This window comes from Streptomyces sp. WMMC500 (assembly GCF_027497195.1).
GTDB lineage: Bacteria > Actinomycetota > Actinomycetes > Streptomycetales > Streptomycetaceae > Streptomyces.
Genome location: NZ_CP114905.1, coordinates 5871871 through 5928239 on the forward strand (window position 1 = coordinate 5871871; position 56369 = coordinate 5928239).

49 protein-coding genes, 1 tRNA gene, 1 pseudogene and 1 riboswitch (2 of these 52 only partly in view) are annotated in these 56369 nt (G+C 73.4%); of the genes and pseudogenes, 30 read left to right on the forward strand and 21 right to left on the reverse strand.

Annotated elements, in window-relative coordinates:
• Both O7599_RS25365 and O7599_RS25370 read left to right on the forward strand, forming a co-directional pair.
• Positions 1 to 390, forward strand: partial view of a DUF501 domain-containing protein gene (locus O7599_RS25365; RefSeq protein WP_281617923.1) — the 3' portion only. The gene continues 147 nt to the left of window position 1, outside the view; the window shows 390 of its 537 coding nt (coding positions 148–537); its start codon lies off the left edge, out of view; its stop codon occupies positions 388 to 390.
• Positions 387 to 1346, forward strand: a complete 960-nt coding sequence (locus tag O7599_RS25370) for a Ppx/GppA phosphatase family protein (protein WP_281617924.1) — start codon at positions 387 to 389, stop codon at positions 1344 to 1346. The genes O7599_RS25365 and O7599_RS25370 overlap by 4 nt, the downstream gene beginning before the upstream one ends.
• A 90-nt stretch (positions 1347 to 1436) precedes the next feature.
• Here the strand turns inward: O7599_RS25370 and O7599_RS25375 are convergent, their stop codons facing one another.
• Positions 1437 to 1841: a tautomerase family protein gene (locus O7599_RS25375; RefSeq protein WP_281617925.1), complete on the reverse strand. Its 405-nt coding sequence runs from the start codon at positions 1839 to 1841 to the stop codon at positions 1437 to 1439.
• 112 nt (positions 1842 to 1953) lie between these two features.
• On the opposite strand from O7599_RS25375, the gene O7599_RS25380 reads away from it, so the two are divergent.
• The 3 genes from O7599_RS25380 (at position 1954) to O7599_RS25390 (ending at position 5874) form a co-directional block, all read left to right on the forward strand.
• Entirely contained in the window at positions 1954 to 2607 is a 654-nt protein-coding gene (locus O7599_RS25380; RefSeq protein ID WP_281617926.1) for a helix-turn-helix domain-containing protein, read from the forward strand.
• A gap of 270 nt (positions 2608 to 2877) precedes the next feature.
• Positions 2878 to 4386: an NAD(P)/FAD-dependent oxidoreductase gene (locus O7599_RS25385; RefSeq protein WP_281617927.1), complete on the forward strand. Its 1509-nt coding sequence runs from the start codon at positions 2878 to 2880 to the stop codon at positions 4384 to 4386.
• A gap of 198 nt (positions 4387 to 4584) precedes the next feature.
• Positions 4585 to 5874: a cyclopropane-fatty-acyl-phospholipid synthase family protein gene (locus tag O7599_RS25390; RefSeq protein WP_281617928.1), complete on the forward strand. Its 1290-nt coding sequence runs from the start codon at positions 4585 to 4587 to the stop codon at positions 5872 to 5874.
• Between the two features lie 242 nt (positions 5875 to 6116).
• Here O7599_RS25390 and O7599_RS25395 read toward each other — a convergent pair whose 3' ends face one another.
• The 5 genes from O7599_RS25395 to O7599_RS25415 all read right to left on the reverse strand — a co-directional run bounded on the left by O7599_RS25395 (position 6117) and on the right by O7599_RS25415 (position 10687).
• Positions 6117 to 6785 (reverse strand): hypothetical protein, encoded by a 669-nt coding sequence (locus tag O7599_RS25395; RefSeq protein ID WP_281617929.1) that lies wholly within the window; start codon positions 6783 to 6785, stop codon positions 6117 to 6119.
• A complete protein-coding gene (locus O7599_RS25400) occupies positions 6782 to 7123 on the reverse strand; it encodes a hypothetical protein (protein ID WP_281617930.1) in 342 nt (113 codons plus the stop codon). The genes O7599_RS25395 and O7599_RS25400 overlap by 4 nt, the downstream gene beginning before the upstream one ends.
• A 367-nt stretch (positions 7124 to 7490) precedes the next feature.
• Positions 7491 to 8903: a putative T7SS-secreted protein gene (locus tag O7599_RS25405; RefSeq protein WP_281617931.1), complete on the reverse strand. Its 1413-nt coding sequence runs from the start codon at positions 8901 to 8903 to the stop codon at positions 7491 to 7493.
• Positions 8900 to 9208 carry a hypothetical protein gene (locus O7599_RS25410; RefSeq protein WP_281617932.1) on the reverse strand — a complete coding sequence of 103 codons (309 nt, stop codon included), beginning with the start codon at positions 9206 to 9208 and terminating at the stop codon, positions 8900 to 8902. The genes O7599_RS25405 and O7599_RS25410 overlap by 4 nt, the downstream gene beginning before the upstream one ends.
• A 93-nt stretch (positions 9209 to 9301) precedes the next feature.
• Positions 9302 to 10687, reverse strand: a complete 1386-nt coding sequence (locus O7599_RS25415) for a cystathionine beta-synthase (protein WP_281617933.1) — start codon at positions 10685 to 10687, stop codon at positions 9302 to 9304.
• A 405-nt stretch (positions 10688 to 11092) separates the two neighbouring features.
• On the opposite strand from O7599_RS25415, the gene O7599_RS25420 reads away from it, so the two are divergent.
• Entirely contained in the window at positions 11093 to 12121 is a 1029-nt protein-coding gene (locus O7599_RS25420; protein ID WP_281617934.1) for an SGNH/GDSL hydrolase family protein, read from the forward strand.
• 324 nt (positions 12122 to 12445) lie between these two features.
• Here O7599_RS25420 and O7599_RS25425 read toward each other — a convergent pair whose 3' ends face one another.
• Entirely contained in the window at positions 12446 to 13282 is an 837-nt protein-coding gene (locus tag O7599_RS25425; protein WP_281617935.1) for a MurR/RpiR family transcriptional regulator, read from the reverse strand.
• A 138-nt stretch (positions 13283 to 13420) separates the two neighbouring features.
• Here O7599_RS25425 and O7599_RS25430 point away from each other — a divergent pair, with 138 nt between their 5' ends.
• Together O7599_RS25430 and O7599_RS25435 are read left to right on the forward strand one after the other, a co-directional pair.
• Complete coding sequence (locus tag O7599_RS25430; RefSeq protein ID WP_281617936.1) at positions 13421 to 13837, forward strand: hypothetical protein; 417 nt, start codon at positions 13421 to 13423, stop codon at positions 13835 to 13837.
• A 161-nt stretch (positions 13838 to 13998) separates the two neighbouring features.
• A complete protein-coding gene (locus tag O7599_RS25435) occupies positions 13999 to 15354 on the forward strand; it encodes an SGNH/GDSL hydrolase family protein (RefSeq protein ID WP_281617937.1) in 1356 nt (451 codons plus the stop codon).
• 207 nt (positions 15355 to 15561) lie between these two features.
• Here O7599_RS25435 and O7599_RS25440 read toward each other — a convergent pair whose 3' ends face one another.
• Together O7599_RS25440 and O7599_RS25445 are read right to left on the reverse strand one after the other, a co-directional pair.
• Entirely contained in the window at positions 15562 to 16146 is a 585-nt protein-coding gene (locus tag O7599_RS25440) for a hypothetical protein (protein ID WP_281617938.1), read from the reverse strand.
• A 279-nt stretch (positions 16147 to 16425) separates the two neighbouring features.
• Positions 16426 to 16507 (reverse strand) — tRNA-Leu (locus O7599_RS25445).
• A 351-nt stretch (positions 16508 to 16858) separates the two neighbouring features.
• On the opposite strand from O7599_RS25445, the gene O7599_RS25450 reads away from it, so the two are divergent.
• Complete coding sequence (locus O7599_RS25450; protein WP_281617939.1) at positions 16859 to 17647, forward strand: ABC transporter ATP-binding protein; 789 nt, start codon at positions 16859 to 16861, stop codon at positions 17645 to 17647.
• Positions 17648 to 17712: 65 nt separating this feature from the next.
• A complete protein-coding gene (locus O7599_RS25455) occupies positions 17713 to 20277 on the forward strand; it encodes an ABC transporter permease (RefSeq protein ID WP_281617940.1) in 2565 nt (854 codons plus the stop codon).
• A gap of 169 nt (positions 20278 to 20446) precedes the next feature.
• On the opposite strand, the gene O7599_RS25460 is transcribed toward O7599_RS25455, so the two are convergent.
• Positions 20447 to 20677 (reverse strand): DUF4287 domain-containing protein, encoded by a 231-nt coding sequence (locus tag O7599_RS25460; RefSeq protein ID WP_047016108.1) that lies wholly within the window; start codon positions 20675 to 20677, stop codon positions 20447 to 20449.
• A 117-nt stretch (positions 20678 to 20794) separates the two neighbouring features.
• On the opposite strand from O7599_RS25460, the gene O7599_RS25465 reads away from it, so the two are divergent.
• Positions 20795 to 21103 (forward strand): hypothetical protein, encoded by a 309-nt coding sequence (locus O7599_RS25465; RefSeq protein ID WP_281617941.1) that lies wholly within the window; start codon positions 20795 to 20797, stop codon positions 21101 to 21103.
• A gap of 62 nt (positions 21104 to 21165) precedes the next feature.
• Here the strand turns inward: O7599_RS25465 and O7599_RS25470 are convergent, their stop codons facing one another.
• On the reverse strand, positions 21166 to 22134 hold the full coding sequence (locus tag O7599_RS25470) for a hypothetical protein (protein WP_281617942.1): 969 nt from the start codon (positions 22132 to 22134) through the stop codon (positions 21166 to 21168).
• 327 nt (positions 22135 to 22461) lie between these two features.
• Positions 22462 to 23694: an acetyl-CoA C-acetyltransferase gene (locus tag O7599_RS25475; protein WP_281617943.1), complete on the reverse strand. Its 1233-nt coding sequence runs from the start codon at positions 23692 to 23694 to the stop codon at positions 22462 to 22464.
• Between the two features lie 235 nt (positions 23695 to 23929).
• On the opposite strand from O7599_RS25475, the gene O7599_RS25480 reads away from it, so the two are divergent.
• Complete coding sequence (locus O7599_RS25480; RefSeq protein WP_281617944.1) at positions 23930 to 24829, forward strand: Bax inhibitor-1/YccA family protein; 900 nt, start codon at positions 23930 to 23932, stop codon at positions 24827 to 24829.
• A gap of 82 nt (positions 24830 to 24911) precedes the next feature.
• Positions 24912 to 25568 (forward strand): pyridoxal 5'-phosphate synthase, encoded by a 657-nt coding sequence (locus O7599_RS25485; protein WP_281617945.1) that lies wholly within the window; start codon positions 24912 to 24914, stop codon positions 25566 to 25568.
• Positions 25569 to 25571: 3 nt separating this feature from the next.
• Here O7599_RS25485 and O7599_RS25490 read toward each other — a convergent pair.
• Positions 25572 to 26936, reverse strand: a pseudogene (locus O7599_RS25490) (APC family permease).
• Between the two features lie 179 nt (positions 26937 to 27115).
• Here O7599_RS25490 and O7599_RS25495 point away from each other — a divergent pair.
• From O7599_RS25495 to O7599_RS25505, 3 genes are read left to right on the forward strand one after another with little or no spacing between them, the layout of a single operon-like run.
• Positions 27116 to 27658, forward strand: a complete 543-nt coding sequence (locus tag O7599_RS25495; protein ID WP_281617946.1) for a PadR family transcriptional regulator — start codon at positions 27116 to 27118, stop codon at positions 27656 to 27658.
• On the forward strand, positions 27655 to 28500 hold the full coding sequence (locus tag O7599_RS25500; protein WP_281617947.1) for an ABC transporter ATP-binding protein: 846 nt from the start codon (positions 27655 to 27657) through the stop codon (positions 28498 to 28500). Before O7599_RS25495 ends, O7599_RS25500 begins: the two co-directional genes overlap by 4 nt.
• A 2-nt stretch (positions 28501 to 28502) precedes the next feature.
• Positions 28503 to 30281, forward strand: coding sequence for an ABC transporter permease (locus O7599_RS25505; protein WP_281617948.1), 1779 nt, complete (start codon positions 28503 to 28505; stop codon positions 30279 to 30281).
• Between the two features lie 121 nt (positions 30282 to 30402).
• Here O7599_RS25505 and O7599_RS25510 read toward each other — a convergent pair whose 3' ends face one another.
• Positions 30403 to 31767 (reverse strand): diaminopimelate decarboxylase, encoded by a 1365-nt coding sequence (locus tag O7599_RS25510; protein ID WP_281617949.1) that lies wholly within the window; start codon positions 31765 to 31767, stop codon positions 30403 to 30405.
• Between the two features lie 145 nt (positions 31768 to 31912).
• Between O7599_RS25510 and hutU the strand changes: the two genes are divergently transcribed.
• The 4 genes from hutU to hutI are packed head-to-tail and all read left to right on the forward strand — an operon-like array spanning position 31913 to position 37505.
• Positions 31913 to 33595, forward strand: a complete 1683-nt coding sequence (hutU, locus tag O7599_RS25515) for a urocanate hydratase (protein ID WP_281617950.1) — start codon at positions 31913 to 31915, stop codon at positions 33593 to 33595.
• 20 nt (positions 33596 to 33615) lie between these two features.
• Positions 33616 to 34872, forward strand: a complete 1257-nt coding sequence (locus tag O7599_RS25520; protein ID WP_281623506.1) for an allantoate amidohydrolase — start codon at positions 33616 to 33618, stop codon at positions 34870 to 34872.
• Entirely contained in the window at positions 34869 to 36227 is a 1359-nt protein-coding gene (locus tag O7599_RS25525) for a formimidoylglutamate deiminase (protein WP_281617951.1), read from the forward strand. Before O7599_RS25520 ends, O7599_RS25525 begins: the two co-directional genes overlap by 4 nt.
• Positions 36228 to 36272: 45 nt before the next feature.
• A complete protein-coding gene (hutI, locus tag O7599_RS25530) occupies positions 36273 to 37505 on the forward strand; it encodes an imidazolonepropionase (RefSeq protein ID WP_281617952.1) in 1233 nt (410 codons plus the stop codon).
• A gap of 145 nt (positions 37506 to 37650) precedes the next feature.
• On the opposite strand, the gene O7599_RS25535 is transcribed toward hutI, so the two are convergent.
• Together O7599_RS25535 and O7599_RS25540 are read right to left on the reverse strand one after the other, a co-directional pair.
• Positions 37651 to 38991, reverse strand: coding sequence for an alpha/beta fold hydrolase (locus O7599_RS25535; protein ID WP_281617953.1), 1341 nt, complete (start codon positions 38989 to 38991; stop codon positions 37651 to 37653).
• 51 nt (positions 38992 to 39042) lie between these two features.
• On the reverse strand, positions 39043 to 39843 hold the full coding sequence (locus O7599_RS25540) for an RNA polymerase sigma factor SigF (RefSeq protein ID WP_281623507.1): 801 nt from the start codon (positions 39841 to 39843) through the stop codon (positions 39043 to 39045).
• A gap of 397 nt (positions 39844 to 40240) precedes the next feature.
• Between O7599_RS25540 and O7599_RS25545 the strand changes: the two genes are divergently transcribed.
• Together O7599_RS25545 and O7599_RS25550 are read left to right on the forward strand one after the other, a co-directional pair.
• Entirely contained in the window at positions 40241 to 40609 is a 369-nt protein-coding gene (locus tag O7599_RS25545) for an STAS domain-containing protein (RefSeq protein WP_281617954.1), read from the forward strand.
• 200 nt (positions 40610 to 40809) lie between these two features.
• Complete coding sequence (locus O7599_RS25550) at positions 40810 to 41340, forward strand: ATP-binding protein (protein ID WP_281617955.1); 531 nt, start codon at positions 40810 to 40812, stop codon at positions 41338 to 41340.
• Positions 41341 to 41362: 22 nt separating this feature from the next.
• Here O7599_RS25550 and O7599_RS25555 read toward each other — a convergent pair whose 3' ends face one another.
• Positions 41363 to 42304: an alpha/beta hydrolase gene (locus tag O7599_RS25555; protein ID WP_281617956.1), complete on the reverse strand. Its 942-nt coding sequence runs from the start codon at positions 42302 to 42304 to the stop codon at positions 41363 to 41365.
• Positions 42305 to 42539: 235 nt separating this feature from the next.
• Between O7599_RS25555 and O7599_RS25560 the strand changes: the two genes are divergently transcribed.
• Complete coding sequence (locus O7599_RS25560) at positions 42540 to 43214, forward strand: response regulator transcription factor (protein ID WP_281617957.1); 675 nt, start codon at positions 42540 to 42542, stop codon at positions 43212 to 43214.
• Between the two features lie 27 nt (positions 43215 to 43241).
• Positions 43242 to 44486: an ATP-binding protein gene (locus O7599_RS25565; RefSeq protein WP_281617958.1), complete on the forward strand. Its 1245-nt coding sequence runs from the start codon at positions 43242 to 43244 to the stop codon at positions 44484 to 44486.
• An 80-nt stretch (positions 44487 to 44566) separates the two neighbouring features.
• On the opposite strand, the gene O7599_RS25570 is transcribed toward O7599_RS25565, so the two are convergent.
• Complete coding sequence (locus tag O7599_RS25570) at positions 44567 to 45145, reverse strand: GtrA family protein (protein ID WP_281617959.1); 579 nt, start codon at positions 45143 to 45145, stop codon at positions 44567 to 44569.
• A gap of 159 nt (positions 45146 to 45304) precedes the next feature.
• Between O7599_RS25570 and O7599_RS25575 the strand changes: the two genes are divergently transcribed.
• The 4 genes from O7599_RS25575 (at position 45305) to O7599_RS25590 (ending at position 50052) form a co-directional block, all read left to right on the forward strand.
• Positions 45305 to 46456 (forward strand): 5-(carboxyamino)imidazole ribonucleotide synthase, encoded by a 1152-nt coding sequence (locus tag O7599_RS25575; protein ID WP_281617960.1) that lies wholly within the window; start codon positions 45305 to 45307, stop codon positions 46454 to 46456.
• A 7-nt stretch (positions 46457 to 46463) separates the two neighbouring features.
• Positions 46464 to 46979, forward strand: a complete 516-nt coding sequence (purE, locus tag O7599_RS25580) for a 5-(carboxyamino)imidazole ribonucleotide mutase (RefSeq protein WP_281617961.1) — start codon at positions 46464 to 46466, stop codon at positions 46977 to 46979.
• A gap of 217 nt (positions 46980 to 47196) precedes the next feature.
• Positions 47197 to 48408 (forward strand): dipeptidase, encoded by a 1212-nt coding sequence (locus tag O7599_RS25585; protein WP_281617962.1) that lies wholly within the window; start codon positions 47197 to 47199, stop codon positions 48406 to 48408.
• Positions 48409 to 48644: 236 nt separating this feature from the next.
• A riboswitch (cyclic di-AMP (ydaO/yuaA leader) is annotated at positions 48645 to 48837 on the forward strand.
• A 3-nt stretch (positions 48838 to 48840) separates the two neighbouring features.
• A complete protein-coding gene (locus O7599_RS25590) occupies positions 48841 to 50052 on the forward strand; it encodes a transglycosylase family protein (RefSeq protein ID WP_281617963.1) in 1212 nt (403 codons plus the stop codon).
• Between the two features lie 98 nt (positions 50053 to 50150).
• Here O7599_RS25590 and O7599_RS25595 read toward each other — a convergent pair whose 3' ends face one another.
• Positions 50151 to 51491, reverse strand: coding sequence for a UDP-glucose/GDP-mannose dehydrogenase family protein (locus O7599_RS25595; RefSeq protein ID WP_281617964.1), 1341 nt, complete (start codon positions 51489 to 51491; stop codon positions 50151 to 50153).
• 101 nt (positions 51492 to 51592) lie between these two features.
• Here O7599_RS25595 and O7599_RS25600 point away from each other — a divergent pair, with 101 nt between their 5' ends.
• Positions 51593 to 52939: an LCP family protein gene (locus O7599_RS25600; RefSeq protein ID WP_281617965.1), complete on the forward strand. Its 1347-nt coding sequence runs from the start codon at positions 51593 to 51595 to the stop codon at positions 52937 to 52939.
• A gap of 107 nt (positions 52940 to 53046) precedes the next feature.
• Positions 53047 to 54219: an acyl-CoA dehydrogenase family protein gene (locus O7599_RS25605; RefSeq protein WP_281617966.1), complete on the forward strand. Its 1173-nt coding sequence runs from the start codon at positions 53047 to 53049 to the stop codon at positions 54217 to 54219.
• 82 nt (positions 54220 to 54301) lie between these two features.
• Here O7599_RS25605 and O7599_RS25610 read toward each other — a convergent pair whose 3' ends face one another.
• Positions 54302 to 55240, reverse strand: a complete 939-nt coding sequence (locus O7599_RS25610; RefSeq protein WP_281617967.1) for a DNA-3-methyladenine glycosylase 2 family protein — start codon at positions 55238 to 55240, stop codon at positions 54302 to 54304.
• A gap of 179 nt (positions 55241 to 55419) precedes the next feature.
• A protein-coding gene (locus O7599_RS25615) for a peptidoglycan recognition protein (protein ID WP_281617968.1) crosses the window boundary here: on the reverse strand, positions 55420 to 56369 show its 3' portion. 340 nt of this gene lie beyond the right edge of the window; 950 of the gene's 1290 nt are visible here — the last part of the coding sequence; the start codon falls outside the window, past its right edge — the gene reads right to left on this strand; its stop codon occupies positions 55420 to 55422.

Sequence of the window (56369 nt, forward strand, 5' to 3'; positions counted from 1 at the left end):
TCCCCGCGACTGGCGGACGGCACGCCGTTCCCGACGCTGTACTACCTGACGTGCCCGCGCGCGAACTCCGCGATCGGCACGCTGGAGGCGAACGGCGTGATGAAGGAGATGACCGCCCGGCTGGCGGCGGACCCGGAGCTGGCGGCGGCGTACCGCGCGGCTCACGAGGACTACGTCGCCCGCCGCGACGCCATCGCCGAGCTGCCCGGGTTTCCGAGCGCGGGCGGGATGCCGGACCGGGTCAAGTGCCTGCACGTGCTCGTCGCGCACGCGCTGGCGGCGGGGCCGGGGGTGAACCCGCTGGGGGACGAGGCGCTGGCGATGCTGCCGGAGTGGTGGGCCAAGGGCCCGTGTGTGACACCGGAGACGACCGGGGAGGACGAGGCATGACGCGCGTGGCAGCCGTGGACTGCGGCACGAATTCGATCCGCCTGCTGGTGGCGGACGTCACCGTGCCCGAGAGCGCCTCCGGCGCCGGGGCTCCCGGTGAACTGAAGGACCTGGACCGCCGGATGGAGATCGTCCGGCTGGGCCAGGACGTGGACCGTACGGGCCGGCTGGCGCCCGAGGCGCTGGAGCGCACGTTCGCCGCCTGCCGCCGGTACGCGGAGATCATCGAGCGGCTGGGCGCGGTGCGTACCCGGTTCGTCGCCACGTCCGCCACGCGCGACGCCGAGAACCGCGCGGACTTCGTCCGCGGCGTGGAGGAGATCCTCGGCGTCCGCCCGGAGGTCGTCACCGGCGACGAGGAGGCCGCGCTGGCCTTCACGGGCGCGACGAAGGAGCTCTCCGGCCGGCTGCCGGGCCCGTACCTGGTGGTCGACATCGGCGGCGGCTCGACGGAGTTCGTCTCCGGCACGGACCGCGTCGAGGCGGCCCGCTCGGTGGACGTCGGCTGCGTCCGCCTCACCGAACGCCACCACTTCGCCGACCCTCCGACGCCGCGGCAGATCGAGGCGGCGAAGGCCGACGTCGCCGCGGCCCTGGACGCGGCGGAGGCAACGGTCCCCCTCCGCGACACCACCACCCTGGTGGGCCTCGCCGGCTCGGTCACCACCGTCGCGGGCATCGCCATGGACCTCCCCGCCTACGACTCGACGGCCCTGCACCACGCCCGCATCCCGGTGGCGCGGATCCGCGAGATCACGGACTCCCTCCTCACGGCGACCCACGCGGAACGGGCCGCCATCCCGGTCATGCACCCGGGCCGCGTCGACGTGATCGCCGCGGGGGCGCTGGTGCTGCTGGCGGTGATGGAGCGCACGGGGGCCCCCGACGTGGTGGTCAGCGAGCACGACATCCTCGACGGCCTCGCGTTCACGTGCGCTGCCGAGCCGGGTCGGTGAGCGTTCCCGGGCGAGCCTGAACCGTGCGCGAGCAGCCTTCCGCACCAGGTCGTGGCGCGGAAGGCTGCCGGGCCCGCGTGGGGCGAGGGCTCAGCCGGCGAGCCGCTCGGCGAGCGTGACCATCTCGGGTACGTCCGACTGCAGCCGGCCCGCCCAGCCGACCCGCTCCAGCGGGTAGTCGTCGAGGAACACGATGACGTTCTCGGTGTCGGCGAGGCCGGCGTAGGCATCGGCCAGGGCCGCGTTGACGCGCCCGACCAGGGTGCGCCTGGCGTCGATGCTGGACAGCTCGGGGACCTGGAGGGTGGCGACGGGGCGGATCCTGGCGCCGAGTTCGCCGTCCTGGGCGTAGCCGTCGGCCGGGGTCTCGCGCAGCCAGATCCGGACGTCCGGGACGTGGTACGCCTCGTCGGCCGCCCGGGTCACCTCCCGGACCAGCTTCTGCCTTGCGCTCTGCGGCAGTCCTGCCGGGCCGTCGATGTGGATGACAGGCATGGGGTGCCTCCTGTTGTCGAGGGGATCGGACTTCGTGCTGCCAGCCTACCTCCGGTCGGTTGAAAAAATAAACTTCTTTGAGATGTGTTTAACAACTGACTATGCTTGAGCCATGAAGTCCTACGGTCAGTACTGCGCGCTGGCGCGGGGGCTCGACGTCATCGGCGACCGCTGGCTGCTTCTGATCGTCCGCGAGCTCCTCGTCGGCCCGCGCCGCTTCGGCGAGCTGCGCCACGGACTCCCGGGCATCGCCAGCAATCTGCTCTCCGAACGGCTGCGCGCCATGCAGGACAACGGGCTGGTGGTCAAGGCCGACGACCGCTACCGGCTCACCGGGCGGGGCGAGGACCTGCGGGAGGTGGTGTCCGCCGTCGGCGGGTGGGCCGCCCCCCTGATGGACCGCATGGCGGAGGGCGACGCGTTCCGCGGCCACTGGCTGGCCCTTCCCGTCGCCGACCTCTTCCCGGGCGTCGACCCGGGCCGCCCGGAGCTGACCGTCGAGGTGCGGTGCGACGACGAACCCGTGACACTCCGCTCGGCCGCGGGCCGGGTCACCATGCGCCCGGGCCGGGCCGCCGCCCCCGACCTCGTCCTCACCGGTCCGCCCGACGCGGCGTTCGGGCTGCTCGCCCACCGCATCGACCCGGCCGAGGCACGTGCCCGCGGGCTGGCCGTCACCGGCGACGCCGGTCTCCTGGACGGGCTCCGGCCGGATCCGCGGGGCGCCCGGTCCACCCACGGCGAGCTGGGCGAACGAACTTCGTGAAGTTATTCACATGCTTCGGGCGCGGATTTGCCCGCCGAGCTCGAATCCTGGACTCCCGGGCGTCGTGCGGGGTGTGACGGCCGCTTTGCGTCAGAGTGACATCTGTGGGTCCTGGCGCGGAAACCGCAGCTCAGCGAGGTGTGGTCGATTTCCGGCCGTGAGCGCGTCACGAGCGCGCAAGGTGTGGCGGGGCAGTGTAGCACCAGGGGGGTCGGAGCTTGTGAACCCCCTCACGAGCATGCCTCCCCTCCCGGGGGGATACTCGGAAACATGAGCACTACGGAGCGTCCCAGGATCCTCGTAGTAGGCGGCGGTTACGTCGGCCTTTACGCGGCGCGCCGCATCCTGAAGAAGATGCGGTACGGGGAGGCGTCGGTCACCGTCGTCGACCCGCGCTCGTACATGACGTACCAGCCCTTCCTCCCCGAGGCGGCCGCCGGCAGCATCTCTCCCCGGCACGTCGTGGTGCCGCTGCGCCAGGTTCTCCCCGGCGCCGAGGTGCTCACCGGCCGGGTCACCTCCATCGACCAGGACCGCAAGGTCGCGGTCGTCGCACCCATCGTCGGCGGCCCGTACGAGGTGCCGTTCGACTACCTGATCGTCGCGCTCGGCGCGGTCTCGCGCACCTTCCCGATACCCGGCCTCGCCGAGAACGGCATCGGCATGAAGGGCGTCGAGGAGGCCATCGGGCTGCGCAACCACGTGCTGGAGCAGCTCGACAAGGCCGAGTCCACCAACGACGCCGACACCCGGCGCAAGGCCCTCACCTTCGTCTTCGTCGGCGGCGGGTTCGCCGGCGCCGAGACCATCGGCGAGATCGAGGACCTGGCGCGCGACGCGGCGAAGTACTACCCCTCGATCAAGCGCGAGGACATGCGCTTCGTCCTCGTCGACGCCGCCGACAAGATCCTCCCCGAGGTCGGTCCCGCGCTCGGCAAGTGGGGCCTGAAGCACCTCCAGCAGCGCGGCATCGAGGTCTACCTCGACACCTCCCTGGAGTCGTGCGTCGACGGCCACGTCGTGCTCAAGAACGGCCTGGAGGTCGACTCCAACACGGTCGTGTGGACCGCCGGCGTCAAGCCGCACCCGGTCCTGAAGGAGTACGGCCTGCCGCTCGGCCCCAAGGGGCACGTCGACACCGCCGCCACCCTCCAGGTGCAGGGCACGGACTACATCTGGGCCGCCGGGGACAACGCCCAGATCCCCGACCTCGCCGCCCGCGCCGCCGGCGTCGAGAACGCCTGGTGCCCGCCGAACGCCCAGCACGCCCTGCGGCAGGCCAAGCTCCTCGGCGACAACGTCGTGGCGGAGCTGCGCGGCTTCCCCCAGCGCGCGTACCGGCACAAGAACAAGGGCGCCGTCGCCGGCCTCGGCCTGCACAAGGGCGTCGCGATGGTCAACGTGTTCGGCCGGTCCCTGAAGTTCAAGGGCCGCCTCGCCTGGTACATGCACCGCGGCTACCACGGCCTCGCCGTGCCGACCTGGAACCGCAAGATCCGGGTCTTCATGGACTGGACGCTCGGCGTCTTCCTCAAGCGCGAGGTGGTTTCGCTGGGGGCCATGGAGTCGCCGCGGGACGAGTTCTACGAGGCCGCAGCGCCGGTCACCGCCGCCGCCCGGGCCCAGCACGACCAGTCCGTACGCGACGGGGAGGCGACGCGCGAGCAGGAGCGGGCGCGCGGCGCCGCCGGCCTGCCGCCCGTCGGCGACACCGGCGCGGCCGCCGGCGAGGAGCGGAGCCGCGAGGAGCGGAGCCGCGAGGCCGCCCGCGCCTCCTGACCCGCCGCGCACGCCCGCCGCGCACCCGGCCCATCGCCGGTCAGGCGCCCTCCCGGTCCGCCGGGCAGGGCGCCTGACTGCTCTTTTCGGCTGGTACCGGCGCGCAACGGGACTTCTCGGGGTGGGCTTTGGTGTTTACGTGTAGTCCAGTAGCCGCTGACACACGTCGACCACCCGCCCGTCTCACGGAGGTGCGCCATGCCCCACGAAGCCGCCGCGCCCCGGCTCGCCGCCCTCGCGGAGGAGCTGCTCGGAGGCCCGCTGCCGATCCGTATCCGCGCCTGGGACCACTCGGAAGCCGGCCCCGAGAGCTCCCCCGTCCTCGTCGTACGCCACCGCCGAGCGCTGCGCCGCATCCTCTGGCGGCCCGGCGAACTCGGCCTCGCCCGCGCCTGGGTCGCCGGGGAACTCGACGTCGAGGGCGACCTGTACACCGCCCTCGAACGCCTCGCCGGCCTGCTCTGGGAGCGCGGCCCCGACGCCCCCCGGCCGGGCCCGGCCCGCCTCGCCGCCGCCGCCCGCGGCGCCCTCGCCCTCGCCCGCCCGCTGCCCCCGCCCCCGCCGCCGCCCGAGGAGGTGCGCCGGCACAGGGCCCGCGGCGCCCTGCACACCCTGCGCCGCGACCGGGCCGCCGTCAGCCACCACTACGACGTCGGCAACGACTTCTACTCCCTCGTCCTCGGCCCGTCCATGGTCTACTCGTGCGCCTACTGGCACGACGGCGGCACCCTGGAAGACGCCCAGGCCGCCAAGCTCGACCTCGTCTGCCGCAAGCTCGGCCTCAAGGAAGGCGACCGGCTCCTCGACGTCGGCTGCGGCTGGGGCTCGATGGTGCTGCACGCGGCGCGCGAGTACGGCGTACGCGCCGTCGGCATCACGCTCTCCGCCGAGCAGGCCGCGTACGCCCGCAAGCGGGTGGCCGAGGCGGGGCTCGGCGACCGCATCGAGATCCGGGTGCAGGACTACCGCGAGACCGCCGACGGCCCGTACGACGCGATCTCCTCCATCGGCATGGCCGAGCACGTCGGCTCCCAGCGCTACGGCGAGTACGCCCGCGTCCTCCACGGGCTGCTCCGCCCCGGCGGCCGGCTGCTCAACCACCAGATCGCCCGCCGCCCGCTGGCGGACGAAGAGGACTACGCGATCGACGAGTTCATCGACGCCTACGTCTTCCCCGACGGGGAGCTGTCGCCCATCGGCACGACCGTGGACCAGTTGGAGCGGGCGGGCTTCGAGGTGCGCGACACCCAGGCGCTGCGCGAGCACTACGCGCTGACGCTGCGCCGCTGGGTGGCGAACCTGGAGGCCCGCTGGGCGAACGCGGTGGCGCTGACGTCGCCGGGGCGGGCGCGGGTGTGGCGGCTGTACATGGCGGCGTCGGCGCTGTCCTTCGAGCGCAACCGGATCGGCGTGAACCAGGTGCTGGCGGTACGGACCCCGGGGTCGGGGGACTCCGGGGTGCCGCTGCGGCAGCCGCGGTGGCGGTGACGCGGCGCTTGCGGTGACCCGAGGCGGGAATCCGGAAACGGTACGAGGGCGTCACGCCGGCGCAGCACGGGGTTAACACGGGTCGGGCAGATTAGAGGACGTCGGCAAGGAACCTCCGGAGCGGCTCCCGGACCTCCTGGTCGCCCGGACGCAGGGCACATCCTGAACCGGCCCGCGTCCTACGCGGGGACCGCCGTCGTCCCGCCCCTTGGTGCGTGCACCGGGGTGCGGCGGTCCCCGCGTCACACCTGTGTGGGCAGGCCCGCGAGCGGGTTGTCGAAGCTGACGTGCTCGGCGACGTCCCGCAGCATCGCGCGGTAGTGCGTACGGCGATCCACCGCGGCCGTGGTCAGGGTGAGCACGACGAGCCGGCAGCCGTCGGGGTGGGGCAGATAGGCGTGAACCTGCAGCAGCCGATCGACGGCCACCCCGAGATCCGGCGCGACAGCCATGGCCGCCTCCCCGAGCGCGGCCGGGCCGCAGGGCAGGTCGAGCACCTCGATACGGTCGTGACCTGCGGCGACGGCGCGGGCGGCGGTGAGGTGCCGGGGGGCGCGACTGATTTCCTGCCACCGGAAGGTGAAGAACGAGGTGAGCAGGCGGCCGTCGCCGTCGTCGTCGCGATGCAGCCCGAGCGAACAGTGCACGACGCCTTCCTCCCGAAGGGCGAACATCATCCGCTGAGCGCCGGCTAACTGCCCGATGACCTGCTGCCGGACAACCCCGTCGGGGACCGCACCGAGAATCTCGCCGAGGGCGTCACGCAGGGGCGAGGCGTCGGGACTGTCGGGCGGGGCGGTGAGAGCGCCGAGGGGAAGGGTGGTGAATCCGGCGGGCAGCGCGAACCAGGCTTCGCGGTCGGGGGCGGTGGCGGAGTCGCTGAGGATGTAGGTGGGGTGTTCTTCAGTCACGCCGTCCCCTTACCCACGGCGTGCCGCGCGCGGGCAAGATCCTCAGGCGATGCCTGCCACGGATTGTCGTCGATGGCTGTCCCTTTCTTCTCGGGGCTGATCTGGGCGAGATAGTGCAGGCGCTTTGGTGTGGGGCTGGCGGGATCGCTTCCGGATCTGGTCACGGCTACGACGCCGAAGAAACGCGGATCACCGGCGAACCAAATCGGCGCCAACTGGGCCTTTCGCTCGGGCTTGGCGCGCGACGACATCCGTCTTTCCCACCACACGGTGCGGTAGTGCAGGTGAAAGTGCAGCGGTATGGACTCTCCCGGCCGGGCGGGGTTCGGGAACTCCACCCAAGGCTTCGTGTGAGAGGACTCGGGATGAGGCGACCGGCTGAATGGGCTGTCGCCGAGCTGCCATGGGTACGCCCGAAGGATGCGTCGAGTACGGAAGTCCAGAAAGATGAGGAGAGGCTGAACGCAAGTACGATACGCGCCGTAAATGGCGGCAACTGCAAAGACGGGGATGAGCGCAGACGGAAGGGAATCGATCAGCGCAAAGAGTAGCCCCCCGGGAACAAGGAACCATCCCGGGAAGGCGAGAATGCTGATCGTCGCCTGTCTGGCCCACGCACGTCGCGTCGGAGGGTGGTCCCAGGCGGTGGGGTAGGCGGATGGATGCACGCGAGACCTCGTTCCCTCAGCAGACGACGACGTTGCCTTACCTGATGAGGACACGGCGGCCGAGAGCGATCAACTCCCCGCTGCCGAGTCCTGCGATTTCGAGACCGCCGAGAGCGGTGCCCGCCCCTTCGAGGACCTCGTTGTCGAAGGCTTCCACGCCGGTCCCGAGCAGACCTGTTCCCCCTGACAGCACTCCCAGAGACGTTGCCGTGACCTCAACACCCTGAGCCACCCGTTCAGAACCGCCGACAGCGTGCACCGCGCGTGTCAGCAGGGTGTTGTCCAGCGCGGCGACGGCTTGAGCCTCTGCCATGACGCGGCCGCCCACTGCGCTGATCTTCTGGCCCAGCGCCAAAGTCTCGGTGCCTGTGCGAACAACCTCCACTCCTTGCACAAGGCCCTTTCCGACGGCACTCACGCCGGGCAGCACCGCCAGGCCGTCGGCGACCACGCTCACCGTGTTGGTAAAGAAGTCCGCGTCGAACTCGCCCTTCGTGAAGCCGTCCGCCAGTGACGCCCGCACCGCCGGGTCCGCCAGCCGAGAAACCAGCGCGCCCGCGCTGAGGGCCGCCGCTGCCAACAGCAGGATCGCCGTTGCCGTGCCGCCCGTGACGATCGTCAGGGCCGCCAGCGCCACCACCCCCGCCGCTATGCTCAGGATGTCCGGGAGGTTCTCCGTGATCCAGGCTGCTGCCTTGGCGAAGAAGCCCGGTTCCTGCGGGGCCAGTTTGTCCGTGGCGTCGCGGATCGCGTCCGCCCGGGCCCCCGCCTCCGTTTCGTGCTCCCACGCAAGGGTGTACGCGCTGGAGAGGATCCGGTTGAGTTCCGCCTGCGCCTCGTCCACCGCCGCGTTGAGGCGCCGCAGCATCGCCTCCGAGCCCGGGTCGTCGCCCGGCTTTCTCGCGCTCAGATCCGGGCGGTCCCCCGTGCGGGAGGTGCGCGCGCCGGCTTCCTGCTTTGCCGCCCCCGCTCGGGACTCCGCCTCCTCCAGAGCCCGGTGCGCCTCGCGGGCCCGGTCGTTGAGTTTCCGCGCCCGGCGCTGGAACTCGTCGAGCTCCGCCTCCCAGCGGGAGAGCTGCTTGGCGGCCTTCCTGATCGAGCGCGCGGCGTTGCGGAGGTTCAGGGGGAGCGGGCCGTCCTCCAACTGCTCCCGGAAGGCGACGGCCGCGTCGCCCTTCCAGTAGCTGCCGTCCATCAGCTTGGTGATCATGTCGCGGGTCTCGTCGAGGACCTTCGCGCACGTGGTCAGCTTGGTGCCCAGCGCGTGGACGGTGTCCGTGCTGCCCGGGGCGGGGTTGAAGCCGAGGTACGGATACGCGTCGGGGACGGTGCCCCGCTGGAGGCCCTGGGGCTGGATGACGGACCAGTCGTCCGTGGGCGTGGGTAAGTCGAAGGGCTTCCTGTCAGGCTGCGGGGTGCCGGCTAAGCCGGGGGTTCCGTCGTTCGTCACTTACCGCCTCCCCGGGCAGCCTTCGTCAGGTTCTCTTCCAGGGCCTTGTCGACCTCGGCGTAGCTCTCCTTGCTGTCCCCGACGATCCCCGCCAGCTCGTCCACCTGCTCCCCGATCTGCCCGGTCCCGTACTTCCACTCGTCCTGGAAGTCCTCGCACGCGCTGTCGAGGTTGTCCGTGCCGAGTCCGCTGATGGTGGAGTCACGCAGGGCCTTGTGCACCCCTTCGAGTGACTGCACCGAGCGCTTCAACAGGCGCATGAAGCGCTCCAGTTCGTCGCCGTCGACTGCGAGTCGGTCCGCCAATCCGTCCCTCCGTACACGTCGTCACCGGGATACGGACGCATCGTAGCGGTGCGTGGTGACATGTGTGCGAAGGGTGTGGACAACGTGGCGAGTTCACGCCGTACCCGCGGCCTTCGCCAGGTACGCCAGCAGGTCCGTCCGTGACACGACACCCGTCGGCTTGCCGTCCACCAGCACCACGGCCGCGTCCGCGCCCTCCAGCACCGCCACCAGGTCGGCCACCGGCTCGCCCGAGCCGACCTGCGGCAGCGGGGGGCACATGTGCTGCTCCAGCGGGTGGTCGAGTTCCGCCTTGCGGGTGAACAGCGCGTCCAGCAGCTCGCGTTCCACGATCGAGCCGATGACCTCCGCCGCCATCACGTCCGGGTGCCCCGCCCCGGGCTTGACGACCGGCATCTGCGAGACCCCGTACTCGCGCAGCACCTCGATCGCCTCGCCCACCGTCTCCTCCGGGTGCATGTGCACCAGCGACGGCATGCCCGCCTTGTCCCGCAGGACGTCCGCGACGCTCGCGGCGCCGGCCTCCTCCAGGAAGCCGTAGTCCGCCATCCAGTCGTCGTTGAAGATCTTCGACAGGTAGCCGCGCCCGCTGTCCGGCAGCAGGACGACGACCACGCCGTTCTCGTCCAGTCCCTCCGCCACCCGCAGCGCGGCGACCACCGCCATCCCGCAGGAGCCGCCGACGAGCAGCCCCTCCTCGCGGGCCAGGCGCCGGGTCATGCGGAAGGAGTCCTTGTCGGAGACGGCGACGATCTCGTCCGCCACCCCGCGGTCGTAGGCGTCCGGCCAGAAGTCCTCGCCGACGCCCTCGACCAGGTACGGGCGGCCCGAGCCGCCGGAGTACACCGAGCCCTCCGGGTCGGCCCCGACGATCCGCACGGCGCCGTCGGAGACCTCCTTCAGGTACCGGCCGGTGCCGGAGATGGTGCCGCCGGTGCCGATGCCGGCGACGAAGTGCGTGATGCGGCCGTCGGTCTGCGTCCACAGCTCGGGGCCGGTGGAGTGGTAGTGGGACGCCGGGTTGTCCGGGTTGCTGTACTGGTCGGGCTTCCAGGCGCCGGGGGTCTCGCGGACCAGGCGGTCGGAGACGTTGTAGTACGAGTCGGGGTGCTCGGGGTCGACGGCGGTCGGGCAGACGACGACCTCCGCGCCGTACGCGCGCAGCACGTTGATCTTGTCGGTGGACACCTTGTCCGGGCAGACGAAGATGCACTTGTAGCCCTTCTGCTGGGCCACCATCGCCAGCCCCACGCCGGTGTTGCCCGACGTCGGCTCGACGATCGTGCCGCCGGGCCGCAGCGCGCCCGAGCGCTCCGCGGCCTCGATCATGCGCAGCGCGATGCGGTCCTTCACCGAGCCGCCGGGGTTGAAGTACTCGACCTTCGCCAGCACCGTCGCCCGGATGCCCTGGGTCACACGGCCCAGCCTGACCAGGGGCGTGTTGCCCACCAGGTCGGTGATCGACTCGTGATACTGCACCGCTCACTCCAGGGTCCGTGGCTCTCGGGGCGAGCCCAGCGTAAGGCTCCCCCGCGGGTGATTGAGCCGGGCACAAGGCCGGGCAACAAAGTGTTAGCACGCGCGTAGAGCGCGCGGGGCGGCGGGTCTCCGCGCGTCGCCGTGGACGGGAGGGGGAGACGGCGTAGGACAGACAGGGGAGGGGACCGGCGGCGGACAGGGACCGGAGAAACGGGGACAGCACTGGCACGGCGGCGTCACGGAATCGGTCGTGGGGATACGGCGTTCCCGGCACAGCGTTACGGGCGCGGCTTGCGGGCACGGCGTACGGGCACGGCGTGACGGAGTCGGCGGCACACGGCGGCAGCGGTAGGGACGGACACGGCGCGGCGCGGCACACGGGGGCCGGGCCGGAACGGAGAGGCGATGTCGATGACCAGGGCGAGGGCGGCACGCCGGATCGCCGCGGCGGCGGCGTACGGCGGCGGGGGCATCGGCCTGCTCGGCGGCGCGACGCTCGGGGTGCTCGTCGCGGAGGTGCACCTGGCGCGGCGCCGGGTGGGCGGCAGCGACGAGGAGCCGCCGCGGGCCGACGGGCGGTACGGGGCGGCCTTCGGCCGCAGGCGCGGCGTGCGGCCGGTGCTGCTGGCGTTCCTCGGCGACTCCACCGCCGCGGGCCAGGGCGTCTACCGGCCCCGCCAGACGCCGGGGGCGCTGCTGGCCTCCGGGCTCGCGGCGGTCGCCGAGCGGCCGGTGGACCTGCGGAACGTGGCGCTGTCCGGGGCGCAGTCCGACGATCTGGACCGGCAGGTGACGCTGCTGCTGGACGAGGAGGGGCTGCGGCCCGACGTCGCGGTCATCATGATCGGCGCCAACGACGTCACCCACCGGGTGCCGCCGGCGGTGTCGGTGCGCTGCCTGTCCGACGCGGTCGCGCGGCTGCGCGACGCGGGCACGGAGGTCGTCGTCGGCACGTGCCCCGACCTGGGCACGATCGAGCCGGTGCAGCAGCCGCTGCGCTGGCTGGCGCGCCGGCTGAGCCGGCAGCTCGCCGCGGCGCAGACCATCGCCGTGCTCGACCGCGGCGGGCGCACGGTGTCGCTGGGCGCGCTGCTGGGCCCGGAGTTCGCGGCCAACCCGCGCGAGCTGTTCGGTCCTGACAACTACCACCCCTCGGCGGAGGGCTACGCCACCGCCGCGATGGCCGTGCTGCCCACGCTCGCCTCGGCGCTGGGCATGTGGCCGGCGGAGGAGGAGCGCCCGGACGTCCGCCGCGACGAGGGCTACCTGCCGGTGGCCAAGGCCGCGGCGCAGGCCGCGGGCGAGAGCGGCACGGAGGTCGCGCCGGCCGGCCCGGCGGGCGGGCGCGGCCCGTGGGCGCTGCTGAAGCACCGGCGCAGGCGGCGGGTGGAGCCGGAGACGGACGCGGAGCAGGCGGCGGTGGGGGAGCGGTAGCCGCCGCGGGCGGGCGAGGCCGTACGGGGACAGGGCGGGCCGTGCGGCCGAGGCCGCGCCGCGGCGGCACGGCTCCTGCACCGCGAAGTGCACCCGGACGTCCGGTGCCCGACGGCCGCGTCGGCACGCCGCGCGGGCGTACGGGGGCGGGCTAGGGCCGTACGGGGACAGGGTGGGCCGTGCGGCCGAGGCCGCGCCGCGGCGGCACGGCTCCTGCACCGCGAAGTGCACCCGGACGTCCGGTGCTCGAAGGCCGCGTCGGCACGCCGCGCGTACCGCCCGGCCGCGCGCTCCCACGGGCCGACCGCCCCGGGCCCCCGCCCCTCAGTCCAGGAACAGCGACCGCTCCGCCGCCCGCGCGTCGAACTCCTCCAGCCGCGCCTGCGCCTCCGGCAGCCCGTCGCACATCGCCTCCAGCAGCACCCGCCCCAGCAGCATCGGCCCGCACGCCGTGTCGAACGACAGCCCCGTGCCCACCGCCGCCGGCAGCAGGACGTCGCTGTCCTGCGCGACCGGCGTGAACGAGCTGTCCGCCACCGTGACCACGGTCAGCCCGGTCGCCCGCGCGGTGCGCAGCGCGTCCGCCAGCTCCCGCGGGTGGCGGGGCAGCGCGAAGCACAGCAGTGCCGTGGCGCCGGCGCGGGCGGCGGCGTCGACGCGGTCGTCGAGCATCGAGCCGGCCTCGTCGAGCACCCGGATGTCCGGGTGCACCTTCGCCGCGAAGTACGCGAAGCCGCGCGCCTGCGCCGCCGCGGCGCGCAGTCCGAGCACGGGCAGCGGCCGGGAGGCGGCGAGCAGCCGGCCGGCGTCCTCGACGGGGGCGGGGTCGGCGAGGAAGGCGGAGAGGTTGCGCAGGTTCTCGATCTCGGCCTGCACGGCCTGCTGGTACTCGTTGCGCTCGGACCGCCCCGCCGGCTCGCCGAGCCCGGCCTCGCGCAGCGCGCGGCGCAGCGCCGGGTAGCCGTCGAAGCCGAGGGCGACGGCGAAGCGGGTGACGGACGGCTGGCTCACCCCGGCCAGCCCGGCCAGCTCCACGCTGGACAGGAACGGCGCGTCGGCGGCCCTGCGCACCATGCAGTGCGCGATGCGGCGCTGGGTGGGCGTCAGCCGGCGCCCCTCGAAGAGCTTCTGCAGCCGGGCGCCCGCGTCGGCGGAGACCATCCCACCTCCGGATCCGGTGTGCTATTCACTGCACGACGACTCTGCATGACCGTATGCACCACGGCAAGGGCGCACGGGAACGAATTGGGGGGGTAGCACCACTGCACCTGTGTGGACGGACTCCGTACCGTACGGGGTATGAGTGCGCGGGACCCGGAGATCAAGAGTGAACTCGATGCCACCCTGCAGACCCGCAGGGACCTCGGCCCCGAGTACGAAGAAGAGCTGATCGAGGGCTTCCTCGAGAAGGTGCAGCAGCGGATGGACGGGACGTTCGACACCCGGCTGCGCCGCCAGCTCGCCGAGCAGCAGATGCAGGTCGCGCGGGGCACGCAGCCGGGCACCGGCTCGCCGGACGGCACGTTCGGCGAGCGCTTCGGCTTCGCCGCCGTGTCGATGGTGCTGGCGATTCCGCTGTCGGCGATCGGCGTGGTCAACGAGGGGCTGGCCGGGCTGCTGGTGACGTGGGGCGGCATCGTCGGCGTGAACGCGGTGCACGCCACCGGGCTGTTCCGCCGCCGCCGGGCGGAGAAGAACAAGTCCGACTGGGACTGACGCGGACGCACCGGTTGCCCGTGGGTGTGACGGCGGGCGAGTTTGGCATGACCCTGTCCGGGCGGTGGCGTTGACCGGGGTGGCGGCCGGCCGTAGCGTACGGTCTGAAATTTTCGGCACGCCTCTCGAAATATTTCGCCGCCTCGCTCCGGGAGCCGCAGATGCCCCAGCCCGCGTACCGACGCCGCCGTGACCTCCGCTCCGCCGTGTCCCCCTACCTCGCCGCCGCGCTCGTCATGGCCCTCGTCGCCGCCGTGGCGGTGGCGGCGCACGCGCTGCGCGGCCTCGCCCCCGCCGAGGGCGCACGCGCCGAAGCGGCGGCCGGCGCGTCCGGCGGCCCGGCGCAGTGGGTCGCGGCCTGGACCTCGATGCCGCAGCTCACCGAGCCGGCGAACCTGCCGCCCCCGCCGTTCACCCGGGACGACGGCGTGCTGCACGACGCCACCCTGCGCCAGACCGTGCGCCTGACCGTCCCCGGCGACCAGGTCCGGTTCCGCTTCTCCAACGCCTTCGGCGGCGCCGACCTGCCGATCACCCGCGCCGCGGTCGCCCTGCCCGCCGGCGGCCGGGCCGGCGTCGACGGCATCGTGCCCGGCAGTTCGCGCCCGCTGACGTTCAGCGGCCGGCCGGCCACCACGGTCCCCGTCGGCGCGCAGGTCGTCTCCGACCCGGTGCGCCTCGACGTCGCGCCCGGCGCCAACCTGACCGTGACCCTGTACCTCGCCGACGGTCAGGCGTCCACCGACGTCACCTCGCACCCGGGCTCGCGCACCACCTCGTACCTCCTGGCCGGCGACCACACCGACGCCGCCGCGCTGCCCGGCGCGACGACCACCGACCACTGGTACTTCCTCAGCGGCATCGAGGCGAAGGCCCCCGCCCGCACGCGCACCGCCGTCGTGCTCGGCGACTCCCTGAGCGACGGCCGCGGCTCCACCACCAACGGCAACGACCGCTGGCCCGACCTCCTCTTCGACCGCCTGCGCGGTGACGGCGCCCCGCCCGTCGCCGTCGTCAACCAGGCCGCCGGCGGCAACCGCGTCCTCGACGACGGCCTCGGCCCCAACGCCCTCGCCCACCTCGACCGCGACGTGCTGGCCGTGAGCGGGGCGCGCTGGCTGCTGGTCTTCGAGGGGGTCAACGACATCGGCACGGCGCCCGCCACGCCGGCCGCGCAGCGCGAGACCGGGGACGAACTGCTGGCCGCGTACGACCAGATCGTCACGCGCGCGCACGCGCAGGGCATCCGCGTCTACGGGGCCACGCTCACGCCGTTCGGCGGCAGCACGCCGTACGACGACCCCGCCGGGCTGCGCGAGGCGACCCGGCAGCGCGTGAACGACTGGATCCGCACCAGCGGGCGCTTCGACGCCGTCGTCGACTTCGACGCCGCGACCCGCGACCCGGCGCACCCCCGCGCGCTGCTGCCCGCCGTCGACACCGGCGACCACCTCCACCTCAACCCCGAGGGGTACGCTCTCCTCGCCCGCACGGTCCCGCTCCGCCTCTTCCGCTGACGTTGTTTCGACGCGTTCACGGGGATATGGGTGCTGAAACGGATCGGCCTTCCGGTCAACCGGAACTACGCGGGTAATACGGAACGTTCTTTTTCACTTGGCACCGCTAATTCCTGTGCCGTTGAATTCGCGTATGCGGTCCCGCCGCGGTGGCAATAGGCGGGATTTTCCGGTACGCGAATACCGCGCACCCCGCGCCGGCCGCCGTCAGACGGTGGCCGGCGAGCCCCGGCGTACGCCCCCGCCCGGCAGCGCGTCGCCCGCGGCGATGCCCGTGCGGACGTACGCAGTGTCCGAACCGCCGGTTCCGGCGCCCCTGCGGGTGACGGCGTCGACCGGCAGCCACAGCAGCGCCTCCTGCTCTCGCTCCCAGCGGCCGAGCCACGCGGCCTTCGCCCGCAGCCCCGCACCGGCCCCGGCCAGCGCCAACCCGCCGGCGATCGGCACCGCCGCCGCCGAGCCGGCCGCGACGGCGAACCCCGCCGCCAGCCACCACCGGCGCGCCCGCCGCCATGTCCGTACGGTCACCGCCCGGTCCTGCAACACCGCGCCGCGGCCCGCCCGTTGGGCCTTGTGCGCCTGCGCCAGGCAGCGCCCGCGGCGGGCCGCGTAGACCCCGGGGGCGACGACGAGGAACAGGCCCGCGCCCCCGTAGAGTCCGATCCACTGACCGGTCAGCCCGTCCTGCCAGGCGCCCGCCGCGGCGGCGGCGATACCCAGCCACCACAGCGGCGCCGCGCCCGCGCGCACCACGACCGCCGCCCGCGCCAGCGTCACCGTTCCGCGCGCCACTTCTCGCTCCTCCCGTCGGGGGTCTTCGATCGCGTGCGCGGGAGGCTACCTGCGGATTCTGAGGACGGGATGAGAAGGGAGGAGGGGCGGCCGCCGGGGCCGGGGGCGGCGCAGTGATCGGATCAGAGCGCGGCGTCGCGCGGGTGAACGTTTCAGCTACGTGGCCGGTTCCAGACTGCCGGGGCGAGGTCGACACCGGGCGTCAGCGGTGCCCCGGAGGGGCGGGGTCACCGTTGCTGACCAGTCGTCTTCGCAGGTCGACGACCTCTTGCCGGGAGGTGCCCGGAGCCGGACTTGAACCGGCACGGCCCGAAGGCCAGCGACTTTTAAGGTCGCCGTGTCTGCTTTCCACCATCCGGGCAGGACTCCCGGCCCGCACACGCTGCGTACGGACCACCGCATGGCGCGTAACCAGAGTAGCGGTGCGGATGGGCCGAACTGGCCATCTACGGACTGATGTTGGCTTGAATTAGGCCCGAGTTGTCGAAGAAGTCCTCGGATGAAATTCCACTTCCCAAATTGCCCCTCTGGAGGCCCTCCGCCCCATGTCTTCCTCAGGGTGCGGGTCATCCCGGAGGAGGAGCCGCGCGGGGCCGGAGTACGTCCTCGGTCTCGCCCGGAACCGGAGCGCGGGCTGATCCGGGCGACCGGATCCGCGGCCACGATGGACGGGACAGGTTGCACACCACCGTCCCGACAGGAGCCCACCGCCGTGACCACCACCATCCCCGGCGCCTCCGGCCGCGGCACCGCCTATGCCCCCGTGGCGGCGGCCGGTGCCACCGAGCTGACCAAGGTCTACGGCGAGGGCGAGACGAAGGTCGTCGCCCTCGACCGCGTCTCCGTAGAGTTCATGCAGGGCGAGTTCACCGCGATCATGGGCCCGTCCGGCTCCGGCAAGTCGACCCTCATGCACTGCATGGCCGGCCTCGACACCATCTCCGGCGGCTCGTCGCGCATCGGCGAGACCGAGCTGACCGGGCTGAAGGACAAGAAGCTCACCCAACTGCGCCGCGACAAGGTCGGCTTCGTCTTCCAGGCCTTCAACCTGCTGCCGACGCTGAACGCGCTGGAGAACATCACGCTGCCCATGGACATCGCCGGCCGCAAGCCCGACGAGCAGTGGCTGCGGCAGGTGGTGGAGACCGTGGGCCTGTCCGGCCGCCTCAAGCACCGCCCGAGCCAGCTCTCCGGCGGCCAGCAGCAGCGCGTCGCCGTCGCCCGGGCGCTGGCCGCCCGGCCCGAGATCATCTTCGCCGACGAGCCCACCGGCAACCTCGACTCCCGCTCCGGCGCCGAGGTGCTCGGCTTCCTGCGCAACTCCGTGCGCGAGCTGGGCCAGACGGTCGTCATGGTCACCCACGACCCGGTGGCCGCCGGGTACGCGGACCGCGTCGTGTTCCTCGCCGACGGCCGCATCGTCCACGAACTGCGCGACCCGAACGCCGAGACGGTGCTCGACACCATGAAGCGCTTCGACGCCAAGGGCCGGGTCAGCTGAGCCTCGCTCGCCGACCCAGAAGGCCGCCCGCTACCGGCTTCTCACCCGTACAGGACTGACCCCATATGCTTCGCACCGCCTTGCGCAACGTGTTCGCGCACAAGGCCCGGTTGCTGATGACCGTGCTCGCCGTCATGCTCGGTGTGGCCTTCGTCTCCGGCACCCTGGTCTTCACCTCCACGATCTCCGACGCCTACACCAAGAGTTCGGAGAAGGGCTTCGACCACGTCGACGTCCGCCTGCAGCCCGACGACGACGCCGACGAGGGCCGCCCCGGCGAGCCGCCCCCGCTCACCCAGGACCTGCTGGACGAGGCCGCCGCGCTGCCCGGCGTGAAGTCCGCCACCGGCAACGTCGCCGGCTTCGCCGCGCTCGCCGACAAGGACGGCGACCTCGTCGGCGACGGCTGGTCCACCAGCGGCGCCAACTACTACGGCGGCAAGGACGGCAAGGCCGCCGACCCCCGCTACCCCATGCGCGACGGCCGCGGTCCCGCGGGCCCGAACGAGATCGCCATCGACGCCAAGACCGCCGAGCGCACCGGCTACGGGGTCGGGGACACCCCGCGGATGTCCGTCGACGGCCCCGTACTCGAACCGACGATCACCGGCGTCTTCACCACCGACGACGGCAACGTCGCGGCCGGCGGCAGCCTCGTGCTCTTCGACACGAAGACCGCGCAGGACCTCTTCACCGAGCCCGGCGAGTACACCGAGATCGACCTCGCCGCCGCCCCCGGCACCTCCGAGAAGCAACTGCGGGCCGAGGCGCAGAAGATCCTGCCCGCCGAGGCCGAGGCCGAGGCGCTCACCGGCACCAAGCTCGCCGACGACCAGGCCCGCGAGATCGAGCAGGGCATGGAGGGGCTGCGTACCGGCATGCTCGCCTTCGCCGGCATCGCGCTCTTCGTCGGCATCTTCCTCATCGCCAACACCTTCACCATGCTCGTCGCCCAGCGCACCAAGGAACTGGCGCTGCTGCGGGCCGTCGGCGCCAGCCGCCGCCAGGTCACGCGCTCGGTGCTCTTCGAGGCCACGGCCGTCGGCACGGTCGCGGCGCTCGCCGGCCTCGCCGCGGGCACCGGCATCGGCGCCGGGCTGCGCTCCCTGATGGGCGCCACCGGCCAGACGGTGCCCGACGGGCCGCTGGTCGTCTCGCCCACGACGGTGATCATCTCGCTCGCCGTCGGCATCGTCGTCACCGTGCTCGCCGCCTGGCTGCCCGCCCGCAGGGCCGCGAAGATCCCGCCGGTCGCGGCGATGAGCAGCGTGCACGCCCGGGCGTCCACCCGCAGCCTCGTCGTCCGCAACACCATCGGCGCGCTCATCGCGGGCGGCGGCGCCCTGATGGTCGTCGCCGGCACCACCGCCGACGACGGCAAGGCCCTCATGGGCGGCGGCGCCGCGGTGCTGCTGATCGGCATCTTCGTCCTCACCCCGCTGCTGTCCCGGCCGCTGATCGCGCTCTCCGCGCCGCTGCTGCGGATCTTCGGCGTCTCCGGCAAGCTCGCGCGCCAGAACGCCGTACGCAACCCGCGGCGCACCGCCGCCACCGCCTCCGCGCTGATGATCGGGCTCACCCTCATCACCGGCCTGACGGTGATCGGCGCCGGCATCTCCCACGCCATCGACAAGATGGCCACCGACGCCATGAAGGCCGACTACTCGGTCTCCATGTCGAACTTCACCCCGCTCAGCCCGGAGGTCGAGAAGAAGCTCTCCGGACTCGACGAGGTCACCGCCTCCTCGCCGCTGCGCTCCGTGCCCGTGGCCATCGGCGGGGACGAGGAGGACCTCACCGCCGTCCGCGGCGACGAGGTCGGGCAGTTGCTCGAACTGGACTTCTCGGCAGGTTCGTTCGACGGCCTCGCCGAGGGCGTCCCGGCCGGCGGCGGCGCCGCCAAGGCGATCGTCGACGACGACACCGCCGAGGACGAGGGCTGGAAGATGGGCGACACCATCGAGGTGACGTACCAGGACGGCGCCAAGGGCGCGCTCACCGTCTCCGGCCTCTACCAGGGCAACGAGATGATCAAGGGCATCATGCTCGACACCTCGGTCGTCGACACGCACGTCGACAAGATCACCGACTTCGAGGTCTGGCTGAAGACCGACGGCGGCGAGAGCGACGCGATGAAGGACAGGCTGGAGGCGGCCCTCGGCGACAACCCGGCCATCGCGGTGATGAACGAGGAGGACGTCTCCGAGATGATCGCCGGGCTCATCAACATGATGCTGAACATCCTCTACGCCATGCTCGGCATGGCCGTCCTGGTCGCGGTCCTCGGCGTGATCAACACGCTGGCCATGTCCGTCTTCGAACGCTCCCAGGAGATCGGCATGCTGCGCGCCATCGGCCTGGACCGGCGCGCGGTGAAGCGGATGGTCCGGCTGGAGTCGCTGGTCATCTCGCTCTTCGGCGGGGTGCTCGGCATCGGCCTCGGGGTCTTCCTCGGCTGGGCCGCCGGCGAGCTGATCTCCGCCTCGCTCGACACGTACGCGCTGGTGCTGCCGTGGGAGCGGATGGGCTACTTCCTGCTCGGCGCGGCGCTCGTGGGCATGCTGGCGGCGCTGTGGCCGGCGCGCCGGGCGTCGCGGCTCAACATGCTCGCGGCCATCAAGAGCGAGTAGGGCCGGGGGAGTACGGCCGCCGGAAACCCGCGGAAGCCACGGGGGAAGGGGGGAACGGGGAGACGGGTCGCCACGCCCGTCGGAAGGGCCCGCGCGGAGGGATCACCCTCCCGCGGGCCCTTCGCCGTCCTGTGGGCGCTCGTTGCGCCAGGCGTGCGCTCGTCCCCTCCTAGAGCAGTTTGCGCGCGGCCCGTCTCAGGTCGTACTCGTGGATGATCGCTTTGGCGTGGCCGTACGCCAGGTTGTGCTCGCCACGGAGCCAGCTCACTTTCTCCTCGAAGCGGAGGAGACAGGGACCGTCTTCGACGGTCTGCAGCCAGTCGGAGACTTCACGGCCGGTGCAGTGGGGGATGCGGGAAAGCAGGTTCCGGTGGGTTTCTGCGGAGAAGACTTGGGACATCGGCGCCTCCGGTATGCAGTCCTTCTACGCACCGTGCCTCAGGGGACGGCGATTGACAACCGTCTGGAGCGGGCCGGCTGGAACCTTCGCCGGCTACCGGCGGGTTAGGCTCGGCCCGTGCTCGACGTGCTCGACTTCGTGAACGCCGTTGACCGGATCGCCGACCGCCTGCGGTCGCTGCCGCAGAGCCGGCTGCGCGCGGGGGCGGCCGCCACCGGGCTGGCGCTGGCCCGCGACCTGTCCGCGCGGGCGCAGCGGCTGGAGGCGCCGGGGCGTACGCCGTACGAGATGCCGGCGGCCGGGGAGTTCGCGGTGGGGGACCAGGTGGCCGTCGCGGGGCGGGACCTGGCGGAGGCGCTGCGGGCGGCGGGGGACGTGGAGGGGCTCGCGGAGGCACTTGCGGTGGTACGGGACGTACGGCTGTGACCGCGTGCTGACAGCCCGCCGCGGCTGGGCACGCGGGGCACGTACGGCGCGGCCCGTACGGCTCAGAGAGAGGCGATGACGCGGTCCGCGAGGATGTACACGCTCTCGCCCGCGCAGTCGAAGGTCAGCGCGAACGCCCCGCTGATCGCGGAACCGCCCAGCAGCACCGGCTCCGTGCCCCCGTCGAGGGCCTCCGCGAGCCGCTCCGCGGTGTCGCGGTGGCCGGGGGAGAGGCAGAGCGTGGTGCCGTCGGCGAAGACGTAGACGTCGAGCGTGCCGAGGGGGCCCAGCCGCACGTCGGTCAGCGGCGTACGGCCCGCGGCCAGGTCCTCCAGCCGGTTCACCGTGCGCTCCTGGTCGGCGACGGCGGGCTGCGGGCGGAAGTCGGGGTGCGAGGGGTGGCGCCGGCGGGCGGCGGCCAGCTCGGCCGACTCGCCCTCGGCGGGCGGCGCTTCCGCGGCGGCGGTGTCGGCGGGGTCGGCGGGCTCGCCGCCCTCCATGCGCTCCAGCCGGTCCATGCGGTCCAGCCGGTCCATCGGGTCGAGCAGCGGCTCGAAGCCGGCGAAGTCGGTCTGCCGCGGTATGAACACCTCGCCGCCGAAGTCGACGGGATCGCCCGGGAAGGGCGTCGCGTCGATGCTGTCGCGCGCCTCCTGCTCGGCCCAGAACGCCCGGGCCTCGGCCAGTTCGCGCTCCCGCTCGTCGGCGAGCGCCTGCGCGACGGCGATGCGTATCTCCGCGGCCGGTACGGGCCGGGCGGCGGGCACCGCGGTCCCGTCCGCGCCGTGCTGCCCCTCGGCGGCGTCGGTCTGCGTCTCCGCCGCCGTCTCAGCCGCCGCCGTCTCCGTCTTCGACTCCGGGACGGCCCGCGCCCGTTCCCCGGCGCCCCGAGCCGCGGTCTGCGCGGTCAGTTCGGCACGGAGCGTGACCACCTCGCGGCGCAGTCCGCTCACCGCGCGTAGCACCGCGACGCCGAGCAGTACGGCGGGGGCGGCGGCGGCCAGCAGGACGGCGAAGGTGGTGGCGCTCACTGTCGGACTCCCGATTGATGTAGGACCCCCATGTTCTACCTCAGCCTGCCGGAGCGCAGAACCCCACCCCTAGCGGAAAATGGCATGAATAGGACGGGCCTTTGGTCCCACCGCCGGGTGAGAGGGCGTGGGACACCCCCTGTGCGCCCCACGCCCGGTCCGTACAACTCCGCGCGGGCGACGGCTCCGTACCGGCTCCGGCGTGCGCGCGGCTCAGCCCCACACTCAGCTCAGCCGCTCCGCTTGATGGTCGCGCTGAGCTTCGCTTCCGCTGCGGGCGGGTGCCGCCCCTCGTACCTCGGGGCGCCCCCCACCCTCCGCTGCAGCTCAGCTCAGCCGCTCCAGCACCATGGCCATGCCCTGGCCCCCGCCCACGCACATCGTCTCCAGCCCGAACTGCTTGTCGTGCCACTGCAGGGAGTTGATGAGCGTCGTGGTGATCCGCGCGCCCGTCATGCCGAAGGGGTGCCCGACGGCGATGGCGCCGCCGTTGACGTTCAGCCGGTCCAGGTCGATGCCCAGATCCCGGTACGAGGGGATGACCTGCGCGGCGAACGCCTCGTTGATCTCCACCAGATCGATGTCCCCGACCGTCATCCCGGCCCGCGCCAGCGCCTGCTTGCTCGCCTCCACCGGACCCAGGCCCATGATCTCCGGCGACAGCGCCGAGAGCCCGGTCGAGACGATCCGCGCCAGCGGCGTGAGACCCAGCTCGCGCGCCCTGGTGTCGGACATCACGACGACCGCCGCGGCGCCGTCGTTCAGCGGGCAGCAGTTGCCGGCGGTGACCAGCCCGTCGGGGCGGAACACGGGCTTCAGCCCCGCGACCCCCTCCCTCGTCACGCCGGGCCGCGGGCCGTCGTCCTTGCTGACGACCGTGCCGTCGGGGGTGGTGACCGGGGTGATCTCGCGCTCCCAGAAGCCCGCGGCGATGGCCTTCTCGGCGAGGTTCTGCGACCGTACGCCGAACTCGTCCATGTCCTGCCGGGTGACGCCCTTGACCCGCGCCAGGTTCTCGGCGGTCTGCCCCATGGCGATGTACACGTCCGGCACCAGGCCGTCCGCGCGCGGGTCGTGCCAGCTCCCGCCGTCGAAGTCCGCGCCCTTCTCCTGCCGCTCGGCGGTACGGGCCTCGGCGTCGGCGAAGAGGGGGTTGTGGGTGCCGGGCATGCCGTCCGACGAGCCGTTGACGAACCGCGAGACGGTCTCCACGCCCGCCGAGACGAAGACGTCGCCCTCGCCCGCCTTGATGGCGTGGAACGCCATCCGCGTGGTCTGCAGCGAGGAGGAGCAGTAGCGGGTGATCGTGCAGCCGGGGAGGTGGTCCATGCCGAGCTGTACGGCGACCACCCGGCCCAGGTTGTGCCCCTGCTCGCCGCCGGGCAGGCCGCAGCCGAGCATGAGGTCGTCGATGTCCGCCGGGTCCAGGGCCGGCACCTTGTCGAGGGCCGCCCGGACGATCCCCGCGGTCAGGTCGTCCGGGCGGACGTCCTTCAGTGAGCCCTTCCCGGCCCGGCCGATCGGGGAGCGGGCGGCTGAGACGATCACGGCTTCGGGCATCACGGCTCCCAGGGGACGCGGGCGGGTCAGGCTCCTGGGCTGAAGTTACCCGTACGTAGCGAAGGGGTCACGGCTCTCGTACTGTGACGCGGACCTCAATTTCTGAGCGCTTGCTTACCTGGCGGGGAAAGACTGGGAAAAGCCTTGTAAAGATCCTCCTGAGGTCTGGCGCGATGTCTTTGCCTACCCATTACTCTTGTCTCAAGGCCGCGCAGTGCGGCCATGGAGGAGTGAGATGAGGAGCAGCAACCCGGTCTTCACGCGACGGGGGTTCAGCCGCGAGGGCGGTTCGGCAGGCTTCAACGCGCCGTCGCAGGCCGGGGGCCCCACTGTCGCTCAGGGCAACAACCCGTACGCCCAGCCCGGCACCAACCCGTATGCGCAGCAGCCGGGTGCCGCCCCGCGGAACCCCTACGCGCCCGCGGACCAGCAGCAGGGCGAGTGGGCGCCGTACGCGGCGCCCGCCGGCGGTCGGATGACGATGGACGACGTCGTGTCCCGTACGGGCATGACGCTCGGCCTGGTGATCCTCGCCGCGGCCGCCTCCTGGATCACCTTCGACGGTGAGAAGTCGCTCGGCCTCGGCCTGATGGCCGCGCTCGGCGCCTTCGTGCTGGCGATGGTCCAGGCGTTCAAGCGCCGCCCGGTCCCCGCGCTGATCCTGTCGTACGCGGTCCTCGAGGGCGTCTTCCTCGGCATCATCAGCGAGTACTTCAACACCTACGTCAACGGCGCGGTCATGCAGGCCGTGCTCGGCACGATGGCGGTGTTCTTCGGCGTCCTCGTGGCGTACAAGCTGCGGATCATCCGGGTCACGGCCCGGTTCCAGCGGTTCGTCGTCGGCGCGGCCATCGGCTTCGTGCTGCTGATGGCGGTCAACCTGTTCGCCGCGCTCATCGGCGGCGGCGACGGCCTGGGCCTGCGCAGCGGCGGCCTCGGCATCCTGTTCGGCGTCATCGGCGTCGTGCTCGGCGCGTGCTTCCTGGCCCTGGACTTCAAGCAGGTCGAGGACGGCATCGCCTACGGCGCGCCGAAGAACGAGGCGTGGCTCGCCGCCTTCGGGCTGACCCTGACCCTGGTCTGGATCTACCTGGAGATGCTGCGCCTGGTGGCCATCCTCCAGGGTGGCGACTGACCCGGCAGGCACGACCGACCCTGTGGCCCGGCGCGGAGGCGTACGCCCTCCGGCCGGGCCACCGGCATGAGAAGGGGGCACCATGGCGGACGACCTGAGGGGACTGCTGCGCGGGATCGAGGTCTTCGCGGGCGACCTGCCGTCGTTCGATCCGCGGGAGACACCGGACGAGCCGGTCCCGCTCTTCACCGACTGGCTGCTGGCCGCCGTACGGGCGGGGGTGCGCGAGCCGCACGCGATGACTCTGTCGACGGCCGACGCGGGCGGCGACCCCTCCGCGCGGGTGCTGATCCTCAAGGACGTCGGCCCGGACGGCTGGCAGTTCGCCTCGGACGCGGGCAGCCCGAAGGGCCGCGACCTGGCCAAGCGGCCGTATGCGGCGCTGACGTTCTACTGGCCGCCGCTGGCCCGCCAGGTACGGGTCCGGGGCCCGGTCGGCACCGCCGACCCGGAGCAGAGCGCCGCCGACTTCCTCGCCCGCGGCCCCGGCGCCCGCGCGGAGGCCCTGCTCGGCCGCCAGTCCCGCCCCCTCGGGGACCCGGCGGAGCGGGACACGGCGGTCGGCGAGTCGCTGGCCCGGGTGGCGGCCGACCCGGGGCTGGTGGCGCCCGGGTGGACGCTGTACTCCGTGCGGCCCCAGACGGTGGAGTTCTGGCAGGGCGACAGGGAACGCCGCCACACGCGCCTCGTCTACGAGGCCACGCCACCCGGGTGGACGAAGCGCATGCTGTGGCCCTGAGACTCACTCCTGTCCGGTCGCCCGCAGCGCGACGTGGTTGACGACCCACAGCCCGATCCCGATGGCCAGCAGCACGCCGGCCCGGATGTAGACGTCCGCGGGCCGGTCCGACAGCGGGCTGGCCAGGATCCCGGCGGTGACGGCGCCCAGCACGGGGATCCAGGTGGGCGCGCGGAAGTGGCGGTGGCCCACCGGGTCGCGGCGCAGGACGAGCACGGCCACGTTGACGACCGCGAAGACGCACAGCAGCAGGAACGACGTGGTGTCGCCCAGCCCCTCGATCTCGCCGGTCGACACCAGCCCGATGGCCAGCGCGGTGACGAAGACGATCCCGACCACGGGCGTCCGCCGCCCCGGCAGCACGCGCGCCATCCCGCGCGGCAGCACGCGCTCGTTGGCGAGCCCGTAGCACAGCCGGGAGGCCATCATGATGTTGATCAGCGCCGAGTTGGACACCGCGAAGAGCGCGATGAGCGCGAACAGCTTCGCGGGGAAGTCCACGCCGCTCTCGTCCACGACCAGCAGCAGCGGCCCGCTGGAGCCCGCCAACCGCTCGTGCTCGACCATCAGCGAGGAGACGAGCGCGACGAGGACGTAGATCGTGCCGGTGATGGCCACCCCGAGGAAGATCGCCCGCGGGAAGTTCCGCACCGGGTCCTTGGTCTCCTCCGCCATGTTGACGGAGTCCTCGAACCCCACGAAGGCGAAGAACCCCAGCGCGGTCGCCCCGAGCACCCCGGTGAGCACGGCGTACCCGGTCCCGCCGGTCTCGAACTCCGTCAGCCGCGACGGCTCGCCCTCACCGGTCAGCACGGCGGCGACGCCGATGCCGAGGATGACGAGCAGGCCGGTCACCTCGACGATCGTCAGCACGACGTTCGTCTTCACCGACTCCGAGACGCCGCGCAGGTTGAGCGAGGCGAGTACGACGACGAAGAGGATCGCGATCAGCGTCGGCGAGACGTCGACGAACTCCTGGAGGTAGTCCCCGCTGAAGGCCCGCGCCGCGGCGCTCGCGGACGACAGCCCCGAGCACATCACCATGAAGGCGACGATGAACGTCAGGAACGGCACCCGGAACGCCTTCTGCGTCTACAGCGCCGCCCCCGCGGCCCGCGGATACTTGCCGACCAGCTCGACGTACGAGGCGGCGGTCAGCATCGCCACCACGAACCCGATCACGAACGGCAACCACAGCGCCCCGCCGATCCGCCCGGCGACGGCACCGGTGTTGGCGTAGATGCCGGTGCCGAGGATGTCGCCGATGACGAAGAGCAGCAGCAACTTGGGCCCGATGGCCCGCTTCAGGGGCGTACCGTCGGCGTCGGGAGGGGGTGGGGCGGCCGATTCCTTGGGTGAATTCAGCATGCCCCTGCGAATGCCCAGCGGCCCCTGACACCAACCCCTTACATCCGCCCCTTACCCGGAAGCGCCACCGCCGACCGGTCACACGGTGAGGGCCGCGGTGGCACCCGCCGGGCTTGCCGATGATTTGACGCCCTCCATAGCTAACCGCTATCCATTGGGGGTCGTCGAGGAGGGGATCCGTGCAGGACGTGGTGCTGGCGCTCCTGGTCAAACGACCCTTGCACGGCTACGACCTGCGCAGGCGCCTGGCGGCGGCGCTGGGGCCGCTCGGGGAGACGCTGAACGCGGGGCAGGTCTACGTCACGCTCACCCGGCTCGAAAAGGCGGGCCTGGTCGTCCACGTGCGTGAGGAAGCGGCGGTGCGCGGCCCGAAACGCAAGGTGTTCGCGCCGACCGCGGCCGGGCACGAGCGGGTGGCCGCGTGGATGGCCGAGAGCACCGGCCCCCGGGCTGACGTGACGGAGTTCCATCTGAAGCTGGTGGCCGCCCACGAGTCCGGCACGGCCGATCCGCTCGCGCTCGTGCACGCGCGCCGGCGGGAGCTGATGAGCAGCCTCGCCGAAGCCCAGCACGCCGCCCTCGCTCACGACACGGGTGCGGAGGCCGGGCTGCTGCTGGAGGGCGTCGCGCTCCGGTTGCAGGCCGATCTGCGCTGGTTGGAGGCGTGCGAGCGGCGCTGGTCCGGCCGCACGACGGGTGGGAAAGGCAGAGGAGACAGATGACGAGAAACGGTCGGCGGGGCCGCTCGCGGCGGCGCGGTACGGACGACGGCGCGGGGGCGCGCCGGCCGGATGAGGCCTCCGGGCCGGCGCTGCCCGCGTCCGGGCCGGCGCTGCGCGCGGTCGGCCTGGCGCGCGTGTACGGCGAGGACGAGAGCGCGGTATGGGCCGTCGACGGGGTCGACCTCGACGTCCCCGCCGGACAACTGCTCGCCGTGACCGGACCCAGCGGCTGCGGCAAGTCCACGCTGCTCCAACTACTGGGCGGCCTCGACCGGCCCACCGAGGGCGAGGTGTGGCTCGGCGGACGGCGCATCGACGGCCTCGGCGAGCGGGCGCTCGCCCGGCTGCGGCGCCGCTCCCTCGGGTTCGTCTTCCAGACCTACCACCTGGTCGACGAGCTGACCGCGGCGGAGAACGTCGAGTTGCCCGCGCTGCTCGCCCGCGCCTCGCCCCGCGCCGCCCGCCGCCGCGCCGCCGAACTCCTCGATCAGGTCGGACTCGCCGACCGGGCCCGCCATCTGCCCTCGCAGTTGTCGGGCGGGCAGCGGCAGCGGATCGCCATCGCCCGCGCCCTGGCCAACGAGCCGCTGGTCGTCCTCGCCGACGAGCCCACCGGAAACCTCGACAGCGCCGCCACGCACGACATCCTCCGGCTCTTCGACGACCTGCGCGCCGCCGGCCAGACCGTGGTCATCGTCACCCATGACGAGCGCGTCGCCGCCACCGCCGACCGCATCGTCTCCCTGCGCGACGGGGCGCTGGACGACGACACCCGCCTGGACGGCCACGGCGGCGGCGCCGGCACCGCACGGCTCGGTGCCCTCTTGAACTGGGAGAACTGACCGTGGGACACCTGTTCCTGATGGGGCGCCTGGTCCTGCGCGACGTGCGCCGCCGCCCCGGCGAGGCCGTCGTCTTCCTGCTCGCCGTCATCATCACGAGCACGAGCCTGACCCTCGGCCTCGCGACCGGTCACGCCGTCGAAACCGGGTACGAGAAGACGCGCGCGGTCACCGCGGGACCCGACATCACCGTCGTCACGACGGCCACCGACCCCTCCGGCCTGGCCGCGAGCCTCGCGGACACTCCCGGTGTGACCGAGCAGGCGGACCCGGTCTTCGCGTTCGACACGTACATCGAGGCCCACGGCAAGAGTGCGCACTCCGCGGTCGAAGGGCGCGACGCCTCAAAGGATGCCGCGGTCGACCAGCCGCTGGTGACCTCCGGCACCTGGGTACGGCCCGGCGGCGCCGTGCTCGAACGCGGCTTCGCGAAGGCACTCGGCGTGCGCGTCGGCGACCAGGTCGCCGTCGGCGGGCGCGACTATCCCGTCGTCGGAACTGCGATCAGCGCGGCGACCCCGGTGTATCCGTGGAGCGACCACGCGCAGGGGCCCGGGCCCTCCGACTTCGGCGGCAGGATGTGGCTCACCTCCGCGGACACCCGCCGGGCCGCGGGCGACGCCGCCGGAGTCCACCTGATCCATCTGAAGCTGGACGATCCCTCCGCGACGCGGCACTGGATGGACACCACGTTCGCCGAGCGGAGCGAGGCTGACGGCTGGGTCAACGCCCATGACTGGCAGGGTGTCCTACGGACCGACCAGGCCATGATCAAGCACATCCGGCCCGCCCTGGTCGTCGGCGGCTGGCTGCTCGCCGTCGCCGCGATCGTCACCCTCGCCGCACTCGCGACGGCACGCGCCGTCCGGGACAACCGGCGTGCCGCCCTGCTCAAGGCCGTCGGCGCCAGTCCCGCCACCGTCACCACCGCCCTGCTCGCGCAGTACCTGCTGCTCACCCTCCTGGCCACCGCGATCGGCCTGACCGCCGGCACGCTTGCCGCGCCCCGCCTGGTCGACCCCGGCGCCGGGCTCCTCAACACCGTCGGTCCTCCCGACTCCGGCACCGTTGCCGCCGCGGTCCTCCTCGCCGTCGTCGTCGCGGTGACGGGCGCGCTCCGTCCCGCCCTGCGTGCGGCCCGCACCAGTACCGCCGACGCCCTGGCCGACCCGGCGCATCTCCCCACGCGCCGCCCGCGCCTCCCTGCCCTCACGGCGTACCTGCCGACGTCACTGCTGCTCGGCACCCGGCTGCTCGCCCGTCGTCCCGGCCGCGCCGTGCTGGCCGGTGCCGGCGTGGCGGCCACCACGCTCATGGTCACCGCACTGCTGACCTGGCACGCCGAACTCGCCGCGCGACCCGACTTCACGCAGTTCGGCCCCATCGGCGTACGGGCCGACCAGACCGGGCGGGTGCTGCTCGCCGTCACGCTCGCGCTGGTGGCGATGTCCACACTCAACACCGTGCTCCTCGGCTTGAGCGCCGCCGTGCAGGCCCGGCCCACCCTGTCCGTCGCCCGCACCCTCGGCGCCACCCCCGGCCAGGTCGTCGCCGCACTCTGCGTTGCGCAACTCCTGCCCGCCGTGCCCGGAGTGGCAGCGGGCATTCCGGCCGGGCTCGGCATGTACTGGCTCTTCGGCACCCAGACCGTGCCCCCGGGCTCGTGGCTGCTCGCCACCGCACTCGTGGTCCTGCCGGCGGTCGGAGCGCTGACCGCCCTGCCCGCATGGGCCCACACCCGCACCCCTGCCGGCCACGCCCTCAGCGCCGAACCCGCCTGACGGTCCCGTGACCGGTGGACTGCTACCGCCGCCCGGTCACGCAGTGATGAGGCGGCGGGTGAAGCCGTCGCGCAGGAGGGATGGGAAGGTCGTCCGGTCCTGCTTCACGGGCGTGGGCGGGTCAGGTGAGGGTGGTCAGGGACGTGGCGTGGGTGCCGCCGGATTCGGTGACGATCTCCTGGAGGGTCTGGGCCGTTCTGACCGTCGCGAAGCGGACGTCGGACCCGTCCGTGGTGAAGCCGTGGACCGCCGGGCGGGGGAGGCTGTTGTAGGAGAAGGGGTTGGAGAAGTAGTACGCGCCCGTGTCGAGGAGCGCCACGTGGTCGCCCGCCGCCAGCGGGGGGAGTTCGCGGGCGCGGGCCACCAGGTCGCCGGCGAAGCAGCACGGACCCGCCACGTCCTGGGCGATCCGGGGGCCCGTCTTCGGGCGGCCCTGCGCGTCGTACGCCGCCACCCGCAGGGGCCACGACTCCGGGGTGAAGACGGTGCGTACGGCGACCTGGACGCCCGCGTGGGTGACCGCGATGGGGCGGCCGCCCGCGGACTTGGCGTACTCCACGCGCGCCAGCACCAGGCCGTTCTTCGCCAGCAGCGAGCGGCCGAACTCCGTGATCAGCGCGTAGCGGCCGTCGAACAGGCCCGGGATCTCGGTGCGCAGGAGGCGTGCGTAGTCCTGGAAGGCGGGCGTGACCTCGTCGGAGTCGAAGTTGACCGGGAGCCCGCCGCCGATGTCCAGCGTGGTGACCTGGCGCCGGCCCGCGGCGGCGTTGATCTCCTCCGCCAGCTCGTACGCCGCGCGTACCCCCGCCGCCATCAGCGGCAACGGCACGCCCTGGGAGCCCGTGTGGGTGTGCAGGGCGGTGAGCCAGGGGCGGTCGAGGTAGGCGCGGACGAGCCAGTCGCGGGCGCCGTCGTCCTGGAGTGTCACGCCGAACTTCGACGTCGCCGTCGCCGTGCTCATCGCGCCGATGCTGCCGCCGCCGACCTGCGGGTTGACGCGTACGCCGATCGTCGAGCGGGTCGGCGCGGAGCGGACGAGGCCGTCGATGCGGGCCAGTTCCTCGGGGTTGTCGGCGTTGACGGTGATGCCCAGGGCCAGCGCGCCGCGCAGTTCGGCGGCGGTCTTGGCGGGGGAGTCGAGCACGGTGCGCTCCGGGGGGACGGCCGCGGCGCGGGCCAGCTCCAGTTCCCCGGGGCTGGCCACCTCCGCGCCCAGGCCCTCCTCGGCGAGCAGCCGCAGCACCGGCACCAGGGCGGCGGCCTTGACCGCGAAGGAGTGCAGCACCGGCGTCCCCGGCGCGGCCACCTCCTCGAACGCGGCCCGCAGCGCGCCCGCCGACTCCCGGATGCCCGCGACGTCCAGCAGCCCCACCACCGGCTCGGCGTCGGACACCAGCCCCTCGGCCAGCGCCGCGCGCACGGCCAGGTCGCGGCGGGCGGCGAGCGGGGGGTGCTGCGGTGCGGGTACGGGCGCGTCGTCGGGCATGGCCGCAGTCAATCATCCGTCCGCACATGCCGTCGTACGGCGTCCGGCTGCCGGACGCGAGGCGGCCTTGACTAGGGCAATTCAGTCGCGCCAGGATGTGTAGTTGTTCATTCAGTGAGGTCGGCGAGCGCGCCGGGAGGCAGCCATGGCAGGACCCCGACCCGTGCGGGCCCCGCGCGGTACGCGGCTCAGCGCCCGCGGGTGGCAGCAGGAAGCCGCGCTGCGGATGCTGCAGAACAACCTCGACCCCGAGGTCGCCGAGCACCCGGACAAGCTCGTCGTCTACGGCGGCAGCGGCAAGGCCGCCCGCGACTGGGACTCCTTCGACGCCATGGTGCGCACGCTCACGACCCTCGGCCCGGACGAGACCATGCTCGTCCAGTCCGGCCGTCCCGTCGGCGTCCTGCAGACCCACGAGTGGGCCCCCCGCGTCCTGATCGCCAACAGCAACCTCGTCGGCGACTGGGCCACCTGGGAGGAGTTCCGCCGGCTGGAGGCCCTGGGGCTGACCATGTACGGCCAGATGACCGCCGGTTCGTGGATCTACATCGGTACGCAGGGCATCCTTCAGGGCACGTACGAGACCTTCGCCGCCGTCGCCGCGAAACGCTTCGGCGGCACCCTCGCCGGGACGATCACCCTCACCGCGGGGCTCGGCGGCATGGGCGGCGCCCAGCCGCTCGCCGTCACCATGAACGACGGCGTCGCCCTGTGCATCGAGTGCGACCCCTCCCGGATCGAACGCCGCCTCCAGCACGGCTATCTCGACGCGCGGGCCGACAGCCTCGACCACGCCCTGCGCCTGGCCACCGAGGCCCGCGACGCCCGCCGCCCGCTGTCCGTCGGCGTCCTCGGCAACGCCGCCGAGCTCGTGCCGCGGCTGCTCGCGGAGGGCGCGCCCGTCGACATCGTCACCGACCAGACCTCCGCCCACGACCCGCTCGCGTACCTGCCGCTGGGCGTCGACTTCGCCGACATGGCCGCGTACGCCGCCGACAAGCCCGCCGACTTCACCGCCCGCGCCCGCGAGTCGATGGCCCGGCACGTCGAGGCCATGGTCGGCTTCCAGGACGCCGGCGCCGAGGTCTTCGACTACGGCAACTCCCTCCGCGGCGAGGCCAAGCTCGCCGGCTACGCGCGCGCCTTCGACTTCCCCGGCTTCGTACCCGCCTACATCCGGCCCCTGTTCAGCGAGGGCAAGGGCCCCTTCCGCTGGGCCGCGCTCTCCGGCGACCCGAAGGACATCGCCGCCACCGACCGCGCCGTCCTCGACCTCTTCCCCGGGAACGAGTCGCTGGCCCGCTGGATCCGGCTGGCCGGCGAGCGCGTCCACTTCCAGGGCCTGCCCGCCCGCATCTGCTGGCTCGGCTACGGCGAGCGCGACCGGGCCGGCGAGCGGTTCAACGACATGGTGGCGAGCGGCGAGCTGGCCGCGCCGCTGGCCATCGGCCGCGACCACCTCGACTGCGGCTCGGTGGCGTCCCCGTATCGCGAGACCGAGGCCATGCGCGACGGCTCCGACGCCATCGCGGACTGGCCGCTGCTCAACGCCATGGTCAACGTCGCCTCCGGCGCCTCCTGGGTCTCGGTCCACCACGGCGGCGGCGTCGGCATGGGCCGCTCGCTGCACGCCGGCCAGGTGACGGTCGCCGACGGGACGGCGCTCGCGGGCGAGAAGATCCGGCGGGTGCTGACCAACGACCCGGGCACGGGCGTCATCCGGCACGTCGACGCGGGCTACGAGCGGGCCGAGCAGGTCGCGGCGGAGCGGGGCGTGCGCGTACCGATGCGGGAGGGCGCCCCCGGGCCGGGAAGCGACCTGGGGTGAGCCCGTCCTCGTTCCAGGAGATGTGGCGGGAGCTGCTGCCCCTCGGGCGGCACGCGCCCACCGGCGGCTACCGCCGTTTCGCGTGGACGGCGGCGGACGCCGACTGCCGGGCCTGGTTCCGCGCGCAGGCCGGGGCGCGCGGGCTCGCGTACGAGACCGACCGCAACGGCAACCAGTGGGCCTGGCTCGGCGACCCGGCCGCCGGCGGCGCCGTCGTCACCGGCTCCCACCTCGACTCCGTACCCGACGGCGGCGCCTTCGACGGTCCCCTCGGCGTCGTCTCCGCCTTCGCGGCCCTCGACGAGCTGCGCGCCCGCGGCGCCCGGCCCGCCCGTCCCCTCGGCGTCGTCAACTTCGGCGACGAGGAGGGTGCGCGCTTCGGCCTGGCCTGCGTCGGCTCCCGGCTGGCGGCGGGGCAGTTGTCCACCGCCGCGGCCCACGGGCTGCGCGACGCGGAGGGCACGACCCTGCCGCGGGCGATGGAGCGGGCGGGCCACGACCCCGCCGGCCTCGGCCCCGACCCCGAGCGGCTGGCGCGTATCGGCGCCTTCGTCGAACTGCACGTCGAGCAGGGCGTGGCGCTCGCCGGTACGGACCACGCCGTGGGCGTGGCGTCGGCGATCTGGCCGCACGGCCGCTGGCGGTTCGACTTCCGCGGCGAGGCCAACCACGCGGGCACGACCCGCATGGAGGACCGCCACGACCCGATGCTGACCTACGCCCACACCGTCCTGTCCGCCCGCAAGAAGGCCGCGCAGGCCGGGGCCCGCGCCACCTTCGGCAAGGTCGCCGTCGAGCCCAACGGCGTCAACGCCATCCCCGCGCTCGTCCGCGGCTGGCTCGACTCCCGCGCCGCCGACGAGGAGACCCTGCACACCCTCGTCGCCGCCGTCGAACAGGCAGCCCGCGAGCGCGCGGCCCGCGACGGCACCGCGCTGGAGGTCACCCGCGAGTCGCTGACGCCCGTCGTCGACTTCGACCACACCCTGCGCGACCGCCTCGCCGCGCGCCTCGGCGGCGCGCCCCTGCTCCCGACGGGGGCGGGACACGACGCCGGGATCCTGTCGGGGGCGGTGCCGGCGGCCATGCTGTACGTACGGAATCCGACGGGCGTCTCGCACGCGCCGGCCGAGTCGGCGGACGAGGACGACTGCGCGGCGGGCGTACGGGCGCTGGCGGACGTGCTGGCGGACCTGGCCGGCGACGCGGGCCCGGCGGGACGGGCGGACCCGGCGGGACGGGCGGATCCGGCGGAACGGGCGGAAGGGGCCGCGTGACGACGTACTGGGCGGAGCAGGCGTGGGTCGGCGGCGTCGTCGAACCCGGCGTCGTCCTGGAGACGGAGACGTCCGGCGGGCTGCTCGCCGCGGTACGGACCGGGACCGCCGCGCCGCCGCCCGGCGCCACCGTCCTGCGCGGCCTCACCCTGCCCGGCCTGGCGAACGCCCACAGCCACGCCTTCCACCGCGCGCTGCGCGGCACCGTCCAGGTCGGCTCGGGCACGTTCTGGACGTGGCGCAAGGTCATGTACGGCGTCGCCGACCGGCTCACCCCCGACACGTACTACGAACTCGCCCGCGCCGTGTACGCCGAGATGGCGCTCGCCGGGATCACGTGCGTCGGCGAGTTCCACTACGTCCACCACGCGCCCGGCGGCGCCCGCTACGACGACCCGAACGCCATGGGCCACGTGCTGATCGCCGCCGCCGCGGCGGCGGGGATCCGGCTGACCCTGCTCGACACCGCGTACCTGGCCGGCGGCTTCGGCGAGCCGCCCGGCCGGCAGCAGCTCCGCTTCAGCGACGGCGACGCGGAGGCGTGGGCGGAACGCGCCGCCGACCTCCGCCCGGACGCCTCCGCCGCGGGCTCTACGGGCACGACCCGCATCGGCGCCGCCGTCCACTCCGTACGCGCCGTCCCCGCCGCCCAGCTCGCCGCCGTCGCCGGCTGGGCCGCCGACCGCCGCGCCCCGCTCCACGTCCACCTCTCGGAACAGCCCGGCGAGAACGAGGCGTGCGCCGCCGCCCACGGCGTCACCCCCACCCGCCTCCTCGCCGACCACGGCGTCCTCGGGCTGCGCACCACCGCCGTGCACGCCACCCACCTCACCGCCGACGACGTCAAACTCCTCGGCGGCAGCGGCACCGGCGTGTGCATGTGCCCCACCACGGAACGGGACCTCGCGGACGGCATCGGCCCGGCCGTGGCCGTGGAGCGGGCGGGCAGCCCGCTGTCGCTGGGCAGCGACAGCCACGCCGTCGTCGACCTCTTCGAGGAGACGCGGGCCCTGGAGCTGAACGAGCGGCTGCGCACCCGCCGCCGCGGCCACTGGACCGCGCACCACCTGCTGCGCGCCGCCACCGAGAGCGGCTACGCCGCACTCGGCTGGGACGCGCCGGCCCGGCTGGAGCCGGGCGGGCTCGCGGACTTCACCACCGTGGCGCTGGACAGCGTGCGCACGGTCGGCCCGATGCCGCGGCTCGGCGCGGAGACGGCGGTGTTCGCGGCGACGGCGGCGGACGTGCGGCACACGGTGGTGGGGGGCCGGCACGTCGTACGGGACGGGGTGCACGCGCTCGTCGAGGACGTGCCGGGGGCGCTGGCGGCGGCGATCGGGGCGCTGCGCGGCTGACTCCCGTATCCGATCCCGCACGCCACCGAACCCGAGGGCAGGAAGATGACCGCCGGAGCCAGAGCCAGAGCCACAGCCACAGCCACCGCCATCGTCAACATCGGCAGCCTCGTCACCAACGACCCGGCCCTCGGCGAGGGCCCGCTGGGGTTGATCGAGGACGCGGCCGTCGTCTTCGACGGCGACCGGGTCGCCTGGGTCGGCGCGGCCGACGCGGCGCCGGCCGCGGACGCGGCGTACGACGCGGCGGGCCGGGCGCTGCTCCCGGGCTTCGTCGACTCGCACTCGCACCTGGTCTTCGCCGGCGACCGCACCCGCGAGTTCGCCGCCCGGATGTCCGGACGCCCGGCTGCGTCCTATCAAAAGCGTGGCGCCGGCGGCATCCGCACGACGGTCGCCGCCACCCGCGCCGCCACGGACGAGGAACTGGCGGCCGGCCTCGCCCGGTTCGTACGCGAGACCCTCCGCCAGGGCACGACGACGCTGGAGACCAAGTCCGGCTACGGGCTGACGGTCGCGGACGAGGCACGGGGGCTGCGGGTGGCGGCGGCGCAGGTGGAGGAGGTCACGTACCTCGGTGCACACGTCGTCGCGCCGGAGTACGAGGACGATCCGGGCGGGTACGTCGATCTGGTCACCGGCGAGATGCTGGACGCCTGCGCCCCGTACGCGCGGTGGGTCGACGTCTTCTGCGAGAAGGGCGCGTTCGACGGCGACCAGGCGCGGGCGATCCTCGCGGCGGGCAAGCTGCGCGGCCTGACCCCGCGGGTGCACGCCAACCAACTGTCGTACGGCCCTGGGGTGCAGCTCGCCGTCGAGCTGGAGGCGGCGTCCGCGGACCACCTGACGCACCTGACGGACGCGGACGTGGCCGCGCTGGCGTCGGGCGTGACGGTGGCGACGTTCCTGCCGGGCTGTGAGTTCTCGACGCGGGCGGTCTACCCGGACGTGCGGCGGGTGCTGGACGCGGGCGTGACGGTGGCGCTGTCGACGGACTGCAACCCGGGCTCGTCGTTCACCAGCTCCATGCCGTTCTGCGTGGCCGTCGCGGTACGGGAGATGGGCATGACGCCGGACGAGGCGGTGTGGTCCGCGACGGCGGGCGGCGCGGCGGCGCTGCGGCGCACGGACGTGGGGCGCCTCGCGCCGGGCGCGCGGGCGGACGCGGCGCTGCTGGACGCGCCGAGCCACGTGCACCTGGCCTACCGGCCGGGCGTGCCGCTGGTGGCGGAGGTGTGGCGGCGGGGGGAACGGGTGACCGGGCCGGCCGGCAACTGAGGAGGCACGACGGGCCGGAGCGCGCGGGCCGACAACGGAGGACCGGCGGCCGGCGCGAGGGCGCAGTTCGGCAACTGAGGATCGACGGCTGGCCGGAGCGCGCAGGCCGGCAAATGACCACCGGTCGCCGGCGCGAGGGCGCCGGTCAGCAACCGGGGCCGGCGTCCGGGTCCGCCGCGGGGCGTGCCGTCAGGTGGTCCACCGCCGCGCGCTCCGCGCACTCGTTGCCGAAGCCCACCAGCCCGTGCCGCCCGCCCGGCACCGTCAGCAGCGGCGCCCGGAACCGCATCGCCACCCGCTCCGCGCCCGCCGCCGGCGTACGGATGTCGTCCTCGCTGTTGACCAGCAGCAGATCCGCCCCGTCGGCCGCGCCGTAGCCCCCGTAACCTCCCGCGGGGCGGACCGCGCCCAGCGGCTCCCCGCGCCCCGGCCAGTGCACGCAGGGCGCGTAGTCCTGGGCCACCGCCCGCGTACGCCACCGCGCCTCGTGCGCGTCGTCCAGCTCCCGCAGCAGCGCCCGCAGGTTCCCCGGCCACGCGAAGTCCGTGCAGTGCACCCCGAGGAAGAGCGCGAGCGGCGGCGGTCCCGGGTCCAGTTCGTCGAACGCCGCCCGCACGTCCGGCGGCACCGCCTTCGGCGCGGTCCTGGCCGTCGGCTCCGGGACCTGCTCGTCGTCCAGCTCCTGGCGGGTGTGGAGCGTCCTCAGCACGTACGAGGTGCCCGGCCGGTCCGGGTCGACGACCCCGTCGAAGACCGCCGCGCGCACCCGGTCCGGGTGGCGGGTGAGGTAGACCTGGCCGGCCACGGTGGCGTACGAGTGCAGCAGCAGGCTGATCCGCTCCTCGCCCAGCGCCCGCCGGACCCGCTCCAGGTCCGTCGCGCCCGCGCGGGAGCCGAGGCGGGCCAGCAGCGGCCCGTAGGCGAGGCGGCAGCCCTCGACGTAGTCGCGGGCTGCGGCGTCGACGGCGGTGACGTCCCGTACGCGCCGGAGGCTGCGCGCGGTACCGAGGCGGGCCAGCGCACCGCGGGGCTCGCCGCAGTCCACGCGGTGGCTGCGGCCGGTGCCGCGGCGGTCGTAGCCGACGATGTCGAAACGGTCGCGCAGCGCGCGGGGGTAGTCGACGCCGGCGGACACGGCCTCCTGGAGGCCCGAGAGGCCCGGCCCGCCGGGCGCGAGGACGAGCGCGCCGATACGGCGGCCGGGGTCGCGGGCGGGCAGGCGGGCCAGGGCGAGGCGGAGCGTCTCGGGGCCGTCGCCGCCCACGGGCACGGTGACGCCGCGGCACTCGCGCCGCTCCATGCCCGTCAGCGGGCAGGGGGTCCACTCGTCGCCGCCGCGGTCCCGTTCGTACGAGGCGGCGTCGCTCGCGGGCGGCGCCGGCCCGCCGCCGGGCATCGCGCACGCGGCCGTCCACGCCAGCGCCAGCGCCGTCAGCAGGGCGAGCGCCGGGGCCGGGCGGCCGGCCCTCCGCCGGATGGAGGCCATGCGGCGATCATGGCACCGCCTCCCCGGAAACCCGGGGAGGCGGCCCCCGGCTCACTCCTCGACCATCAGCCCCTTGCGCAGCCGCACCAGCGTCCGCGACAGCAGCCGCGAGACGTGCATCTGCGAGATGCCAAGCTCCTCGCCGATCTCCGACTGGGTCATGTTGGCCACGAACCGCAGCGACAGGATCTTCCGGTCGCGCGGCGTCAGCTCCGCTATCAGCGGCTTGAGGGACTCGACGTACTCGATGCCCTCCAGGCCGTGGTCCTCGTAGCCGATGCGGTCGGCGAGGGTGCTCTCGGAGTCGTCCTCCTCGGGCTGCGCGTCCAGCGAGCTGGCGGTGTAGGCGTTCGAGGCCGCCATGCCCTCGATGACCTCGTCCCGGCCGATGTCCAGGCGCTCGGCCAGCTCGTCGACCGTGGGGGCGCGGTCGAGCTGCTGTGCCAGCTCGTCGCCCGCCTTCGCCAGGTCGAGGCGCAGCTCCTGCAGCCGGCGCGGGACGCGCACGGACCAGGAGGTGTCGCGGAAGAACCGCTTGATCTCGCCGATGATCGTCGGCATCGCGAACGTGGGGAACTCCACGCCGCGGGCGGGCTCGAAGCGGTCGATCGCCTTGATGAGCCCTATGGTGCCGACCTGGATGATGTCCTCCATCGGCTCGCTGCGCGAGCGGAACCGGGAGGCGGCGAACTTCACCAGCGCCAGGTTGAGTTCGATCAGGGTGTTGCGGACGTACGAGTACTCGTGGGTGCCCTCTTCGAGGGTGCCGATCCGGTCGAAGAGCGTCTTCGACATGGCCCGCGCGTCCGCGGGGGCGACCTCGTCGAAGGCGATGCCCTCCAGCTCGTCCATGCTCCCCGTGAACGGGGCCGCCGCGGTGTCGTCGGTGGCCGGGTCCGCCGGGTCCGCCATGTCCGCGCCGTGGTGCTCTGTGTGGTCGTCGCCGTGCTCGGCGTGGGGTCGTGCCGGCGGCGTGCTGGCCGCGGCGTCGAGCCGGGTTGACATTTGTCCTCCATCGTTCTCGGCGTGCGGCTGCCGATGCCATGTCTGTCCGCTGTGGTCTGCGGCGCCTCCCAAGGCCACGTGTCGTGAGTCCTTCTAGCCCTACCCCGTTCTGCCGTCCGGTGCAAGAATCAGGTGTCCATATTTGCCCTATTATGTTGGTTGTTCAGGTGCCGAACATGTGACCAAAGGCGTAGGGTCAGAGCTGCATCGCACGCCAGCCCGAAGGTCAAGGAGACAAGCGCGCATGGACGCCGGAACCGCCGGAAGCCCGAGCCGCGGCCGACTGCACGTCGACGTGCGGGTCCATGGCGGGAGCGCGGTCCTCACACCTACGGGTGAACTCGACTACCACACGGCCGAGGTGCTGCGGGAGCCGTTGGAGCAGTGCATCGCCGGCGGCCGCACGCGGCTCGTACTCGACTGCTCACGCCTGGACTTCTGCGACTCGACCGGGCTGAACGTGCTCCTCGGCGCCCGCCTCAAGGCGGAGGCCGACGGCGGTGCCGTGCACCTCGCGGGGCTGCAGCCCGTGGTGGCCAGGGTCTTCGAGATCACGGGTGCCGAGGCGGTCTTCTCCCTCCACGACACCCTGGAAGCGGCCCTCGTGGAGTGACCTCCAGGTCACCGGATGCCGGGTGGGGCGGGTGCGGCAGGTGATGCGCGTCACAGATTCCCGGGGAAACTCGGGGGTGTTTCCGCGATCTCGTAGGGCAGAAGCCCAGGCGAAACTTCTGGAACGGGCAGGAAGGGCGCGAATGCGCGGACGGGTGCGCGGACGGGCGTGCGGTTGCGCGAAGGGGGTGTCGTGAGGCGATGAGCTTCAGGTCGGTGCCGCCCGGCGCGCTGCCGCCGGAGGGCGAGGCCGGCAGCGGCGCCGCCGCGCCCGCGCGACCGGGCCGCGGTGACGCCGCCCCGGCCGGCGAACCCGCCCCCGCGGCACAGGTGCGCCGGCTGCGGCTCGTCGGCGCCAGCGGCATGGTGCCCCGCGCCCGCGACTTCGCCCGCCGGGCGCTGGAGGACTGGGGCTGGCTGCCCGCGGCCAACGCGGAGCAGCGCGCGGCGGCGGAGGACGTCCTGCTCGTCGTCTCGGAGCTGGTGACGAACGCCTGCCTGCACGGCGGCGGCCCCGACGAACTGCGGCTGCGTACGGCCGGGAAGGTGCTGCGGCTGGAGGTCAGCGACCCCGGCACGGGGACCCCGGAGCCCCGCACTCCGCACCGGGCCAGCAGGCCGGGCGGGCACGGGATGTTCATCGTGCAGCGGCTGTGCCTGGACTGGGGCGTGCAGCGGGAGCCCGGAGAGGCGGGCAAGACGGTGTGGGCGGAGCTGTCGGCGCCCCTCTAGCCCGCTTCCCCGGCGCGTACGCCTAGCCGATCCGCCGCCGCAGCCACCCCTCGACCTCCCCCGCCACCCCCGGCTCCGTCAGCAGCCGCATCCCGTGCGCGCCGCCCGGCACCACCCGTACCCGGACGTCCTCCGCCGGCATCCCCCGCGCCCGCTCCGCCGCCGCCACCGCCTCCGAGTGGTACGCGGGCACGAAGTCGTCCGCCGAGTGCAGCAGCAGCATCGGGGCGTCGTCCCGCCCCGACGCCCCGCTCCGCGGGTCCAGCGACCACCACGCCCGCCGGCAGTCCGGGTCCGCCGACACCGCCGGCGTGCCGTCCGGTACGCACCCCGCCAGCCGCTCCGCGCTCGTCCGCAGCCGCTGTTCCGCCGCCGTCGCCCCCGGCGTCCCGCCGTCCAGCCAGGCCCGGTACGGCGACGCGACCGGCGACAGCGCCACCACCCCGGCGGTGCGCGAAGCCCCGGCGCCGTAGGTGGCGGCGGCCACGGCGAGGTGCCCGCCCGCCGAAGAACCCAGCACCCCGACCCGCGCCGGATCCACGGCGTACGCGGCGGCGTTGCGCCGCACCCAGCGCAGCGCCGCCACCACGTCGTCGCGCTGCGCCGGCCAGCGCACGCCGGGGGACAGGCGGTAGCCGGCGTCGAAGACGGCGTAGCCGCGGCGGGCGAAGGCCCGGGCCCACGCCTCCCAGTCGGTGTCGTACGACCAGTAGCCGCCGTGCAGGATGACGAGCCCGCCGCGGAGCGCCAGCCGCGGCTGCCAGTGGACGGTGACCCGCTGCCGCGGATGCGCCCCGTATGCCTCGACGCTGCGCCGCAGCGCCCCCTCCGGGCCGGCCCACTGCTGCGTCACCCGCTCCGCGGGCGCCGTCCCGGCCGGCTGCACCACCCCCGCCGTGAGCGCCGCGGCGGTCCCCAGCACCGCGGCCACGAGCCGCCGCCACCGGTCCCGTACCGCAGCCATCGCACCGCCTCCCGCGGACCGGCCGGCCCGGTGACCTCATGGTCGCCGAGAACGCTCCGCCCCGCGATCCGGCGGCGGGACCGGCGGCGGGACCGGGGACGCGACCGGCGACGGCGCACGGCGACGGCGCGAACCGGCGCACGAGCCCCGCCGGGCCGTTCGACCGCGTACGGGGTGGTGAGCGAACCGGACGGCACCGGCCCACTCTCGGTGACGGGAGGTCTACCATCGCACCATGACCCGAGTACTGCTGGCCGAGGACGACGCGGCCATCTCGGAACCGCTGGCCCGCGCCCTGCGCCGGGAGGGCTACGAGGTGGAGGTCCGAGAGGACGGCCCCACGGCGCTCAGTGCCGGGCTCCGCGGCGGCGTGGACCTCCTCGTCCTCGACCTGGGCCTGCCGGGCATCGACGGCCTGGAGGTGTGCCGGCGGCTGCGCGCCGACGGGCACGGCTTCCCCGTGCTGGTGCTCACCGCCCGCGCCGACGAGGTGGACACCGTCGTCGGCCTCGACGCGGGCGCCGACGACTACGTCACCAAGCCCTTCCGCCTCGCCGAGCTGCTCGCCCGGGTCCGCGCCCTGCTGCGCCGCGGCGCGACCGAGTCGCAGCCGCCGGCCACCCACGGCGTACGCATCGACACCGACTCGCACCGCGCCTGGCTCGGCGACGAGGAGCTGCAGCTCACGGCGAAGGAGTTCGACCTGCTGCGGGTGCTGGTCCGCGACGCGGGCCGGGTGGTCACGCGCGAGCAGTTGATGCGCGAGGTGTGGGACACCACCTGGTGGTCGTCCACGAAGACGCTCGACATGCACATCTCCTGGCTGCGCAAGAAGCTCGGCGACGACGCCGCCAACCCCCGCTACATCGCGACCGTCCGCGGGGTGGGCTTCCGCTTCGAGAAGAGCTAGGCCGGCCGCCCGCGGCCCCCCGCAGCCATGCGCAGACGCCTCATCAACAGCACCCTGGCGGTGGTGCTCGTCGTCATCGCGGTCTTCGGCGTCTCGCTCGTCATCGTTGAGACCCGCACCATCGAGGCGGCGGCGCACGACCGGGTGCAGTCCGAGGCCGTGCGGCTGTTCAGCGTCGTGGAAGGCAAGATCGCCGACGATGTGCGGGTGACCCGCCGGGCGCTCGCCGGGCAGGTCACCGACGGGCGGTACGCGGAGGTCGAACTGCCGGGCAGGCCGCCGCTGAAGATCGGGGAGCGGCCCGACGGGTCGGTCATCGAGGTCACCGAGACGGGCAGCGGGGGCGAGCGGGTCACGGTGATGGAGGCCCGCGACCGGGTCAACGACGAGCTGGGCCAGACCCTGCTGATCATCTTCGCCGTGGCACTGCTCGCCGTGGGCGCCGCAGTGCTGCTCGCCATGCGCCAGGCCAGCCGCCTCACCGCGCCGCTCACCGACCTCGCCGAGACCGCCGAGCGCCTCGGCTCCGGCGACCAGCGCACCCGCCACCGCCGCTACGGCGTCCCCGAACTGGACCGCGTCGCCGACGTGCTGGACGCCAGCGCCGAACGGATCGCGCGCATGCTCACCGCCGAGCGGCGGCTGGCCGCGGACGCCTCGCACCAGCTCCGTACGCCGCTGACCGCGCTGTCCATGCGGCTGGAGGAGATCGCGCTCACCGACGACCCGGCCACGGTCAAGGAGGAGGCGGCGGTCGCGCTCACCCAGGTGGAGCGGCTGACGGACGTGGTGCAGCGGCTGCTGACCAAGTCCCGGGACCCCAAGACCGGCGCGGGCATGGGCTTCGACCTGGACGAGGTCGTGAAGCAGCAGATCGAGGAGTGGCGGCCGGCGTACCGCGGCGAGGGGCGGGCGATCGTCCGCTCCGGCAGGAAGGACCTGCGCGCGGTGGGCACGCCGGGGGCGGTGGCGCAGGTGCTGGCGACGCTGATCGAGAACGCGCTGATGCACGGCGCCGGGACCGTCGCGCTGCGCACCCGGGTCACGGGCAACCAGGTGGTGGCGGAGGTCACGGACGAGGGCCCGGGCGTGCCCGCGGACCTCGGCTCCCGGGTCTTCGAGCGCACGGTCAGCGGGCGCAACTCGACGGGGCTGGGGCTCGCGGTCGCGCGCGACCTGGCGGAGGCGGACGGGGGGCGGCTGGAGCTGGTGCAGCAGCAGGAGCCGACGACGTTCGCGCTCTTCCTCGCGCGGGAGCACGAACACCACTGAGGGGAGCGGGGCACACGGGGCGTACGCGGCGCGCGGCGGGCCCGCGGGGCGCGGGGGAGGGCTCGTACGGGACGGAGGTCCTACCGCCGGGCCCCGACCGCCTCTTCCTGCGCCTCGGGTTCCCCCGGCTCTCCCGGCTCCCGCCGGCTGCCGGGGATCCGCACCTCGCCGGCCACGGCTATGTCGCCCGGCTCACCGGCCTCGCCCGCCGCGACGGGCTCGGCCGTCGGCACCACGCGGAACACCCAGCTCCGGTACGACCAGAAGCGGAACAGCGACGCGACCCCGATGCCGAGGAACTTGAAGAGGTTGTTCTGCAGCGGGGTGTCCCAGTCGAACCCGTACGTGGCCACGTACAGCACGCCGTTCTCGATGACGAGTCCCGCGGAGCTGAAGACCAGGAACAGGCTGAACTCTCGCGGCGGCCGGGTCTTGTCCCGGTCGCGGTACGTGAAATACCGGAAGCCTATGTAGTTGAAGACGATCGCGACCGCCGTCGCGATCATGCTGCAGCGGACCACGGGCAGCTCCGTGGCGTTCCGCACGAGGTTGAAGACCGCCAGGTTGACCAGGACGCCGACGCCCCCCACCGCGGCGAACTCGGCCACCTCGCGGCTCAGGCGGCGTAGCCGCGATACCGCGGGGTGCCGTGCACTCATAGAGATTCTCAGACTCCGATGGTCGGTTTCGTTCCCCTGGTCCCGGCCTTGGTCCTGGCCTCGGTCCCGGCCTTCTCCGGCACGCCGGATCCCTCATGCTAACCGGGCCCGCCGACGGAGGGAGTGGGTCCGGTCACCCCGGCCGATACCCTGGGGTGCGTGACATTCCCGGTAGTCGGCATGATCGGCGGGGGACAGCTCGCCCGGATGACCCACGAGGCAGGCATCCCCCTCGGCATCAGGTTCAAGCTCCTCAGCGGCACCACCACGGACTCGGCGGCCCTGGTGGCGGGCGACACGGTCGTCGGCGACCACGGCGATCTGGACACGCTGCGGGCGTTCGCCCGCGGCTGCGACGTGATCACCTTCGACCACGAACACGTGCCGACCGGGCATCTGCGTGCCCTCCAGGCCGAGGGCGTCGTGGTCAGGCCCGGCCCGGACGCGCTGGTGTACGCGCAGGACAAGGGCGCGATGCGGGCCCGCCTGACGGAGCTGGGCATCCCCTGCCCGCGGCACCGGATCGTGGCCGACCCGGCGGACGTGGCGCGCTTCGCGCGCGAGGGGGACGGCTTCCCGGTCGTGCTGAAGACGGTGCGCGGCGGGTACGACGGCAAGGGCGTGTGGGTCGTGCGCACGGAGGAGGACGCCGCGGAGCCGTTCCGGGCGGGTGTCCCCGTGCTGGCCGAGGAGCTGGTCGACTTCCGCCGCGAGCTGGCCGCGAACGTCGTCCGCTCGCCCAGCGGCCAGGCGGTCGCGTACCCGGTGGTGGAGTCCATCCAGGTCGGCGGCGTCTGCGACACGGTCATCGCTCCGGCGCCCGGGCTGGCGCCCGACGTCGCGGTGCGTACGCAGCAGCTCGCCCTGCGGATCGCGATGGAGCTGGACGTCGTGGGCCACCTGGCGGTGGAGCTGTTCGAGGCGGCCGGCCCCGGCGGTGAGCCCCGGATCCTCGTCAACGAGCTGGCCATGCGCCCGCACAACTCCGGCCACTGGACCCAGGACGGCGCCGTCACCTCGCAGTTCGCCAACCACGTACGCGCCGTGCTCGACCTGCCGCTGGGCGACCCGCGCCCGCGCGCGCCCTGGACGGTGATGGCGAACGTCCTCGGCGGCGACTACCCCGACATGTACCAGGCGTACCTGCACTGCATGGCCCGGGACCCGGGGCTGAAGATCCACATGTACGGCAAGGACGTGAAGCCCGGCCGGAAGGTCGGCCACGTCAACACCTACGGCGACGACCTGGACGAGGTGCGCGAACGCGCCCGCCACGCCGCCGGCTACCTGCGGGGGACGATCACGGAATGAGTACCGTATGAGCGCGGGGAACGGCCCGCTGGTCGGCATCGTCATGGGCTCCGACTCCGACTGGCCGGTCATGGAGGCGGCGGCGCAGGCCCTCGCCGAGTTCGAGGTCCCGTACGAGGTCGACGTCGTCTCCGCGCACCGGATGCCGCGCGAGATGATCGCCTACGGCGAACAGGCCGCCGCCCGCGGCCTGCGCACCCTCATCGCCGGCGCCGGCGGCGCCGCCCACCTCCCGGGCATGCTCGCCTCCGTCACCCCCCTGCCGGTCATCGGCGTCCCGGTCCCCCTGAAGTACCTCGACGGCATGGACTCCCTGCTGTCCATCGTCCAGATGCCCGCGGGCGTCCCGGTCGCCGCGGTCTCCGTGGCCGGCGCCCGCAACGCGGGCCTGCTGGCCGCCCGCATCCTGGCCACCTCCGACGAGGACCTGCGCGGCCGGATGGCGACGTTCCAGGAACAGCTCAACGCCCAGGCCCAGGAGAAGGGCTCCCGCCTCCGCCGCAAGACGACCCGGGACGGCTGACCCGCCGGATCGGGCGGAGCGGTTCTCGTCTTCACGCCCACCGCCTGGAGCAACTTCCTCGCGGCCGTCGTGTCCGGGCAGCCGGCCGGTTCCTGACCGGTTTGCCGGCGCCAGGGGTCCATTCGTGGAGACCAGGGGTCCGACCTGGGCGCGGGAGTGTCGGTGCGCGCGGATAGCGTGGCCTCCTGACCGGCTATCCGCGCAGGGAGGACGACCCATGACCGGCGAACTGCTCGCGCGTGCGCGCGACGTGCTGCGTGCACACCCCGTCGTCGACGGGCACAACGACCTTCCCTGGGCCCTGCGCGAGCAGGTGACGTACGACATCGACCGGCGCGACATCGCCGTCGACCAGAGCGCCCGGCTGCACACCGACATCCCGCGGCTGCGGGCCGGCGGGGTGGGGGCGCAGTTCTGGTCGGTGTACGTGAGCACCGACCTGGCCGGGGACGCCGCCGTCAGCGCGTGTCTGGAGCAGATCGACGTGGTGCGGCAGCTCGTGGACCGCTACCCCGGTGACCTGCGGCTCGCGGTGACCGCCGACGAGGTGGAGGCGGCCCGGGCCGACGGGCGGATCGCCTCGCTGATGGGGGCCGAGGGCGGGCACTCCATCGCCAACTCGCTCGCCACCCTGCGCGCCCTGCGCCTGCTCGGCGTGCGCTATATGACGCTCACGCACAACGACAACACCGACTGGGCCGACTCCGCCACCGACGAGCCGCGGCACGGCGGGCTCACCGCCTTCGGCGAGGAGGTGGTGCGCGAGATGAACCGGATCGGCATGCTCGTCGACCTCTCCCACGTGGCCCCCGCCACCATGCGCGCCGCGCTGCGCGTCACCGAGGCGCCGGTCGTTTTCTCCCATTCGTCCGCGCGTGCCCTGTGTGACCACCCGCGCAACATTCCTAATGATGTGCTGGAAATGCTCCCGGCCAACGGCGGGCTCGCGATGGCCACGTTCGTGCCGAAGTTCGTCCTGCCCGCCGCCGTGGCGTGGACCGCGGAGGTGGACGAGCACATGAGCGCCCGCGGCCTGGACCCGTTCGGCGCGGACGACGAAGCGGTCCGCGTGCGCCGGGCGTTCGAGGAGGCGCACCCGCGCCCGCAGGCGACGGCGGCGACCGTGGCGGACCACCTGGATCATATGCGTGAAGTGGCAGGAATCGAACATATCGGTATCGGCGGCGACTTCGACGGTACGCCGTTCACCCCCGAGGACCTCGCCGACGTGGCCGGCTATCCGCACCTCGTCGCCGAGTTGCTGGACCGCCGGTGGTCGGAGGAAGACCTGGCCAGGCTGGTGTGGGGTAACGCGCTGCGGGTGCTGCGCGACGCCGAGGACGCGGCCCGCGAAGTGGCCGCGCGGCGGGGCCCGTCGGTCGCGACCATCGAGCAGCTCGATGGGCCGCGGGAGTCCTCAAGTGGCTGAAGTGACATATGTCACTCACAGAATTCTCATGTCATGAGGCAATGTGTCCGACTCCTCTGGTTTCGACAAGTCTCCACCGTCGAGGGGTAATTGAGCGGTGGCGCGTGAGGCGGAGGCGGACGGGATGATTCCGGTGTGACGTGGGGTACGGCCGTGACGATGCCTCACGGCTTGTTCTGTTTTCGGCGGTGTGTTTACGGTGCTCGCCGTGCTCGCGCCACCGAAGCGGGTACCTCGTCGCCGTAACGCCGAATCCTGTCGGCGGCGACGGGCAGGCACTTCAGCTTTCACGGCAGGAGCGGGGGACCCAGGTAAGTGCCGCACCGTGCGCCAGCGCGGGACGGCTTGGGGTGAAGCCATGCTCCGCATGGCCGGGCATCTCCAGCTCGAACCCGACAGCTCACCTCGCAGGCGTCGGAGAGGAGCATGGCCATGTCCGCACGCGGACGTCACCGTCGCCTGGGCCGGATAGCCCGGGGCAGCAGGGCCCTCGTCATCGCCGCCGGCGGCGCCGGCGTCGCCCTTCCGCTCATCGCCGGCGGCAACGCCCAGGCCGCCTCCGTCGACACCTGGGACCGCGTGGCCCAGTGCGAGAGCGGCGGCGACTGGAGCATCAGCACCGGTAACGGCTTCTACGGCGGTCTGCAGTTCGTGCAGAGCACCTGGGAGGGCTACGGCGGCACCCAGTACGCGCCGCGCGCCGACCAGGCCACCAAGGAGCAGCAGATCGAGATCGCCGAGAAGGTCCTCGCCTCGCAGGGCCCCGGCGCCTGGCCGGTCTGCTCCGGCCAGGCCGGCCTCACCCAGGGCGGCCCCGCCCCCGACCTCTCCACCGGCGGTGGCGAGGAGGCCGAGCAGGAGAGCGCGCCCGCGGCGCAGACCGAGTCCGAGCAGGCCGCGAAGGACGAGGCTCCGAAGCAGGAGCAGGCGCCGGAGAAGAAGTACGAGAAGGCCGGCAACTACACCGTCGTCTCCGGCGACACCCTGTGGGATATTGCTCGCAAGCACGGCATCGCGGGCGGCTGGCAGTCGATCTACGAGGGCAACAAGGACGTCATCGGCGACGACCCGGACCTGATCTTCCCGGGCCAGGAGTACGAGTTCGACGGCGGCGAAGAGGTCACGCTCGACGAGCCCGAGAACCCTCCGGCCCAGCAGTCCGCCGCGCAGCAGGACGAGCCGGCGGACGAGGCGCCGCAGCAGGAGGAGTCCGCCGAGGAGGCTACGGCGGGCGGCTTCTCCGCTCCGGTCGACGCCGCCGTGTCGACCCCGTACCGGGCCGCGGGCGGCTCCTGGTCCAGCGGTTACCACACCGGTGTCGACTTCTCCGCCGGCACCGGCACCCCGGTCAAGGCCGTCAGCTCCGGCACCGTCGTCAAGGCCGGCAACGGCGCCGACGGCGGCGCGTACGGCATCGCCGTCGTGATCCAGCACGACGACGGCCACTACAGCCAGTACGCCCACCTGTCGTCCGCCTCGGTGAGCGTGGGCCAGACCGTGGGCGCCGGCGAGCAGATCGGCCTGGTCGGCTCCACCGGCAACTCCACCGGGCCGCACCTGCACTTCGAGGTGCGCACCAGCCCGGACTACGGCTCCGACATCGACCCGGTCGCGTACCTGCGCGACAACGGCGTCACGGTCTGAGGGTCCCCCGTACGGCGCAGCCCCCCGTTTCCGGCGGAACGGGGGGCTTTGCCATGCGGTCTTCGACTCGGGTCCCCGGCCCGGCGCCTCCTCGCGGGCTACGCGGCCGGGCGGCCCATGGCGCGGAACGTCCAGCCCGCGGCGCGCCAGGGCGCCGGGTCGAGCGTGTTCCGGCCGTCGATCAGATGCGGCCGGGTGACGACCGTCGCCAGGTGCCCGGGGTCGAGGGCGCGGAACTCCGGCCACTCCGTGAGGTGCAGCACTATGTCGGCGCCGCGCAACGCCTCTTCCGCCGACTCGGCATAGCGCAGGGTGGGGAAGACGCTGCGGGCGTTCGCCATCCCCTTGGGGTCGTAGACGGTGACCTGGCCGCCCTGGAGGTGGATCTGCCCGGCGACGTTCAGGGCCGGGGAGTCGCGTACGTCGTCGGAGTCGGGCTTGAACGCGGCACCCAGGACGGCGATCCGGCGGCCCAGGAAGGAGCCGTCGCAGGCGTCGCGGGCGAGTTCGACCATGTGCGCGCGGCGGCGCATGTTGATCGAGTCGACCTCGCGGAGGAACGTCAGCGCCTGGTCCACGCCGAGTTCGCCGGCGCGGGCCATGAACGCGCGGATGTCCTTGGGCAGGCAGCCGCCGCCGAAGCCGATACCCGCGCGCAGGAACTTCCGGCCGATCCGCTCGTCGTAGCCGATGGCTTCCGCCAGCTTGACGACGTCGCCGCCCGCGGCCTCGCAGATCTCGGCCATGGCGTTGATGAACGAGATCTTCGTGGCGAGGAAGGCGTTGGCCGAGGTCTTCACCAGCTCGGCGGTCGGGTAGTCCGCGACCACGAACGGCGTGCCGGAGTCCAGCGGTGTCGCGTACACCTCGCGCAGCACCTTCTCCGCGCGGTCGCTCGCCACGCCGACGACGATGCGGTCCGGGCGCAGGGTGTCCTCGACGGCGAAGCCCTCGCGCAGGAACTCCGGGTTCCAGGCCAGCTCGGCCTGCTCCCCGGCGGGTGCCAGCTCGGCCAGCCGGCGGGCCAGCCGGGCGGCGGAGCCCACCGGCACCGTCGACTTGCCGACCACCAGGCAGGGGCGGTCGAGGCGCGGCGCGAGGGTGTCGATCGCGGCGTCGACGAAGCTCATGTCGCAGCCGTACTCGCCGTGCTTCTGCGGCGTGTTCACGCAGACGAAGTGCACGTCGCCGAACGCGGCCAGCTCGTCCCAGTCCGTGGTGAAGCGCAGCCGCCCCGACGCGCCCTCGACCCCGGCGACGTGCTTGCGCAGCAGGTCCTCCAGGCCCGGTTCGTACATCGGCACCCTGCCCGTGGACAGCAGCTCGACCTTCTCCTCGACCACGTCGAGGCCGAGCACCTCGAAGCCCAGCTCTGCCATGGCGGCGGCGTGCGTGGCACCGAGGTAGCCGGTGCCGATCACCGTGATCTTCAAGGTCATGGTCCCGAGCATAGCGGCGGGCCATGACACGCCACCCGGGCAACCTTGGGCACCGGTACGGAGTCTGATTCATGAACGTGCATCGCAGGGGAGTGGGGATCGTGGCGAGGCAGCATCTGGACGGAGCGGGCAGCGGAACCGACGAGCCCGGCACGCCGCGCGCCCGCGAACCGGAGGCGCCGTACGCCGCGGACACGTCGACGGCGGGGCACGCGGCGTACGTGGACGCGGCGTTCGGGCCGGAGGAGCCGGGCGCGCCGGGCGCCGAGGGCGGGTCTTCCGGGGCGACCGCCGGTGCGGACCGGACGGCGGACCCGGCGGCGGCTCCGGCCGATCCGGCAGGCCCGGACGACCCCGGCGGCCCCGACGGACCCGACGGCCCCGACGACCCCGCCGGGGAACCGGCGCACGCCGCGCCCCGCCGCCGTAGGAGCCGCGGCCGCAAGGTGCTCCTCGGCGCCGTGATCATGCTCGTCACGGGCGTCCTCATGGCCGCAGCCGGCCTCTGGTGGGCGTACGAGCACTACACCGGCCGCGTCGACCGCATCCCGAACGCCTTCCCCACCGGGGTCCCCGAGAAGCACCGGCCGGCGCCGTCCAAGGGCGGCGAAACGTACCTGCTCATCGGCGTCGACGCCCGCTCCGACCTGCCGCTCACCGGCGACGACGCCGGCGAGCACACCTGGGAGCCGGGCGCGCAGCGCAGCGACACGATGATGCTCGTCCACCTCCCCGAGGGCCGCGACGGCGGCTACGTCGTCTCCCTGCCCCGCGACTCCTGGGTGAACATCCCCGGCCTGGGCGACGCCAAGCTCAACGCCGCCTTCTCCCACGGCGGCCCCCCGCTGCTCATCGACACCGTGCAGCGGATGACGAAGGTCAGGATCGACCACCTCGCGGTGGTCGACTGGAGCGGCTTCAAGCGGCTCACCGACGCCGTGGGCGGCGTGGACATCACCATCGACGAGACCACCCCGCGCCGCAACGGCGGCCGCGAGTGGACCGCCGGCACCCACCACATGGACGGCCAGACCGCCCTCGACTACGTACGCGAACGCCACGGCCTGCCCCGCGGCGACCTCGACCGCACCCAGCGGCAGCAGAACTTCCTGCGCGCGGTCATCACCGAGACGATGTCCGCGGACAACTTCTCCAACCCGCTCAAGGTCAAACGCCTGCTGGACGCGGTGACCGCCACCGTCAGCGTCGACGACCGCTTCTCGGACGGCGCGATGCGCGACCTCATGTGGGACATGAAGGGCGTGCGCTCCGACGACCTGGTGTTCATGAACGCGCCGGTCGCGGGGCTCGACATGATCGACGGCCAGTCGGTGGTGCTGCTGGACGACAAGGCGGGCGACCCCTTGTGGGAGGCCATGCGCAACGACACCATGGCGCGGTACGTGGAGAAGTACCCGACCGACCGCCTGGGCGGCACGGCACCCTGAGCCCGCCGCGGCCCCTGTCGCCAACGTCACGTAGGTCCGCTCGCCGCGCACGGCATACCATCGGAACTACTTAACGGTAGTTAGCATGCGCGGGAGTGGAGAGAGCCTTGGCTGGAGCGCCCGAATTCGACCTGTACCGCCCGGCCGAGGAGCACGACATGCTCCGCGACGCCGTACGCTCGCTCGCCGAGGCGAAGATCGAGCCGTTCGCGGCCGAGGTGGACGAGGAGGCGCGCTTCCCGCAGGAGGCACTCGACGCGCTCGTCACCAACGACCTGCACGCCGTCCACGTCCCCGAGGCGTACGGCGGCGCGGGCGCGGACGCGCTGGCGACGGTCATCGTCATCGAGGAGATCGCCCGCGTCTGCGCCTCGTCCTCCCTCATCCCGGCCGTCAACAAGCTGGGCTCGCTGCCCCTCATGCTCTCCGCCTCGGAGGAGCTGAAGGCGAAGTACCTGACGCCGCTGGCGCGCGGCGAGGCGATGTTCTCGTACTGCCTCTCCGAGCCCGAGGCCGGCTCCGACGCCGCCGGCATGAAGACCCGCGCCGTACGGGACGGCGACTCCTACGTCCTCAACGGCGTCAAGCGCTGGATCACCAACGCGGGCGTCTCCGAGTACTACACCGTGATGGCCGTCACCGACCCGGAGAAGCGCTCCAAGGGCATCTCCGCCTTCGTCGTCGAGAAGTCCGACGAGGGCGTCTCCTTCGGCGCCCCGGAGAAGAAGCTCGGCATCAAGGGCTCCCCCACCCGCGAGGTCTACCTCGACAACGTCCGCATCCCCGCGGATCGCATGATCGGCGCCGAAGGAACCGGCTTCGCCACCGCGATGAAGACCCTCGACCACACCCGCATCACCATCGCCGCCCAGGCGCTGGGCATCGCGCAGGGCGCCCTCGACTACGCGAAGGGCTACGTCCGCGAACGCAAACAGTTCGGCAAGCCGGTCGCGGACTTCCAGGGCGTGCAGTTCATGCTCGCCGACATGGCCATGAAGATCGAGGCCGCCCGCCAGTTGACGTACGCCGCCGCGGCGAAGTCCGAGCGGGTCGCCGCCGGCGGCGGCGACGCGGATCTCACCTTCCAGGGCGCGGCGGCGAAGTGCTTCGCCTCCGACACGGCGATGGAGGCGACGACGGACGCGGTCCAGCTCCTGGGCGGCTACGGCTACACGCGCGACTACCCGGTGGAGCGCATGATGCGCGACGCCAAGATCACCCAGATCTACGAGGGCACGAACCAGGTCCAGCGCATCGTCATGGCCCGCAACCTGCCCTGACGTCCACGGACGCCCGCCCCCCGCCGGTACGTTGCGGGGGCCGGGGGCCGGGGGCCGGGGGCCGGGGGCCGGGGGCCGGGGGTCAGAGGCGGGCTATGTCGGGGATGGCGGCCTTGGGTTTGCGGCGTGGGGGCATGCGGCCCAGGAGGCAGATGTAGCGCGTGGCGCGGTGGCGTTGGGCCCCGGGCGCGTAGGGGGCGAGGAGCTCCAGCATGCGGGCGTCGTCCGCGTCGCGTTCGCGGAGCAGGGTGTAGCCCACGATGCGGGGCAGGTGCAGGTCGCCGACCGTGACGGCGTCGGCGGCGCCGTTGACGCGCTGGAGGGTCTCGGCCGCCGTCCAGGGGCCGATGCCGGGGATGGCCGTGAGGCGGCGGGTGGCGGCTTCGAGGTCCATGCCCGCCGCCGCCTGGAGGGCGCGGGCGCGGCGGACGGCTCGTACGATCGCCGCCGCGCGCTTGCCGTCGACGCCCGCGCGGTGCCACTCCCAGGACGGGATCATCGCCCAGCCGTGCGCGTCCGGCATCACCCGCATCCGCAGCTCCGTCCCCGCCGGGCCGGGAGCGGGAGCGCCGTAGCGGTACAGCAGCAGACGCCAGGAGCGGTACGCCTCGTCCGTGGTGACCTTCTGTTCCAGCACCGACGGGATCAGCGACTCCAGCACCAGACCGGTGCGGATCAGGCGCAGGCCCGGGTGGCGGCGGCGGGCCTCGTGGACGACCCGGTGGCGCGGGGTGAAGGGCTCCGGGTCGTCCTCCGCGCCCAGCAGCGCCGGCAGGCCGTCCAGCAGCCACTCCGCGCCCGGGCCCCACGCCTCGGCGGCGACCGCGCCGCCCGCGGGGGTGACGCGCAGCGTGCCGGGGCCCGCGGGGGTGCGGCTGGCCCGCCAGATCGCGCCGTCCGCGACGCGGTACGCCGGGTCGCCGGGGCCGCGCCGCAGCACGCCCAGGGTGCGCCACAGGTCGTACGGGCCCGGGGGTGCCCAGGTCCGGGTGCGGACGCGGTGGTCGGGGGCGGCGGGCATGACGCACGACTCTAGCCTCCGCCGCCGACGGCCGCGGCGCCGGCCGGGAGTTGCCCCCCGTCCGGTCCCGGTCCCGGTACGGCGGCGGTCGGCCGCCCCGCCCGGGCCCTGTCGGCCGCCCCGCCCTGGCCCGGCCGGCCGCCCCGTACGGGCCGACCGGGCCTACCGCCGGTGCGCTCTCAGCGGCGGCCCTGGTACGTCGCCGAACTCGCCCTCGCCGCACCCAGCCTGTCGTACAGCCGCACCCCCGGGCACTCCGTCGCGAAGCCGTCCCGGTGGCCCGAGATGACGTTCAGCCTGACCTTCGTCCCGCTGGTGTACTTGCCGCCGCTCGACACCATCGTCTCCGTGCTCTCCGGGTCCTTGCCGAACAGGCCCAGCTTCCACGCCGTCAGCCGCGAGACGGCGTTGACCGAGGACTTGGACGGCGCCGCCGTGTCATAGCTGCCGAGGACGGCGACGCCCATGCTGTTGTGGTTGAAGCCGAGCGTGTGCGCCCCCAGGACCGCGCGCGTGACGCCGCCGGCCCGGCCCTCGTAGATGCGGCCGCACTTGTCGACCAGGAAGTTGTAGCCGAGGTCGGCCCATCCCAGGCTTGCGGTGTGGTAGCGGTAGATGCCGCGGATCAGGCTCGCGGCCTCGCCGCAGCGGTAGTTGTTGCCCGTCGCCGAGTGGTGGACGAAGGCGACGTCCACGGTCTTCGTGTACCTGTGCGCCTGCTCCCGACGGCTCTCGTCCGCGCCCCACCCCTTGCGCGTGACGATCTCCGGCCGCGGGCCGACGAACGGCCGGGCGGCGGCGGGCGGCGCGGGGTCGAGCCGGGCGGCATCCGCTTCCGACGCGGCCTTGGTCTGCGCGGTGATCCGGCCGGCGGCCGCGGTACCGGTCGCCCTCGCCCCGGGTGGTCCCGCCCCGTCCCCGCCCGGGTCGATCAGCTCCGCGGTCAGTCCCCGCGGCAACTCCGCCGCGCCCGCCGTCCGCGTCTGTGGGGGTTTGACGCGGACCTCGATCCCCGTCGAGTCGCCCACCCACAGCGGCGCCGTGCCCCCGCGCCGGGCCGCCGAGCCGCCCTCGCCGGACCCGGACCCTGACCCAGCCCCGGACCCCGGATCGGGGGCGTCCGCGCCGT

Bases quoted from the DNA above. Each gene is read 5' to 3' on its own strand.
- O7599_RS25435 (WP_281617937.1), top strand. From the start codon at position 13,999: ATGCCCCAGCCCGCGTACCGACGCCGCCGTGACCTCCGCTCCGCCGTG.
- O7599_RS25480 (WP_281617944.1), top strand. From the start codon at position 23,930: ATGAGGAGCAGCAACCCGGTCTTCACGCGACGGGGGTTCAGCCGCGAG.
- O7599_RS25590 (WP_281617963.1), top strand. From the start codon at position 48,841: ATGTCCGCACGCGGACGTCACCGTCGCCTGGGCCGGATAGCCCGGGGC.
- O7599_RS25375 (WP_281617925.1), bottom strand. From the start codon at position 1,841: ATGCCTGTCATCCACATCGACGGCCCGGCAGGACTGCCGCAGAGCGCA.
- O7599_RS25420 (WP_281617934.1), top strand. From the start codon at position 11,093: ATGTCGATGACCAGGGCGAGGGCGGCACGCCGGATCGCCGCGGCGGCG.
- O7599_RS25460 (WP_047016108.1), bottom strand. From the start codon at position 20,677: ATGTCCCAAGTCTTCTCCGCAGAAACCCACCGGAACCTGCTTTCCCGC.
- hutU (WP_281617950.1), top strand. From the start codon at position 31,913: ATGGCAGGACCCCGACCCGTGCGGGCCCCGCGCGGTACGCGGCTCAGC.
- O7599_RS25500 (WP_281617947.1), top strand. From the start codon at position 27,655: ATGACGAGAAACGGTCGGCGGGGCCGCTCGCGGCGGCGCGGTACGGAC.
- O7599_RS25550 (WP_281617955.1), top strand. From the start codon at position 40,810: ATGAGCTTCAGGTCGGTGCCGCCCGGCGCGCTGCCGCCGGAGGGCGAG.
- O7599_RS25385 (WP_281617927.1), top strand. From the start codon at position 2,878: ATGAGCACTACGGAGCGTCCCAGGATCCTCGTAGTAGGCGGCGGTTAC.
- O7599_RS25485 (WP_281617945.1), top strand. From the start codon at position 24,912: ATGGCGGACGACCTGAGGGGACTGCTGCGCGGGATCGAGGTCTTCGCG.
- O7599_RS25520 (WP_281623506.1), top strand. From the start codon at position 33,616: ATGTGGCGGGAGCTGCTGCCCCTCGGGCGGCACGCGCCCACCGGCGGC.
- O7599_RS25425 (WP_281617935.1), bottom strand. From the start codon at position 13,282: ATGGTCTCCGCCGACGCGGGCGCCCGGCTGCAGAAGCTCTTCGAGGGG.
- O7599_RS25390 (WP_281617928.1), top strand. From the start codon at position 4,585: ATGCCCCACGAAGCCGCCGCGCCCCGGCTCGCCGCCCTCGCGGAGGAG.
- O7599_RS25370 (WP_281617924.1), top strand. From the start codon at position 387: ATGACGCGCGTGGCAGCCGTGGACTGCGGCACGAATTCGATCCGCCTG.
- O7599_RS25560 (WP_281617957.1), top strand. From the start codon at position 42,540: ATGACCCGAGTACTGCTGGCCGAGGACGACGCGGCCATCTCGGAACCG.
- O7599_RS25585 (WP_281617962.1), top strand. From the start codon at position 47,197: ATGACCGGCGAACTGCTCGCGCGTGCGCGCGACGTGCTGCGTGCACAC.
- hutI (WP_281617952.1), top strand. From the start codon at position 36,273: ATGACCGCCGGAGCCAGAGCCAGAGCCACAGCCACAGCCACCGCCATC.
- O7599_RS25455 (WP_281617940.1), top strand. From the start codon at position 17,713: ATGCTTCGCACCGCCTTGCGCAACGTGTTCGCGCACAAGGCCCGGTTG.
- O7599_RS25430 (WP_281617936.1), top strand. From the start codon at position 13,421: ATGAGTGCGCGGGACCCGGAGATCAAGAGTGAACTCGATGCCACCCTG.
- O7599_RS25540 (WP_281623507.1), bottom strand. From the start codon at position 39,843: ATGGACGAGCTGGAGGGCATCGCCTTCGACGAGGTCGCCCCCGCGGAC.
- O7599_RS25565 (WP_281617958.1), top strand. From the start codon at position 43,242: ATGCGCAGACGCCTCATCAACAGCACCCTGGCGGTGGTGCTCGTCGTC.
- O7599_RS25475 (WP_281617943.1), bottom strand. From the start codon at position 23,694: ATGCCCGAAGCCGTGATCGTCTCAGCCGCCCGCTCCCCGATCGGCCGG.
- purE (WP_281617961.1), top strand. From the start codon at position 46,464: ATGAGCGCGGGGAACGGCCCGCTGGTCGGCATCGTCATGGGCTCCGAC.
- O7599_RS25570 (WP_281617959.1), bottom strand. From the start codon at position 45,145: ATGAGTGCACGGCACCCCGCGGTATCGCGGCTACGCCGCCTGAGCCGC.
- O7599_RS25610 (WP_281617967.1), bottom strand. From the start codon at position 55,240: ATGCCCGCCGCCCCCGACCACCGCGTCCGCACCCGGACCTGGGCACCC.
- O7599_RS25535 (WP_281617953.1), bottom strand. From the start codon at position 38,991: ATGGCCTCCATCCGGCGGAGGGCCGGCCGCCCGGCCCCGGCGCTCGCC.
- O7599_RS25545 (WP_281617954.1), top strand. From the start codon at position 40,241: ATGGACGCCGGAACCGCCGGAAGCCCGAGCCGCGGCCGACTGCACGTC.
- O7599_RS25510 (WP_281617949.1), bottom strand. From the start codon at position 31,767: ATGCCCGACGACGCGCCCGTACCCGCACCGCAGCACCCCCCGCTCGCC.
- O7599_RS25595 (WP_281617964.1), bottom strand. From the start codon at position 51,491: ATGACCTTGAAGATCACGGTGATCGGCACCGGCTACCTCGGTGCCACG.
- O7599_RS25555 (WP_281617956.1), bottom strand. From the start codon at position 42,304: ATGGCTGCGGTACGGGACCGGTGGCGGCGGCTCGTGGCCGCGGTGCTG.
- O7599_RS25380 (WP_281617926.1), top strand. From the start codon at position 1,954: ATGAAGTCCTACGGTCAGTACTGCGCGCTGGCGCGGGGGCTCGACGTC.